This window comes from Staphylococcus sp. CoH_129_LAB_1 (genome assembly GCF_058191515.1).
In genome coordinates this window covers 1-44,258 of record NZ_JBXWKZ010000018.1, presented here as the reverse complement: position 1 = coordinate 44,258, position 44,258 = coordinate 1, and the positions used below count along the sequence as shown (strand labels likewise).

The 44,258-nt window shown below is 30.4% G+C and carries 37 protein-coding genes and 3 pseudogenes; 15 read left to right on the top strand and 25 right to left on the bottom strand.

Features of this window, described 5'->3' with window-relative positions:
* The 6 genes from ebh to AC2FB1_RS06885 form a co-directional block, all read right to left on the bottom strand.
* Nucleotides 1–8,405 (bottom strand): hyperosmolarity resistance protein Ebh (ebh, locus tag AC2FB1_RS06910; RefSeq protein WP_490674536.1); only part of this gene is annotated, 8,405 nt, incomplete at its 3' end.
* 401 nt (nt 8,406–8,806) lie between these two features.
* Nucleotides 8,807–9,208: a GNAT family N-acetyltransferase gene (locus AC2FB1_RS06905; RefSeq protein ID WP_490674535.1), complete on the bottom strand. Its 402-nt coding sequence runs from the start codon at nt 9,206–9,208 to the stop codon at nt 8,807–8,809.
* Nucleotides 9,209–9,296: 88 nt separating this feature from the next.
* Complete coding sequence (locus tag AC2FB1_RS06900; RefSeq protein WP_070716873.1) at nt 9,297–9,713, bottom strand: DUF2871 domain-containing protein; 417 nt, start codon at nt 9,711–9,713, stop codon at nt 9,297–9,299.
* A 128-nt stretch (nt 9,714–9,841) separates the two neighbouring features.
* Entirely contained in the window at nt 9,842–10,453 is a 612-nt protein-coding gene (locus AC2FB1_RS06895; protein ID WP_490674534.1) for a YcnI family protein, read from the bottom strand.
* 16 nt (nt 10,454–10,469) lie between these two features.
* The gene (locus tag AC2FB1_RS06890) at nt 10,470–11,717 is read right to left on the bottom strand and encodes a copper resistance CopC/CopD family protein (RefSeq protein ID WP_490674533.1); all 1,248 of its coding nucleotides are present in this window, start codon (nt 11,715–11,717) and stop codon (nt 10,470–10,472) included.
* Nucleotides 11,718–12,210: 493 nt separating this feature from the next.
* Nucleotides 12,211–13,488, bottom strand: coding sequence for a YhgE/Pip domain-containing protein (locus AC2FB1_RS06885; RefSeq protein ID WP_490674532.1), 1,278 nt, complete (start codon nt 13,486–13,488; stop codon nt 12,211–12,213).
* Between the two features lie 70 nt (nt 13,489–13,558).
* Here AC2FB1_RS06885 and AC2FB1_RS06880 point away from each other — a divergent pair.
* Nucleotides 13,559–14,192, top strand: a pseudogene (locus AC2FB1_RS06880) (TetR/AcrR family transcriptional regulator).
* Nucleotides 14,193–14,216: 24 nt separating this feature from the next.
* Complete coding sequence (locus tag AC2FB1_RS06875) at nt 14,217–15,158, top strand: magnesium transporter CorA family protein (protein ID WP_490674531.1); 942 nt, start codon at nt 14,217–14,219, stop codon at nt 15,156–15,158.
* On the opposite strand, the pseudogene AC2FB1_RS06870 reads toward AC2FB1_RS06875, so the two are convergent.
* Together AC2FB1_RS06870 and AC2FB1_RS06865 are read right to left on the bottom strand one after the other, a co-directional pair.
* Nucleotides 15,088–15,307, bottom strand: a pseudogene (locus AC2FB1_RS06870) (hypothetical protein); the annotation flags it as partial. The gene AC2FB1_RS06875 and the pseudogene AC2FB1_RS06870 sit on opposite strands and share 71 nt — an antisense overlap.
* Before the next feature lie 109 nt (nt 15,308–15,416).
* Nucleotides 15,417–16,859 (bottom strand): sucrose-specific PTS transporter subunit IIBC, encoded by a 1,443-nt coding sequence (locus tag AC2FB1_RS06865; protein ID WP_490674530.1) that lies wholly within the window; start codon nt 16,857–16,859, stop codon nt 15,417–15,419.
* 1,032 nt (nt 16,860–17,891) lie between these two features.
* On the opposite strand from AC2FB1_RS06865, the gene rsp reads away from it, so the two are divergent.
* The 3 genes from rsp to AC2FB1_RS06850 all read left to right on the top strand — a co-directional run bounded on the left by rsp (nt 17,892) and on the right by AC2FB1_RS06850 (nt 21,012).
* The gene (gene rsp, locus AC2FB1_RS06860; RefSeq protein WP_490674529.1) at nt 17,892–19,997 is read left to right on the top strand and encodes an AraC family transcriptional regulator Rsp; all 2,106 of its coding nucleotides are present in this window, start codon (nt 17,892–17,894) and stop codon (nt 19,995–19,997) included.
* A 63-nt stretch (nt 19,998–20,060) separates the two neighbouring features.
* On the top strand, nt 20,061–20,483 hold the full coding sequence (locus AC2FB1_RS06855; protein ID WP_490674528.1) for a pyridoxamine 5'-phosphate oxidase family protein: 423 nt from the start codon (nt 20,061–20,063) through the stop codon (nt 20,481–20,483).
* A gap of 175 nt (nt 20,484–20,658) precedes the next feature.
* Nucleotides 20,659–21,012, top strand: coding sequence for a DUF4889 domain-containing protein (locus tag AC2FB1_RS06850; protein ID WP_490674527.1), 354 nt, complete (start codon nt 20,659–20,661; stop codon nt 21,010–21,012).
* Between the two features lie 127 nt (nt 21,013–21,139).
* Here AC2FB1_RS06850 and AC2FB1_RS06845 read toward each other — a convergent pair whose 3' ends face one another.
* Together AC2FB1_RS06845 and AC2FB1_RS06840 are read right to left on the bottom strand one after the other, a co-directional pair.
* Nucleotides 21,140–22,417, bottom strand: a complete 1,278-nt coding sequence (locus AC2FB1_RS06845) for a cation:dicarboxylate symporter family transporter (RefSeq protein ID WP_490674526.1) — start codon at nt 22,415–22,417, stop codon at nt 21,140–21,142.
* 550 nt (nt 22,418–22,967) lie between these two features.
* Nucleotides 22,968–23,327, bottom strand: coding sequence for a DUF3139 domain-containing protein (locus AC2FB1_RS06840; RefSeq protein WP_490674525.1), 360 nt, complete (start codon nt 23,325–23,327; stop codon nt 22,968–22,970).
* A 282-nt stretch (nt 23,328–23,609) separates the two neighbouring features.
* Between AC2FB1_RS06840 and AC2FB1_RS06835 the strand changes: the two genes are divergently transcribed.
* Together AC2FB1_RS06835 and AC2FB1_RS06830 are read left to right on the top strand one after the other, a co-directional pair.
* Nucleotides 23,610–24,053 (top strand): MarR family winged helix-turn-helix transcriptional regulator, encoded by a 444-nt coding sequence (locus tag AC2FB1_RS06835; protein WP_490674524.1) that lies wholly within the window; start codon nt 23,610–23,612, stop codon nt 24,051–24,053.
* A 216-nt stretch (nt 24,054–24,269) separates the two neighbouring features.
* Nucleotides 24,270–24,686, top strand: coding sequence for an Hsp20 family protein (locus AC2FB1_RS06830; RefSeq protein WP_490674523.1), 417 nt, complete (start codon nt 24,270–24,272; stop codon nt 24,684–24,686).
* A gap of 211 nt (nt 24,687–24,897) precedes the next feature.
* Here AC2FB1_RS06830 and AC2FB1_RS06825 read toward each other — a convergent pair whose 3' ends face one another.
* The 7 genes from AC2FB1_RS06825 to AC2FB1_RS06795 form a co-directional block, all read right to left on the bottom strand.
* Nucleotides 24,898–25,611 (bottom strand): sirohydrochlorin chelatase, encoded by a 714-nt coding sequence (locus AC2FB1_RS06825; RefSeq protein WP_490674522.1) that lies wholly within the window; start codon nt 25,609–25,611, stop codon nt 24,898–24,900.
* Between the two features lie 120 nt (nt 25,612–25,731).
* A complete protein-coding gene (locus tag AC2FB1_RS06820) occupies nt 25,732–26,544 on the bottom strand; it encodes a formate/nitrite transporter family protein (protein ID WP_490674521.1) in 813 nt (270 codons plus the stop codon).
* Nucleotides 26,545–26,674: 130 nt separating this feature from the next.
* Complete coding sequence (locus AC2FB1_RS06815) at nt 26,675–26,857, bottom strand: hypothetical protein (RefSeq protein ID WP_490674520.1); 183 nt, start codon at nt 26,855–26,857, stop codon at nt 26,675–26,677.
* Nucleotides 26,858–26,929: 72 nt separating this feature from the next.
* On the bottom strand, nt 26,930–27,400 hold the full coding sequence (locus tag AC2FB1_RS06810; protein WP_490674519.1) for an SRPBCC family protein: 471 nt from the start codon (nt 27,398–27,400) through the stop codon (nt 26,930–26,932).
* Nucleotides 27,401–27,511: 111 nt separating this feature from the next.
* A complete protein-coding gene (locus AC2FB1_RS06805; protein ID WP_490674518.1) occupies nt 27,512–28,027 on the bottom strand; it encodes a YceI family protein in 516 nt (171 codons plus the stop codon).
* Nucleotides 28,028–28,310: 283 nt separating this feature from the next.
* Nucleotides 28,311–28,907, bottom strand: coding sequence for a thioredoxin domain-containing protein (locus AC2FB1_RS06800; protein ID WP_490674517.1), 597 nt, complete (start codon nt 28,905–28,907; stop codon nt 28,311–28,313).
* A gap of 25 nt (nt 28,908–28,932) precedes the next feature.
* Nucleotides 28,933–29,292: a DUF4467 domain-containing protein gene (locus AC2FB1_RS06795; protein ID WP_490674516.1), complete on the bottom strand. Its 360-nt coding sequence runs from the start codon at nt 29,290–29,292 to the stop codon at nt 28,933–28,935.
* 266 nt (nt 29,293–29,558) lie between these two features.
* Between AC2FB1_RS06795 and AC2FB1_RS06790 the strand changes: the two genes are divergently transcribed.
* Both AC2FB1_RS06790 and AC2FB1_RS06785 read left to right on the top strand, forming a co-directional pair.
* Nucleotides 29,559–30,806 carry an aminoacyltransferase gene (locus AC2FB1_RS06790; protein ID WP_490674515.1) on the top strand — a complete coding sequence of 416 codons (1,248 nt, stop codon included), beginning with the start codon at nt 29,559–29,561 and terminating at the stop codon, nt 30,804–30,806.
* 40 nt (nt 30,807–30,846) lie between these two features.
* A complete protein-coding gene (locus AC2FB1_RS06785; RefSeq protein WP_002448363.1) occupies nt 30,847–31,269 on the top strand; it encodes a MaoC/PaaZ C-terminal domain-containing protein in 423 nt (140 codons plus the stop codon).
* Nucleotides 31,270–31,371: 102 nt separating this feature from the next.
* Here the strand turns inward: AC2FB1_RS06785 and AC2FB1_RS06780 are convergent, their stop codons facing one another.
* The 4 genes from AC2FB1_RS06780 to AC2FB1_RS06765 form a co-directional block, all read right to left on the bottom strand.
* Nucleotides 31,372–32,103, bottom strand: a complete 732-nt coding sequence (locus AC2FB1_RS06780) for an amino acid ABC transporter ATP-binding protein (RefSeq protein WP_490674514.1) — start codon at nt 32,101–32,103, stop codon at nt 31,372–31,374.
* Entirely contained in the window at nt 32,100–32,819 is a 720-nt protein-coding gene (locus AC2FB1_RS06775) for an amino acid ABC transporter permease (RefSeq protein ID WP_368863564.1), read from the bottom strand. Before AC2FB1_RS06775 ends, AC2FB1_RS06780 begins: the two co-directional genes overlap by 4 nt.
* The gene (locus tag AC2FB1_RS06770; RefSeq protein WP_490674513.1) at nt 32,800–33,600 is read right to left on the bottom strand and encodes a transporter substrate-binding domain-containing protein; all 801 of its coding nucleotides are present in this window, start codon (nt 33,598–33,600) and stop codon (nt 32,800–32,802) included. Before AC2FB1_RS06770 ends, AC2FB1_RS06775 begins: the two co-directional genes overlap by 20 nt.
* A gap of 118 nt (nt 33,601–33,718) precedes the next feature.
* The gene (locus tag AC2FB1_RS06765; protein WP_490674512.1) at nt 33,719–35,158 is read right to left on the bottom strand and encodes an MDR family MFS transporter; all 1,440 of its coding nucleotides are present in this window, start codon (nt 35,156–35,158) and stop codon (nt 33,719–33,721) included.
* 91 nt (nt 35,159–35,249) lie between these two features.
* Between AC2FB1_RS06765 and AC2FB1_RS06760 the strand changes: the two genes are divergently transcribed.
* On the top strand, nt 35,250–35,348 hold the full coding sequence (locus tag AC2FB1_RS06760; protein WP_490674511.1) for a putative metal homeostasis protein: 99 nt from the start codon (nt 35,250–35,252) through the stop codon (nt 35,346–35,348).
* A 169-nt stretch (nt 35,349–35,517) separates the two neighbouring features.
* On the opposite strand, the gene AC2FB1_RS06755 is transcribed toward AC2FB1_RS06760, so the two are convergent.
* The gene (locus AC2FB1_RS06755; protein WP_490674510.1) at nt 35,518–36,204 is read right to left on the bottom strand and encodes a 2,3-diphosphoglycerate-dependent phosphoglycerate mutase; all 687 of its coding nucleotides are present in this window, start codon (nt 36,202–36,204) and stop codon (nt 35,518–35,520) included.
* A 348-nt stretch (nt 36,205–36,552) separates the two neighbouring features.
* Between AC2FB1_RS06755 and AC2FB1_RS06750 the strand changes: the two genes are divergently transcribed.
* Nucleotides 36,553–36,996, top strand: a complete 444-nt coding sequence (locus AC2FB1_RS06750) for an aggregation-promoting factor C-terminal-like domain-containing protein (protein WP_490674509.1) — start codon at nt 36,553–36,555, stop codon at nt 36,994–36,996.
* A 35-nt stretch (nt 36,997–37,031) separates the two neighbouring features.
* Here the strand turns inward: AC2FB1_RS06750 and AC2FB1_RS06745 are convergent, their stop codons facing one another.
* From AC2FB1_RS06745 to AC2FB1_RS06735, 3 genes are all read right to left on the bottom strand, one after another.
* Complete coding sequence (locus tag AC2FB1_RS06745; protein WP_490674508.1) at nt 37,032–37,907, bottom strand: cation diffusion facilitator family transporter; 876 nt, start codon at nt 37,905–37,907, stop codon at nt 37,032–37,034.
* Nucleotides 37,908–38,145: 238 nt separating this feature from the next.
* Nucleotides 38,146–38,526 carry a GtrA family protein gene (locus tag AC2FB1_RS06740; RefSeq protein ID WP_490674507.1) on the bottom strand — a complete coding sequence of 127 codons (381 nt, stop codon included), beginning with the start codon at nt 38,524–38,526 and terminating at the stop codon, nt 38,146–38,148.
* A 2-nt stretch (nt 38,527–38,528) separates the two neighbouring features.
* Complete coding sequence (locus AC2FB1_RS06735; RefSeq protein WP_490674506.1) at nt 38,529–40,025, bottom strand: hypothetical protein; 1,497 nt, start codon at nt 40,023–40,025, stop codon at nt 38,529–38,531.
* Nucleotides 40,026–40,175: 150 nt separating this feature from the next.
* Here AC2FB1_RS06735 and AC2FB1_RS06730 point away from each other — a divergent pair.
* From AC2FB1_RS06730 to AC2FB1_RS06715, 4 genes and pseudogenes are all read left to right on the top strand, one after another.
* A pseudogene (locus tag AC2FB1_RS06730) lies at nt 40,176–41,302 on the top strand (glycerate kinase).
* 15 nt (nt 41,303–41,317) lie between these two features.
* The gene (locus AC2FB1_RS06725; RefSeq protein WP_490674505.1) at nt 41,318–42,040 is read left to right on the top strand and encodes a hypothetical protein; all 723 of its coding nucleotides are present in this window, start codon (nt 41,318–41,320) and stop codon (nt 42,038–42,040) included.
* Nucleotides 42,041–42,181: 141 nt separating this feature from the next.
* Nucleotides 42,182–43,378, top strand: coding sequence for a putative multidrug effflux MFS transporter TcaB (gene tcaB / locus AC2FB1_RS06720; RefSeq protein ID WP_490674504.1), 1,197 nt, complete (start codon nt 42,182–42,184; stop codon nt 43,376–43,378).
* A gap of 180 nt (nt 43,379–43,558) precedes the next feature.
* Nucleotides 43,559–44,170 carry a C39 family peptidase gene (locus AC2FB1_RS06715; protein WP_490674503.1) on the top strand — a complete coding sequence of 204 codons (612 nt, stop codon included), beginning with the start codon at nt 43,559–43,561 and terminating at the stop codon, nt 44,168–44,170.
* The last annotated feature ends 88 nt before the right edge of the window (nt 44,171–44,258 follow it).

Genomic DNA, 44,258 nt, shown 5'->3' with positions numbered 1-44,258 from the left:
AATTCACTATTATTTTCTTTGTCGTGAAGTAAACTAATGGCATTGTCTAACTTTGGTTGTACTGCATCTATTTTTGCGATAGCCTCTGTCACTTGGGCTGGTGTCGCATTGTCATCATGAATCACTCTATCTGCTTCTGTTTTTGCGCCTTCAAGTTCATCATGAAGTTTAGCCATTTCATTATTGTATGCAGTCACGCTCGCTGGTGTCTTACCTTCGGTAACTCCTACATGATTTAATCCTGGACGTTTTTGTTCTAGCACTGACTTATCTGCTTTTAATGCATTTTTTGCTTCAGTTAAATGAGTTAATGCTTCTTCTACTTTCGCTTTCTCATCTCTAATTTCTTCAGCTGTCGCATCACCGTTGTCAATCACTCTTTGGGCTTCTGAACTAATTCGTTCTGCTTCTGCTTTCTTCGCTCTATAGTTATCAGCTGTTACTGGCGTCATTCCTGGTGTTGGATCTTGTTCTGCTATTGCTGTATCTAATCTTCGTTTTGCTTCAACTAATTCACTATTATCTGCTTTATTTTGTAGTAATGAAATTGCATGTTGAATTTTCACTGAGACATCATTAATACTATTTGTCGCATTTGCAACATCCGTATTTGTTGCTCTATCATTTAATAAAACTTCATTACCTTTTCTTCGAACTGCTTCAATTTCATCATGCAAATGCTGCATTTCATTATTATATGCAGTCACACTTAATGGTGTTTTACCATTAATGTCTCCTTGTGCGTCAAGTTTAGGTAAAGCATTTCTAATACTTGATTTATCTGCATGGGTTCTAATTGGTACATTTACAATCTCTATACTTCCATCTCTATAAGTAATACGTGTTGGTACTGTTTGCGTTGTATCACTCTGTAAATTTGTAGGTAAACTTACTCCTTCGTTTACATTAGCATGATCTTTATTATCTACACTAATTGCATTATTAAGTTCCTCATTACTAACTCTTTCACCAGGTTCTTTGACTATTTCATGAATTATAACATCATGATGTTCAGGTCCCACAACTCCAACAGTATTATGACTAAAATTATCATCATTTCCTGCAATAGATTCTGTATTAATCAGTACATGTGGTTTTAAAGAATTAGCTTTAAACGTCACTTTACCTGTTCTAGAATCAAATGTCACATAATCTGGCTGATTATTAATCGACCATCTATTTTGATTATTTTTAGTTACAATTAATTCTCTAGATTGTTCTGCACTATTATCAATTTTTTCGACGTAGCTAATTTTAACTTTATCTGTAGGATTTTTTGTTGTTGATGTATTAGCATTGTTTGGAATAACTTCGAACTCACCATTTTGTTTAAATTCAAATGTTGTGTTAGATGGTGTTGCTGGCTTAACTTTATAAGTTGCACTTGTAGCCGCTTCACTCATCAATTCTCCGTTACCAGTCGTTGATTCGGTATTAATCAACGTATCATTTGGAACTGACAATTTGTCATAAATAATTTTACTACCATCTGGAGAAACTGATAAACCAGGTGTGTTTACTGAATCACTTGCTTTTGCCCATTTTCCTACATTATTTTTGATAAATATACCAATAACTTGATTTCCTTTTTTAACTGTAATTCTATCTGGATTTACAATTACATTTCCGGCATTAGCTCCTAAGTCTTTACCCGTACCTGGTAAAATAACTACATCACCAACATCACTTTGTGTAACAGTTGCTGGATTTGGAACTGCATTTGTTGCTTTAAACACTGCTGTATCAGAAGTAAAGAACACATGATTTTGACTATCTAACACTTCAAATTTAGCTTCTTTTTTGAAGGCTTGATTTGGATGTGCTAAATTTGACCATTGTTCATCATGAGAACCTGTTGAATTTTGATTCCATACAATATGTAGTCCATCTGTAGGTAAACCATTCGCATTTTCTAAAGTAACGTAGTTATTTACATTACCATTTCCTTCAAAACTTGTTCCTACAACAGCACTATATTCTGACTTTTTAAATTTATATTTATATTCATACACTTTTACAGGCACATTATACACGGTATTTATACCATTATATCTCACTTCAGCAATTAAGTTTTGAACTCCAGCCGTACTATTATTTGGTGCATTATTAGTTTTCCAAGTCACTGTAGCACCATTCATATAATTATTTTCAAATGTTACATAATTTGCTGCATCATTACCATATGTTAATGGATGTCCTACAACATCACGTTGCGTTGCTTTAGGAGTAGCTGGTGCATAAATAGTAATTGGAATAGAAATTGTTCTTGTTTCACCATTACTTAATGTTGCTATAACATTCTTAGTAGTTGTACCAATTGTATTTTTCCATTGATTTACATCTTGTTCCCACTCTACTCGTTTAACATCAGAGTTAGATTTAATATAGTTTCTAGCATTACTTAAATTAATATTGTCGCCTTTAACAAATTTTAATCCGCCGTCTATCGCTTCAAGTTGTTTTGTTACAGGTGAAGAAGCACTTAAATCTGATTCTATTGATTCTGAACGTGTTAAATTCACAACAGAACCACTATTATTTTGTTCAGTAATTGTTAAATGATCAACCGTGATAATTGATTTAGCTTTAATATTACCAAGCGGTAATACTCCTGGAATTGTAATAGATACTGAACCATCACGATTTCTAGTCATAGTTGTATTACTAATTTCTCTACCATCTTCAGTATATAGTTTAACCTGTGCATTATTTGGAACATTATTTACTTTAATAGATTGTCCAGATAAATCAGCTTTATATTTTGTACTTAAAGCATCAATTGAAGGCGTAGTTGGTTTCACTTTAAACAATACATTAACTGGGTCTACTTGACCGTTAGGATATATCACATTAATTGTTTCTGTGAAAATACCTGGATTATTTGATAAAGGTCGTCCAGAACCAGGTGCCCAATCGAAGTTCGTACCCGAGGGTAAATAATTTGCAATACCTTCTACAAATGCTCCTACATTAGATGACGAGCCTTCATTTGAAGATAAGAAATTACCATTTATTGTTGTTTGATATACTCTTTTTGGCTTCGCTTTAACCACTCTATAGCTTGCTTCTTTTTCAATAGGTGTTGTTTCACCATCAAATAAGATGTTCGCTCTTAAAGTTTGTGGGACTCCTACTGTTGTAGAGTTAATATCTGGTCCATTACCAATCCAAGTCACAGTAGCATCCGTCAAAGGTTGATTATTATTTATAACGAAGAAATCATTATTATTTGTTCCTTTACCACTTGGGAATGGTTGACCTTGTACTGTAAATAATTCTATTCCTCTGACATTAGGAATGACATGTTTTACTGGTACAGTAATGGATGTTCTTGAATTATCTGCATAAGTGATAGTCACTTCAACATTTGCATTATTACCTGAACGATGAACATTACTAATCTCTCTACTGCTTATTTCATTACTGCCATCTGTAACGTAATTTCTATTTGTAATTGATTTCGAAATATCTAAACTGTTAAAAATAGCTTGTCTATCTGTTTCAGATAAACTTGCATTGTTACTAATATTTGCTATACGTATTGGATGTGACTCATCAGCGGTTGTCATGACACTATATTTATCTTTTAATGGTTTGAATAATACATTAAATACTGCCGTTGTTTCGTTATCACTACCATCTGTTACTTTAACTTTTACTTGTTTAGACGTTGGGGTAGATACATTAGGGGCAACACCACTTAATGTTGAATGGTTTAATACATTCATAGGTATTTGACTGTCATTAGGTACAGTAACATTTTTAATACCAAAGTTATCAGTTAATGTAAGTGTATTTCTGAAAGTTTCTCCTGAAAATACAACATGATCATTATAATTATCTAATACAATATTTGGCGTTACTTTATCACTTGGTACAAATACGATATTAATCACATTGTCTGTTGATGACATTGATTGTCCAAGGCGCTCAATATAGCTTTTTGCACCATAAGGCGTTAAATACAATTGTTGTTTATCTATCGCACCCATAATTCCATTATCAGTACCATTTTGTTTAAGTATTTTATCTAAATGGAAACCAGCAGCGCCATTCATGGCTGGAATATCACCACTTATCACTGTCGAATTGCTACTTGTATGTCTGTAGTCACTGCGTGCAACGGCAGAATTGCTATATCCAGTATTGCTGTCAACGATGTCTAATACTTGAATAGGTTGGCCATCATATGTAAATGGATGTTCTCCATCCGAATATATACTATTACCTTTAGAATATCCTACAGGTTTAAATCCACGATCTGAGCCTGATTCTGCTAACATTTTCTCTTGACCTTCTATATGGTTTCTCAATCCTGCATGTTTAGGTGTTGCTCTTAAAAGTGATAATACGTCATTGCCTGTTATTCTTCTTCCAGTCGTTGCATCATATCGATAAATTATTGTTTTACCATCTGGAGACCACTCAAATCCACCATCTGTGTCTCTTCCATTAATTTTTTGACTTGTCCAAGTCACAGTATAATCATTACGTAAATTTATCCATTTTAAGAAATCCATATGATCAAATGTTGAAATGAATTGTTTTGTTAATTCACCTTTAGTAATCGTTACTCTTACACGACTTGGATTATTACTTAAAGGTTCATCGTTTTCAATTCTGATATCACTATCATTTAGATTTAATTGCGGATTAGCAGCTTTAAAGGCATTTCTAACTTGTGTAATTTCATCATTACTTAAATTTTTAGTTGTTGAACGATAAACACGTTGATTTTCTGCTAATGTATTGACATCAACTACCTTAACTTTAATTGTCAAACGTTCTGAACTATGGTTGTATGCATTTAATGCATCGACGTTATAAGTATAGACACCAGCATTTAGACGACTCATTGCTTGAGCTGATGGTATTGAACTACCATTAATAGTTGTAAACGCATTATTAGGAATATCTTGTCCATTACTTAATGAGAAATATTTCCTTAAATCAGGTCCAATTGTATACTCTTGACCTTTAGCAATTGTGATAAATGCTTCTTTTGTATTTGAACTACCTGGTTCAGTATATATTGATTTACGTTGAGGTCTATATGTAATTACTTGAGCCGGATCAATTATACGAGTCGAACCATCTTTAAATGTCAAGACTACTCTACCATCATTACCAACCATGTACGGATTTAATTTACTTAAAAATGATGTCAAACTACTATTTTTAGCTTTAAGCGAGTTAATGATATCATTTCTTTCGCTTTGGGAAATACTATTAGGATTAACCACTGTTTTCAATTCTTGCTGGCTAAATAACTGAACTGGTTTATCATCTGATAACTTTCCAATATGAAGATGATATGGGCTTACATTGGTAGTATTGCCTGCTCTATCATGAGCAACGGGTTGAACAAGTACATCTCTATTCCACGTCACATCGTTCGAAATTGTTCCTGTAATCACTAAAGTACCTGCGTCTCCAGAAGCGTCTCTATTGAATACTGCTTGTAAACCACTATTTCCAGTGATAGATGCATCTTCCACACCTGAACCATATGCATTATCAGAAACAGGAATTGAAATATTAACGTTATCTCCACGATAGTATTTATCTTGAAGACCTCTTACGTTACTAAATGTTGGCGGTGTAGTATCTAATCCTACATTAATCGAATTACTAAAGTTGGATTGCACTGAATCTTCATAATATGTAATTGCTCTAATAACCCCATTATTAGGTAAAGGATTAGTATAATCACTTTCTTCAAATGTCACCGTGCCATCTAAGTTTGCCATCTTTTCCGCGAGTACAGTATAGCCTAAAGGTGACGTGCCAGGACCTGCCCCGTCTGTACCACCTGAAACTAAACGTACTTTTGCTCTCTCATCCTGTGGTACATGTGTTACTGTAATAGTTGGTTTCTTACCTCCTTTTTGTCCTAATTGCGCAGCAAGTGTTGAAATAACTGGTGGATTTGGTTTGGCAATGACTTCAAAGATTTTAGTTTCATTACCGATTCTCGCTGTCATCACATGGCGTCCTGGCGGCAATTGACCAACTAATACTTTATTTTTTTCAAGTTCTGTATTAGGTCTATCTACTGCATCTTCAATTTGTAGAGATGGTGGATATCCTGAGATTTCCCACACGTTTGCAGACTCGTTACTTTTAAATTGAATTCGAATATTTTGATGATAATCCTTATTATTACCATTAGTCACTGTATTAAGCATTTGACCTTCTTGTTGTAAAAAGACAGCATGATGTGCAGCTTGTGATTCAGGTGAATTCTCTTTATTATCGGGTGCATTATCTGAATAGAATCCAATGGATTGTTCTAACTTTGGTTTAACAAATAAATTTACTTTTTTAATTGTTTCACCATTATGATATGCATCACTTACATTAAACCCAACAAAAATTTCAATTGGTCTTCCTGTTCTCGCAGCCTCTACTAATTTTTCTTCAGAAAACATTTCATGAATTTCATAAGAGTTAAGCGGATTTACACCAAAATTACCTCTATAACGATCAGTAGGCACTCTAGGAAATAAACCCATTACATGATCACTAGGGTTACTTAGATAACTTGAAACATCTTCAGCATATTCGTGTGTAGCGAAATCGCCATCTAAGTAATGTTTTTTCATTATTCTACGCTCTGGCACATCATAAGCTGATTCAACATGATCAATATGCAGTACGCGATCGATAACATCTACAATTTTAGTTTTACGATCATTATACTGTTCTAGTGGCTCTAAATATAATTGGTTATAGTTGTTGATTTCATTAAATTCAATCCCTCTACCACCTGCTGCATAATATAATCTATCTTGTGAGCTACCAGACGTTTTAAATTGAATTGTATAACTATCTGTTCCTCTAGCTTGAAATGCATAGATATGATCAATACCTTGATTATGATCTACTTGTCCAGTTAAATAACGATAAATATCGTCTCCAGCTACTTTAATTTTATTTGGAACACCTTCTCTTTCAAAGAATGTAAGTGGTTGATTTTCATTACCACGTGCAAAATCCCCTAAATTATAAATATGATTTACTGAATCGTTATAGAACTCACTTCTATTCAAAGGATTTCCTTGTCTGAAATTATATGCACTAGAAGTAATACCACCAGCAGAATCCCACATTCTTGATAAGGCTTGATCTCTACCGTCTCCAGTACCAGATGATGATGTTTCATGACCATTTACATCTGTGGCAGTAAAACGTACTGGTCCCGTTGGCGTTTGACCTTTAGGTAAACCAAACCAAAATACCATGCCATTACGTTTAATATGATACTTATTAAAATTAATCGTCCATAAATATCCATCATTTTGTCTAATTGATGAAATTTCTGCAATACCTCTAACACTAGATGGACTCATATTTCGATAATGAGAACGTGTAGCGTAATATGGTGCACTTTTATTCGTTGCATGTAAAAACGTTCCTGACCAATAACCGGAACCATCATTTTCATTTTCTACATACCATTCTTTTTTAGCATTATTATACAAATCTGAATTCTTTTTTACTTTTGAGCCAGGTTTTGGTCTAGAGTTATGAACTACTGGCGGTGTATAAGTATTAGCAGTATTGCTAGGGGGTCTCGTCCCACCTTGTCCACGTACAGGACGTCTACTTGATCTTACGGAACGTGCTTCTCTATTTGCTCTTGTACTAATAGTTCTTACTTGTCGTTCTGGCAGTGATTCAATTAATGCATTAGCTTGCTCTAGTTCTTTATACAATTCATTAATTAATGTTTGATTTGAATTATTATTTTCACTAAAGAAATGATTCACTTTATTGAACGTCGCTTTAATTTGAGCCACTTTTGTAGTGTCAGCTTGTTCTCTATCAATTTTTCGATATTCCTCGTAAGAATGGTCATACGCTGCTTGAAGTTTATCACCATCAATTGTTGTTGAAGTCGAAGATACTAGGGTATCATCTGATGCTTCTCTATCTTCGTAACGAGTACGGTTGTCACGAGGACTATGCCCTTCATTCACCTCGGCTAGACTATTATCATCTAATTTATTTTTTTGAGGTTGAACTTCATTGTTTTCTTTTAAATCTGTTGTTGTGTGAGATGTATCTTTGTTTTCGTTTTGAGATGAAAATGATGTTAAACCATTTGTTAATGTATCTGCCGTCTGAACTTTATTTAAAGTTTCCTTGTTTGCTTTTTGACTCTCAGATGCAGGTGAAGCTTTAGGTTCTGTGTTAGATTGAACTTGCTTATTACTTGTCTCATTTGAAGTTTGTTCTTGGCCTCTAGCTTTTGCTTGAATCACTTGCCCATCTTTTTGTAATTGTTCACTGGCGTGTGCTTGAGGTGAACCTAAGAAAATTAATGTCGCAATAACAGTTGAAAAAGCACCGACTGTATATTTGCGGATACTAAACTTCTGTAATTTTTCTCGATAATTCACAGTGATTATTCACTCCTATTCTTGATGTTTATTCTTAGCTGTATAGGTGCAAATGATGAAACATTTTTATTTAAAAACTATATTACGACTCAATGTTTCACAATCATTTACTATATTGTACTGAACAATAGGTGTATTTGTTCATTTATATATTATCATCATTCATTTTATATGTGTATATTATTTTATGAATATTTTATTAAATAATTTATTTAATTTATATACTAGACGCACTTCAAATAATTGTTTCAGAATTTATTTAGCTTATTAAAAATTTACTTATCTTTTTTAATCTTGAAGCCATCACCTAGAGTTTTTTATTTAGAATATCTACGTAAAGTGTAATCTAGACATAAAATAACGAACTTAAAAGAAATTTAATTTAATCTCATCTCTTTTCTTTAATATTTTTTAAACATTCCACCAGATTTTGGTTCAGTAGATTGAAATCCAAACTTCTTATATAATTGATCAGCTGGATAATCTGCAATCAGACTGACATATGTCCCTTTTTCTGCATGATTTTCAATGAATGCCATCACTTGTTTTAGGATTTCTTTCCCAAAACCTTGTCCTTGATAATAGGGATGGACAGCAATATCTATAATCTGAAATGCAGTTCCCCCATCTCCAATCACTCTACCCATCCCAATCAATGTTGATTCTTCATAAATAGTAATATTAAAGCATGCATGAGGTAATCCTTTTTTTGCTGCTGCTTCTGATTTAGGACTCATACCTGCTTTTGCTCTTAATTCACAATAATCTTTAACATTTGGTGGATAATTTGAATAATGAATCATTAAGACGTCCTCCTCTTTTAGTCTCTTTATTCTTAATTATAAAAAAAGACACAATAGGTTTGAATCTATTGTGTCTCAAATTATTATTTTAATCTCTCGATTCTTTTAAAATTGCTTGTCTTAGTAAAAAGAAAAGTAATAATAATCCCGCAAGCATTCCTGTATGACCGATACCTGCAAATCCAGCAAATGCTTCTGGTGAAAAACTTTTTCCAGTGACTTGGTAAGTGCCTTTTGTTAGCATCATTCCTACAGTAATAATGACACCAATATTGTATACAATGAAGAACCAATTAAATAAATAATAACTACTTAACTTAAATACTTTTTCAAGCGGAAGTAAAATTAAAAACATAAACATACCTAATATTAATGTATGTGTGTGAACAAGCGCTAGTTGCGTATCGCCCGTAAAATCATGTGCTTTCGTTAACTCTCTGTAGTAAAATCCACTTACAAGTCCAATAATCATATAGAATAAAAAAGCGTATAATAATCTGCGCATAAAAATCCTCCCTTACTTCAATTATTATAATCGATTATCTCCATCTTTAAAGTGACAAAATTTTGTAATCAAATCAGGTTATAAAAAATGACCTCTAGCAAGCACTAGAAGTCACTTTATTATATGTCTTATTTATTTCTTGCATGTTTAAATAATGCAACTAAAGATAAAATAATGGCAATAAGTGAAATAATCCATAATGCGATAGAACCACCTGAAGATGATTGACTTTTTTCATCTTTTCTAGTGTTGTCTCCTTTAACAGTTACAGCATTTGCATTTTTTTCCACTTCCAATGTTGGAGCAGGATGTTCACTATTCGCTTTGCCTGACCATTTTACTTTATCTTTATTATCGTATGTCTGCACAGCTTTAAATGAATATGTACCTTCTTCTTTAGGACTTGCTACAAGAAGTGGAAATTCGATAAATTCATTAGGACCAATGCCTTTATCTTTCGCTTTCCATGTGATTTTTGTAATATTACCTTTTTTGTCTTTATCTAAACTATATTTATATCCTTCAACGGGTTGAATATTTGACACTTGTACTTCTTTTGGAATATCTAATTCGACTTTTTCAGTATGATCTTTTTGTTCAACAGGCACTCGAACATCCACTTTTTCATAAGATCCAGGTTCAACTACTTTTGGATTTATCGTCACATGTGCATCAGCATATTTAAATAAGCCTAATGAAAAGAAGAACACTAAACCTGAAGCAAATATTTTTTTAAACATATTTTACAATCTCCTTTTATGGAATATTAATTTGACTCATAATAACACCAACAAGTATTAAAATAATACCAATAGATACTTCGATAATTAAAGAGACTTTATTAATTCTATAACGTTTGTTTAAGGCGCGCGTTGTTTGCATAAAGCCTAAAGCCATCATAATTAATGTTCCTACGATTTTAATTATTAATAATATTGTCCATGTTTGCATATTAGACCATATAGATAAAATTTTAGTTTCATCAATTGACATTAATATACCAGTAATTATGATAACTGCAACAGCAGCTCCATTCACTTTAAATAAGATTTCGCGTAATAAATCAACTGCATCTCGTTTTTTAGTAAATACTGAAGAAAACAAATAAATTAATGCGCCTAACCATAAACTGATACCAGCTAAGTGTAATGTTCTAAGTATTATTGACCAAACAGGAACACTTTGAGACCAAGCATGTCCTGACATACTTAAAGCTAAAATCATAATAATTGAAATAGCCCAATACCATGTTCGTTCCATATTTCTTAATACAAACAATCCACTTAAAATAATCAAAGCAATAGCGCTTAGTATATACGGGAATTGAATTAAGACACTAGGATTAAATGTTAAAACTGAATCTAAAACATCAGATGATAGAGTCATCAGATAGAGTACAAGTGACATAATATAAGCCATCATCATAATTAATGATACAGCGACATGTCTAGGGAAAATATCAAACGTAGATAAATTATTTCGACGTGCTATACCGTTTAACCAATATAAACCAACTAAAATAATTGTTGCGCCTTCAGCGATATATCTAAACACACCAAACCAAAATGCAGGTGTTTCATATGTAGCAGGAGTAGTATCTACACCATTTGCTGTTTTTTTACCAACTGAAAATTCAAATTGATCACTAATTTCATGACCATCAGCAGATACAGTGTGCCATTTAATTTGTTGTGTACCTTCTTTTAATTGATCGCCTGAGAAAGATAAAGTATCTGAATGTCTTGATGTACTTGGTTTAATATCAGCAATTTTCTTTCCTTTATCATCATATATCGTTATCCCTGAATATTCGGCGTTTACGGGTTCGTTAAATGTTAATTTGATTGTATCTGGTTGTTTTGATACGATACCATTTTGTACTGGGGTTGTTTTCTCTAAAGTAGCGTGCGCAGATGCTATTTTTGTCATACTCGGCACGAATAAAAATAGGAACATCATCAATAACGCTATAGCTACTTTAGAACTTCGCTTTAAAATGACCATTGACGTCCTCCTATAAAAAATGCTCATTTAACAATAATAAAGTAATATAACTTATTTAACAATAATTATTATCATATGTCATCGTTTATATAAATTTAAAGCGATCTAAATAAGAGATCTCATCCCTAATATCAAATTATTTTATTCTTCTACTAACGCTTGTGTGTCCAAGGTTAACTCATTCCTTAAAACACATGCAATAAACATTACTAATAGTGAACAAATTGTTTTAGCGATTAATAATGACCATACAGCCCTTATTAAACCAAACAACGCATTTAATATAAATAGTATCAGAATAGTGTTTCATTTTATTTGCTAACACACTAATCCAATATTAATAATTATATTCCATTTTTGCATATCTCATTTAGTTAGATATCTAAATAATATAATACACCTTTTTTCAAATAAACAACTGCTTTTTACTCATATTTCTTTTTTAAATAAAACAATCTCAACATAGTTAATTAATCTATGTTGAGGTTGGCTATTATGAAGGTACTTCAGTACGTTTTGTACTATGTTTTCTAACGATTGCTGAAACTAAACTTGAAATGGCCCCAAATAAAATAAATCCTATCATCATCCAGATTGTTGAATTCATCTCGATACTGTGATTCATATAGATAATTTCACGTAAAGTATTTGTATAATGTGTAAATGGGTCAATGTTATAAATCCATCCTTGATATCCTTTAGGAAGCATTTCTTTTGGTAAAGTAACAAGTTGCATACTAAAGAACATTAAAATAACAAAGATTGGAATAGCTTTCATGCCTAACCAAACCATAATACCTAAAATTAAACCAATAAATCCTAAAATTGAAATGGTTAAGAATAGTGCGACACGATTTGTATGATTAAAATCAAATCCTAACATACTTTGCATGAAGTACACGTACGCAAAACTTGCAACAAATGCTGTAATCATAGCTAAAACCATTTGTCCAAATGAAGCAATCATTCTATGTTGAATTTTGGAATTATTACTTGTTCTGAAAGCAAAGAATAATAATACTGATGTTACAAGCGAACTCATCCAAACTGGCATAAACATTAGGAATGGAGCATTTCCTCCGCCTTGATGATCTTTTACTTTATTAATATCCTCGTGCGTTATTTTAACTGGCTTTGTGAGATCTTTAATATCTGATGGAGATACTTTAACATCTTGTTTTTCTAATGTATTAAGACTTTGAGATGTAATTTGTTTATTTAAATTATCACCCATTCCATCTAGAATGTTACTTGTGATAGTAGCTGCTTGCATACTTGCGCCTTTATTTATAATTGTCTTAAATGTGGCTTGTTTAACTTTTACATCTTGTGGTTCGGTTTTCTTTTGCATTTTTTCAATTGCAGCTGGAGGTATTTCTCCAGATTCTACTTTTTCTTTCATTTCTGCTTTTTTACTATCCATAACAACTTTTTGAGTTTTACTCATTGCATTTTTTGAAAAATCTTTATTAAAAATAGCTGCTCCGTAATATTTATTATCATTGAGCCCTTTTTTAATATCTGATTCTTTATCTACTTTAATCCATTTAACTTTATTCGAATTGCTATCTTTTAATTTATCTTCAATTTTTTGTCCTATATTTACGTCTTTCCCTTGTATATCTACACCTTTATCATTATTTACAATTGCAATAGGTAATACTTTAGGTTTTGGATTAAATGCAGGATAAAAAGCTAGTGAAAATATAACTAATAATAACATAGCAACAACTGGTGCTAACCATAATAGTTTACTTTTAAAAATGTTCATAATTAAATACATCCTTTTTATTGAACATTTCTTTAAAAAGTGTTAATTAATTAAAAAGGATAGATGTATGATGAAAGAAGATAGAAGAATTCGCAAAACTAAATCCTCGATTAAATCATCTTTTGTAGAATTATTAAACGAAAAAGAATTAGAAAAAATTACAATTCAAGATATTGCGGATCGTGCAGACATAAGCAGACATAAATAGAGGTACAATTTATTTACATTATGAAGATAAATATTTATTATTATCGGATATGGAAGATGAATTTATTTCACAAATGACATTTTTAACTCATTTAAATAATATTGTGGGAAAAGACCCTGAAGATACTGATAAAAATTTTATCAATATTATTTTAAAGAATATGTTACAACACATTTCTGATAATATTAAATTTTATCAAACAATCTTGCAATTAAATCAAAAATCGAAACTAGAAGAAAAAATTTATTCCTTAATAGGTAAAAATATGCAAAAATATATAAGTACTAATCATGAAATCGAGGGAATCCCAGAAAAATACTTTCATAGTTATGTAGCTGGCGCTACAATATCGATTATAAAATTTTGGGTGAATGATGACCATCGACTTTCTGTTGAAGATTTAACACATCACATTTTTAAAATTATATATAATGGTCCTCTTAGAATAATGGTTGAACATCAATATAAATCTTTAAAAACTAATAACGTGAAATAATGATTTAGAAAGGAACTATCAATTATGTTGACTGCATATAAACATTCAACTACTAATGAAATAATCGAAACAAATATAGATCATTCTGCATCCTGGATTAATGTTGTTGAACCCGATAGAGAAGAAGTAGAACAATTAATTGAGCAATTTAATCTTCCTGAAGATTTTATTCGTGACCCTCTTGATGCTGATGAAAGCGCTCGTATTGAGTATGATGAAGATACAGGTTATTCTCTAATTATCGTTGACTTGCCAATCGTAAGTTCTACAAATCGACATGTCTTATCGTTTGTAACTATGCCTTTAGGTATTGTCATTGGTAATGGTGTCATTTTCACAATTTGTGATACTGAAAATGAATTTCTTGAAAACTATTCTAGACAAGACGACATCAATTTAAAATTCCATAGTCGCTTTGCCCTAGATATTTTACTTACGATTTCAAATCACTATAATAGAAATTTACGTCTTTTAAATAAATCAAGAATACGTATAGAAAGAGATTTAAAAAATAGTATTACAAACAAACAACTCTATCGTTTAATGGAAGTAGAAAAAAGTTTGGTTTACTTTTTAGCTGCATTAAAAGGGAATGATACGATTATTAAAAAATTATTCCGGTTACCTGCCATCAAACGTTTTGAAGAAGATGAGGATTTATTAGAGGATTTAATCATTGAAAATAATCAAGCGATTGAAACAACTGAATTATACACAGGTATCTTAGAAAGTATCACAACATCGTATTCTTCATTACTTTCAAATGAAATGAACAATATTATGAAGACGTTAACGCTATTTACGGTATTACTTACACTACCAACTCTTGTTTTTAGTTTCTTTGGAATGAACGTCCCATTACCTATTGATGATAAGAGTTATATTTCTTGGCTTATTATCGTAGGAATTTCTTTAATATTAGTAACAATTGTAAGTATTTTCTTATGGCGCAAACAAAAATTATAATAATCAATGAGTCTGGTACATAAAGTTGCTAGATAAGTGAAAAAAGACAAGTTCTATTGAAATAATATAGAACTTGTCTTTTTTATAAATTTTTGATTATTTTCAACTCGTTGGGTTGCTCGTTTTCTTATATCGAGTGCCATTAGTAGAGTAAGTTGAGTCATGTTATATTCTTGATATATAAGGAACCAGTAAATGAATTTATAATACACTCATTTACTGGCTATTTTGCTAGGAATTATGTCCCAGCCTTATTGATTATTCGGCTGTAGCTTTATAAGCTTTTCTTCGTGATAATACTACAGTAACTATCACTGCAATGATAAATGAAATAAACATACCGATAAAATAATGTATCCAACCCGCATGAGCAGGGTTAATTGAAATAAATCCTGGTAAACCCGCCGTTCCTAGAGCAATAGCCTTTACTTTAAAGAATGCAATATAAGCAGAACCTATCGCCGATCCTGTAATTGCACCAATAAATGGATATCTTAACTTTAAGTTTACACCAAATAGAGCTGGTTCTGTAATACCTAGTAGAGCAGAAATGCCTGCCGCTGAAGCTACCCCTTTAAGTTTCTTATTATTTTTTATAATTAAGAAAGCAGCAAGTGCAGCCCCACCTTGAGCGACATTTGACATAGTAGCAATTGGGAAAATAAATGATCCACCTGTCTTTACTTGATCAGCAATTAAAGTGGTTTCCACTGCAATAAAGCTGTGATGCATACCTGTAATGACAATTGGAGCATAGAATAATCCAAAAATAAATCCACCTATTGCCCCTCCGAATTCATATAACCATGTTAAACCATCTGATAACCAGTAACCTAGTTGTCTAGTAATGGGCCCTACAAATAAGAAAGTTAAAAATGCAGTACTGAGTATGGCAAGTAAGGGTGTTAACAAATTATCTAAAACTGTTGGAATGATTTTACGTAATCCTTTTTCAATCGATGCTAAGATATATGTTGCTACAAGCATGGGTAAGACTTGCCCCTGATATCCAACTTGATTAATATGTAATCCAAATAAATCCCAATGTGGTATAGCTTTACCCGCTTCTACTGCCTTAGGGAAATCATAAGCATTCATTAATGAAGGATGTACTAAAATCATACCTAATGCTGCGCCTAAGAATGGATTACCACCAAACCGTTTTGCGGCACTAAATCCAATTAAGATAGGCAACAATGTAAATGGCGCATTAGCAAAAATATTAATCATGTCTGCTAATCCAGCAAATTGACTATGTACATCGATAAATGATTTATGAGTGTAAAATAAATCTGGTGCTGTAAGTAAGTTATTAATTCCCATTAACAATCCACCAGCAACAATAGCGGGTATAATAGGAACAAATATATCAGACAACATTTTAACAAAACGTTGTAAAGGATTCATATGCTTTGATGATTTATCTTTCACATCAGCAGTTGTTGATGGTTCTTTTCCTGTAATTTTTTCAAGTTCCGCAAACACCTTGTTAACTGTTCCTGAACCAATAATAATTTGATATTGACCCCCTGTAGAAAATGTTCCTTTAACAACATCCATTTCAGCCAACTTTTTTTCATCTACAATACTTTCATCCTTTAATACTAATCTTAATCTCGTAGCACAATGCGCCATAGCATCTAGATTTTCTTCGCCACCTATTGCTTCTAATATATTTTCAGCCGATTGCTTATTATTCATTCTACTAACCTCCTATATGTGGAACCGGTTCTAATATTCATATTATCATTGTAACCGGTTTCAACAAGGAAAGCAATCTCTTTTTAAAGTTTTATACTATACATTGATTCTAATTCATATATAACATTCATAAAAAGAGACTAGAATATTACTCATGTTAAAATTATCTTTCTCCCTCGAATACATATTAGATATAGACTTTCTCAACGAAAATCTCTTTGCTTGGCTCCACTAATATTGAAATAGTATGGTTCAACTCTCAACATATTAAAAATGCCTAAGACAACTTATTGTGTCCTAGGCTCTATAGTCATACTAATTCTGACATTCTTATTTATGAATATTTTCGTGATTTTTGATTAAGTAAAAATATATTTAGAGGTTATGATGTAAAACTGTTACACATTAATAGAAATTTTGGGAGTTATAATGATTCTAAATATAATAGTTAGCTACTGTTAATACCTTTTATATTTGTATGCATCTTCTATTCTAAGTTGTTTATTCTACGGAGTGGTGTTCATTTCTTCTATTTAAATCACTGTAATCGTTAGTTTCATAATAAACTATTGCTATCTCTGTTGCTAATACTCTAAGGTGTTGTTTCTTGTTATACATATAAAAAGTGATTTAAAAACATATGTTGCTTGCATAAAATATATGTGTATTTTTTATGATGCTATATATTCAAATGATGTTGTGTCGTGATGTATGCACAGAATTAGTCATGCTTTCATTTCAAGTGAAATTTTGCTATAACTTATTTCATTCCTTGAAATCTATATTTATTATGCAATTCTTTTCCTTCCATTGACCTATTAAAAATTTTCAATAGTATCATGCGACATTCTTAAAAAAACAATAATATTGTGCACATACAAAATTGTAAACGTTTTCCTTTAAAAATAAGTAAAATTTTTTTATTTTTAAATGTTAATTTCTCTTTCATTTTCATATATAATAACTTTTATTATTCAAACTGAACCAAATCCCCCCACACGCAAATACTATACAAGATGAGGAAATTTATTTATGAGTAGCACTCTTTTTATACATGAAAATATTACTTCTATGCCAACGAGAAACATTAATCATGTTCTTATATTATTTTCTTTAACTAATGAGTTAGAAATGACAATCAATGGAAAGCAATATCAATTATCAAACCACATTGCAATCATTAATCAAGGTGATTTATATCAAATTGATAAGGGTAGAAATCTGATTGAGCTAAAAATACCAATGGCTTACTTTTATCTTGAAGACACTTCTTTTTTTAATTGCCACTTTGATGCACATCTCTTGCAATCAAGTCATTTTATTAAATCAATCATTTTAAATAATATAGAACATATGTACAACACATCTCATTACAATGACAAAGTCATTCCTAAAATTATACAAACATTTTATAAAGAAGCTGTTATTAGACATCCTCATTTGTATATTCCAGAGATTCCTGTTGAACAACAAATCTTAACTAATGTACTTACATTCATCCATAATCACATTACTTCTAATATTTCTCTACAAGATATTGCAGCACATGCACTTATTTCTGAGTCTTATTGTTCAAATTTATTTGTACGTATATTGAATATTAATTTTAAAGATTATTATACGAGCTTAAAAATTAATCATGCTATTAAATTACTCGTTTGCACGAATGACTCTATTACAAGGATTTCTGAACAAGCTGGTTTTAGTAGCCATACCAATTTTACTAATCAATTTAAAAATTATCTTAATTTAAGTCCTAAACAATTTCGTTCTCAACTAAATCATTCTGATCCTATATCTGTGATACGATTGAAGAGTGATATTGAGTATAAACATTTTGAATTAATCTCTCAGTTTGAAACAACTGAACAATTTTCTACCGAAACCACTATCATTGATCTTAAACAATTAGAAACACATCAACATTCACAATCTTCAAAGGCATTTATTCATTTTAAAAATATTAATGAATTATTCCAGTTTGTTTTTAATGATCATTATGATATCAATTTATCTTATTTACCTAAACCAGCTATTTTAATTAATGATATGAGTGACATGAATCAACATTCAATTAACGGAAATTTACTCAATCGCTGCTTCGAAAAATTATTTGAGAAACATATCAGTTTAGCCATCGTTATCAAAAATAAATCTGAGTTCGCTACTTTTTATAATTTAATCATGACTTTTCTACAAAATAATCAAGATTATAAGTGGAATAAAAAAAGTGCACGATTTATGCTAGTATTTGATACCAAGTCAATGACTATTCAAGATATTCATCTATCCTATTTAAAACTTAGAAACAAGAATCGTTCGATTAAATATGGAATTTTAGTAGAAGGATTATTACATCAATACGAGAAATTACAAGATGTTTATGATACGATGAAGCGTCTTAATTTCGATTACTATTTCATTGACATTGAAAATATTGATACGCAAAGTATATTAATTGAATACCAACGCGGATTTACTCATGCAAATACCCACTTCGAAAACTATGTTCATTTTGTAGAGAATTCTAATATACCTTCTACTCAATTTGTCTATAGTAGTTTATCATTACGTTGCTTTAAGTATACAAATGATGGTAGACATCCACTTCAACTCGCAGATTTAGTTTGCCATTTAACGGCGCTATTAAAATATGGAGGCGGTATTTGTTATCACCTTTTTGAGGAAAATCCGATGTTTATTGCCTTATTTAATCGACACGGGAGTTTACTACCAATTATGCATCTTTACCAATTCATTTCGGCATTTATCGATGTTCCTATCTATATTTCAAATAATTATTTAATAAGTCAAAAAGATGGAGATTACCATTTTATCTTATTTAATAAAATTAACGATCGCTACTTGTCTGACAGTAAACAATATTATCAAATACTAAATGAATTAAATGAAAATAGTTTAATCATCGTAAATACATTAAATAAAGAACATGGTACGATTCATCAATTAATGTCTCAAGATAATTTGCCTGTATACATTGAAAAAAGTATTATACATAAATTAGATAGATGCAATCAACCTAAAGCAGAGTTATTTATACAGAAAAAAAAGAATTCTCCATTTAGCATGACATTGCATCATGATGAAGTTAAGTATATTTACATTAAATCTGTTTAATTAAAGTATTGAAGTTTAACTCTATTGATTACTGGATATAGACATGGTAAGGAGATGATTAGTTTGGATAAACAACAAGCGACTCAAGCAATTGAAAAAGTTTTAAACACTTCTAAAGTTGGCGTATTATCAACTTCATATAATAATAAACCTAACAGTAGATATATGGTTTTCTATAATGATGGATTACATTTATATACAAAAACAAGCAACAAAAGCTCTAAAGTAAAAGAAATTCAAAGTAATTCAGAAGCATATATTTTACTAGGATATAATGAAACAACAAATAATAGTTTTGTTGAAATAGAAGCAAATATTGAAATTGTGGAAGATCAGAAAGTCATTGATTGGTTATGGGAAACACAAGATAAAACATTCTTCGATTCAAAAGAAGATCCTAATTTATGTGTGTTAAAAGTAAATCCAAAAACTATCACTTTAATGAATGATGATGATATTGATACACCAGTAACTATTGAACTTTAGTGTTACGTTTTAATAATGGAGTAGGACAGACATTATGATAAATTCTGTCCTACTCTTTTTAATTATTCCTACGTCATTTGTGCAACTTAAAGTACAATTGATTTTCACAAAATTTTTATTGCAATTTAATTCTATTTTTTGTATAAATAAATTAACATATTTGAGGAGAATCTTAATGAAGAATAGAAAAGGTTTGGGATTAGGGATTGCTTTAATTGCAATTATGTTAATCGTTAGCATTATCTTAATTATTGTAATGCTAAATGGTCATCAAAAAGAAACATACTATGGTTATATGAAAGATAGTCACACTATCGATAAAATGGTAAATGAGCAAACAGAAAAAGTAGAAAAAAATGTTAAATTACCATCTGACACTGAAGTAAAAGTAACAAAAGGTGATTTTGTATTTTTAGTAAAAGAAAAAGGCTCAAATTCATTTTCTAGAGTGTCTAAAGTAAGTCACGATGATGTACCACATGGACTCATGATGAAAATTCATGAGATGCATGATATGAAAGGCATGTAGTATTTTAATAGTCAATAAGTATAGAGAGCGAGATCATATTCATTTCGAATATGCTATCTCGCTTTCTTTTTTCTAACTAAAAAAGCATCGCTTATGTAAGCGACGCTAAAAATGTCAGATTTATTTTTTAAATTGATTCTAGATATTTCTTTCCTTTTTCTTTATCGTAGACACGTTCCCATTTAGAGATAACTACTGTAGACAATGCATTACCGACAACGTTTACGCATGTACGAACCATATCTAATAAGCGATCTACACCGATAATTAACGCAAGACCTTGAGCTGGTAAACCCATTGCTCCTAATGTGGTCAATAACACTACGATAGAGACTCCAGGTACACCTGCCATACCTTTTGAAGCAACCATTAATGTTATCATTAAAATAATTTGCTCAGATAATGATAAGTGAATACCATACATTTGTGCAACAAATAATGCAGCTATCGATTGATATAACGCTGATCCGTCTAAATTAAATGAATAACCAATAGGTATAACAAAAGAAGTGACTTCTTTTGGTGCACCAAATTTTTCCATTTTGCTCATCATTACCGGTAATACTGCTTCCGAACTAGAAGTAGAAAACGCAAGTAATAATTCATCTTTAAGTATTTTAATAATTGAGAAAATACTAATGCCACAAATTCTCGCTACAATACCTAAAACGACAATAATGAAGAAAATCATTGCAAACACGACAACAAGTACAAGTTTTGCTAGTGGAATTAAAGCTGAAGCACCAAATGTCATTACTGTTGTACAAATAAATGCAAATACACCAATTGGTGCTAATTTTAAGATTTTATTAATCATCCAAAATACGGCTTCTAATGTACCATTTAAAAATCCTTTAACTGGTTCAGCTTTATCTCCAATTGCGGCTAATCCTAAACCAAAGAATATTGCAAAGAAGATAATGGGTAATAACTCACCTTTAGTTAAAGCTTCAAAAATATTAGTTGGTACAATATTTACAATTGTATCAATAAAATGATTACCGTATGTAGATTGTTCCGCGGCAGACGCAGTTGATTGATATTTAGTAATGTCGCCTTTTGGTAATTTAGCAGGATCTAGCCCCACACCTGGTTTAAAAATATTACCAATTATTAAACCTAAACCAATAGCGATAGTTGTAATAATTTCAAAATATAGAATTGATTTCCATCCATAACTTCCTATTTTCTTCGAATCCCCTAAATTCGAAATAGATAAAGCAAGTGAACAGAATACAATTGGAATGATGATCATTTTAATTAAATTTAAGAAAACGTCACCGAAAGGTTTAATATAATTAGCAACACCTGTTTGACCAAATAATAATAAACCAATAACTACACCTAACACTAATGCAATTAACACTTGCATCGGCAGGCTAACTTTTCTCTTGAACAGAGTCACGTTGAAACCCCCTTCATCTGACATCGCTTAATTATATCAAATTATTCAAAATTGGGGTATATATTTTTCAAACTATTAAATAATGTACATATTTCATTTAGTTAAATGAAATATGAAACTTTCGCATAAAAAAGACTAATCCATGCGGGTTAGCCTCTCTGTCGTTGAGATGTAGTAAAGATTCTTTTACTCTATTCTTTTTATACAGTCTTAATATAACTACTACATTTATAGTATCAAAGAATATAGATATTATTTTTTATACCTATTTTTAATTTTACTAATTAAAGATCCTATAATAACTAATATGATAAAAGTAAATATCCAACTTATAACATTTACTATCATAGTCTAAGCCCTCACTTTTTTAACTCTGCTTATAAAATATTTATCAAATTTAACAAAGACGTATTCAATTACTAATCACTATAAAATGAAAAAACGACTAGAAACTTCATTAAATTATCATTTCTAGTCTATCATTTATTATTTTTATAGCCGTGTCCACAACTTTAATTCATCTATTTATAACTATGTTTCTTCACATACATTAAGGTTTGAAGTTTTGATTAAAGTAGTTATGTTTTGCACCTTTAATACTTTTTTTAGTTTCCGTATCAAATCCCTCAACAAAAATGCCTTTACGTGTACCGATTGGTTGAATGATATATGTTAAATTAGGTTCGTCTTTAAACACTACTTGTTTATAATAGACGCCTCTTTTAGCACTATATAATGTCTTTTCTGATTTAAATTTATCTTTCAAATGTTTTTGTTCTATATAATTATCAACAAGCTGCACATTTTTATGCCCTTGATACGCTTTCGTTCCAAAGAAGAACGCAATAGCTAATACAAGAGAAATAGCTAATATAATAATAATTCTAATAATTTTTTGCTTCTTACTCATCAGAGCACTCCTTCATCATCTTACTCAATAAAATCGCTTCTTTTATCATTTAAATAATTATGACTGAAATAATAACTTTTTTAAAGTGATACATCTTTTTTGTAACAAAATCTACTAATAATTTAATTTATCATTTATAATAAATCAACATTCAAAACTTATATGTAGTCTTACTTAAATTTATTTTTAAATTTATTAAAAAACTTATATAATACGTTGGTAATGACCTTGACAATAGGTAGTGTTCATAATATCTTTAAATAAGTTGAGGAGGGGTAAAATATGTATGTAAAGGGCAGTTACCTAAGTAAACAATTATGTTTTTTACTTTATGTTACTTCAAAAGAAGTGATAAAAAAATATACTCACTATTTAAAAGATCAAGATTTAACATACACAAGTTTTATGGTTCTTATGGCTATTGAAAATGATGAAAAAATAAATATCAAATCCCTTGGTCAGCGTATCTTCTTAGATTCTGGAACTTTAACACCTCTCTTGAAAAAGTTAGAGAAAAAAGGCTACGTACAGCGTATGCGCGAAAAAGAAGATGAGCGTAATTTACAAATTTCATTAACTCAACATGGTAAAGAAATTAAACCTGTACTGGAAAAAATTTCTGAACAAGTTTTTAATGATTTTGAAATTTCTGATGATGATGCGGATAATCTTTCTAAAAGCTTAAGACATATTATTTCAACAAATTTCGGTCCTGAGACTGAATAGTTATGAAACATGACAAATGCTAAATAATTAATGTACCTTCTTTCTTTTTTAATTCACTTATACATAATATTCGACGCCTTTGTCATGTTTTTCCTCATTTTTACTTTTTATTTTTTCAAAATGCTTTTACTTTACGTAAAGTTTCTCTATTTATATAATGATATTGTAAAATTTCATTTTATTTTATGACTTATCACTCTGAAAAGGAGAGTATATATGAATAATAGAGAATTTTTTGATCAAGCCATTTTTAAAAATAATCCAAGAGATTTATTTCGTGATTTAGGTGAACAAGTTTTTAATCAATTTTCAAATAAAAGTTTTCCCACAAATATTTACAGTCAAAAAAATCAATATATATTAGAAGCCGAGTTGCCCGGTGTAAAGAAACAAGACATTCATCTTAAGTATGAACACGCTACTTTAACGATTAAAGTAATTAAACAAGTATCTGAACAAACTGGTAGTGTTCAATTAAATGAACGCTCAAGTGGAGAATTAGTAAGACGTTTTGAGTTCGAAGATATTAACAAAGATCAAATCAAAGCAAGCTATGAAGATGGTGTTTTAGTGGTGATTTTACCTAAGAATATCACTGAAGAAGACGAAGGTACTACAATTACAGTTGAATAACGATACAATATAATAGCAAGCCCTTGAGTCACATGATTGGCTCAAGGGTTTTGTTACTATAATTTGCATATTCTGTTTTACAAAGATAATCTACTGTAATAATAGCAAGTATTCCAAAAACAGTTAGTAAAATAAATTTTAAATATTCTAAAAAACTAATATAAATCTATTTTTGTACACATTTTTTTATAAACACTCTAAGAAATATTTACTATACTATTAATTCTTTTAATCGTTCTCGAATGATGGTTTTTAAAATAGGATCAAAATTAATTGAAGGTGTAATGTGGAGTTCATTTTGTATATCCATTTTGGAAATAAGACCTTTAACTTTATTAACTAAACGTCCATCATATAAAAACATCGGAACTACAATAAGATAACGATATTGTTTTGAAAGTTGGTCTAAATCGTTTTTAAACGTAATATCTCCATATAATGTACGACAATAAATAGGCTTATCTTGCTTTAACTTAGTACTAAATTCTTTTAATTCATCATGTGCTTTAGTATATGAAAAGCTACCATGTGCAATCAATACAACTGCTACATTTGAATCTTCTTTCATATCAACGTCATTAATACGTTGTTCAACTAAATCTACCATATAGGGATGCGTACCTAAAGGTGCACTAATTTCATATGATATATTAGGATATACTTGCTTAATATTTTTTAACATTTCTGGAATATCTACGATGTAATGCATGGCTGAAAATATAAGTAAAGGGACAACTTTAAATTGTGTTTCTCCTTTTTCTATTAAACGCTTAATTGTATTTTCAACGCTTTTTTCTTCACTTTCAATAAAGGCAAGCTCATAAGTGTAAGTTTCATCTTTTAATAAACTATCTATAAATTCACCGAGTGCTTTATTTTGATTTCCTTTTCTCATTCCATGAGCTACTAAAATATTGGCAACCACATTATTTCCCCCTTGCTACGTTAATGTTGATTAAAATGATAAGATTTTCTGAATATTAAGTCAACTACTTTTCATATAAAAAACTGAAACATCTTTATGATATTCCAGTCTTTTGCTTTTTTATTCAATAATATCATTGCGTCTTCCATTTAGATAAGCGTATACCAATCCTACAAAAATACCCCCACCAATATAGTTACCTATAAAAGCAAATACAATATTTTTCAGCACATCTATCCAAGATAATGCATCACTATTATAGAAAATCATTCCTGCATATAACCCAGCATTAAATACTACGTGTTCATACCCCATAAATACAAATACTACAACACCAACAGCAATGAAAAATGCACGTGTTAAACCTTCTTTAAAAAGCATTGATACATAAATACCTATATTAATAAAAAAGTTACAGAATACACCTTTGATAAGAATGCTTAACCAAGTTGATTCTACCGTTTTTAAATGTACTGTTTTACTTAAACTTGCAACCATTTCAGGTGTCATCACATGTGTCCCCTTCATTAATAAGAATAGAATGAATCCACCTATAATGTTTCCAATAAAGCAAAATAAGAATATATATAACATTTTTTTAACTGCAATTACTTTGTAATACCATCCAACAGTTAAATACATAAAATTACTAGTAAGTAATTCTGAATGAGTTAAAACAATGAGAACTAAGGCTAAACTAAAAGACATCGCTCCTAATAAATTAACAAGTCCTTCATTCGTTCCTGCAAACTGTGTTTTGATTGCTAACATAAATACTGTAACTATAGCTAGTAAAAATCCTGACATCATTGACTTTAATAAATATCGACCAGGGGTTTGAGTTGCCATAACTTCTTTCATTCGAACTTGTCCTACAGCTGCTTTAATATTGTCTTTTGTAGCATACGTATCTTCAATAGTTTTGTGCGTCACTTCCATATTCCCTCTCTTCAATATATTTATAATTTTATATTATATATAGTGAAGTGCGCTCTGAATAGAGGAAATTAAAAAAGAACAAGATATGAATGGTTATTTCCCATATCTTGTTCTTATCATAATATTAATGTGCTTTTTTTAATTTTGAAAAATAACGTAAGCCTGAAGCAAAAATACCATAGCCTAATGCAGTTCTTAAAACATACTTCATAACGCCATTATTTAAACACTTTGAATTAATTAATAATGTTGGAATTAAAGTACTGATTGAAAACAATCCAAGCACTTTTAAATATCTTTCTTTCATAACTATATCATCCTCTTTTCAACATTATTATAACTTAAAAATTCAATTTAAATTTGACGACCTCGTGACGATTTATTCATTTAGTAATTTTTCTAATTGATCTAATGTAGAATTCATACCTACTTCTACTCCCATATCTACTGCTTGTTGGGCTGCTTCTTTAGTTGGAAACATTGAAGTAGATGTAACAGTAGTCGTTTGCTTATTGTCCGATTTAAAATTGATAGAAATATGCATACCAGGTAGACGTGTATCTTTTTGTCCTTCAGGTGTAGCAAAGTAGTCAAGATATTCGAGATAGTTCGGACGATCCACTTTTTGATATTCAGTTAGCGTGTAGCTTGTCTGTTCTGGTGTTTCTATCGCAAAGAATGCCTCTCCACCTTCTTTTACATTAAAACGATAAACTTTTGTCTTTGCACCTTGAGGATGAAACCATTGTTCAAATAATGATGGATTTGTGTATGCATCAAACACATCATTTATAGATGCTTTAAATGTTCTACTAAAAATAATTTTATTTTCCTTTACTTCAATTGACATCGTTATCTCTCCTAATTTTTAAAATAGTAATTCCTATAGTTTAGCAACTATTATATTTTAAGACAGTAAAAAAACAGGCAAAGTTAGAACTTTGCCTGTTTTTTAACTTTATTATTCTTCAATAGGAAATTCTAAATCGAATTCCACATTTAATGTTTTGCCTAATAAGAAACCACCAGTTTCTAATGGTTGGTTAAATGTAACACCATATTTTTCACGATCAAGTTCACCAGTAATAACTAAACCAGCTGTATTTTTATTATTAAGTGGATTTAAACTTATCCCTTTATAGTCTAAATTAAATGTTTCTTCTTGTGTTTGGCCTTTCATTGTTAAATTACCAGTAACTGAATGGTCATCAACACTAATAATTTCAAATTTAATTTCAGGATATTGTTCAACGTTTAAGAAATCTTCACTTTTAAGATGATTATCACGATCTTCGACTTTAGTATCTATAGAATTCGCTTGAACAGTGAAAGTCCCTTTTAAAGAACTTAAATCATGAAAGTCACCTGTAATATCTGCTGTGAAATCATTAAAACGTCCTTTTACATTACTAATTACAAGGTGTTGTATTGAGAAATTCACGCCAGAATGCACTGGATCTAAATTAAAGTTAGCCATTGTTTTACCTCCAATAATGAAATAATAAAATACAATATAATAAATCGCTTTTAGAAATATATTTATTGTACTTAGTATAATAAATATACAAAGCATTTAATTCAAGTTAAACGACTTAGTTAAAATGATTCGACTAAGCTAGTTCTGACTTCTCTATCTTTATTCCCTTTTTTTATAAAAATAATGATTCTTTTATAGAACTTTTGTTTTATTAAATCCACCAATACATAAAAAAATCTAACTTAACATTTAATTCATTTTAAGTTAGATTCTTTATATTATGTTATAGATATTTTTTCCATTCTTTAATTTTATATGGGTCTTCTACTTTTTTACCATTAATAAAAATGGCAGGAACTGATTTTATATTATTGTCTTTTGTTAATTGCTTTTGTTTTTCAGCTTCCTTCCAAGCATCACTATTTTTTGTTTTATATTCTTTTTTTATTTTGTCTTTCTGCTTTTGAGAAATATCTAATTGATCGATTTCGTTATCAAGTAATGATTCAGTAATCCAATGCTTTTTTTCATCTTTTTGTCGATCATACATGCTTTTTTGGAAGGTCAAATACTCTTTTGGTGCGATTGCTTGAACAGCAATTCCTGCTCTTGAACCTTTTAGTGAATCTTTACCTAAAAAACTGGCATTAATGAACTGATATTCTACTTTGTTCGTATCAATGTAATCTTTTTTAATTGTTGGCATTACATTATCTTCGACTTTTTTGCAATAAGGACATTTGTAATCTCCGTATTCTACAATTAAAATTTTCCCATTTTTAGTATGAGCTGGCATTTTTTCTTTTTTATTTTGAGAGCAAGCGACGACAATCACTATCAAACAAATGATCGCTACTCCAAGGAAAATTATTTTCTTCATATATGCTCCTTCAATTTATTTCAGCTTAATTAAGATTTTCTTCTTTGTAATCTGAATCGTGTGTACTAATATATTGTTTTGTATCGAAATGTTCTACATATGATGCCTTTTGACCTTTGAATTGATATGTATAATAGTGCATTTCATCATTATTTTTTAATGGTTTATAACCCAGTACTACATATTTACCTTTTTCATATACATAAATATTGGCATCTTTTTTATCGAAATGTTTTACGACATCACCTTGTTCATTTTTAGCAAGTTGTTCTTGTTTTTTATCTTGTAGTTTTACAGCTTTATCTATTTCATTAGCATACTTATCATTACCGCAGCTTGCTAGCAATACGACACATACACTTAATATTAAAATCAATCTCTTCAAACATATTCACTCCTAATTTTCTAATCAAGCCTTATATAACTCTTACTATTATACTATGCATATACTGATTATCATACAGTGGTTTTCCAATATAAATCAGACTATTAAAAAATATTATATTTTCTGTTTTATAATTATATTTATTAAAAAATAATTATTATCTAATACTAAAGTATTAGTAAATTAAATAACTAAATGTGTGTAATAATGTAACTAATTTGATAAAATAGTCTAGAATTCTTAAAAACACAGAGGAGTAGATAAACATGAAATTTGTAAGTTTAGCACCTGAAGAATTTGAAAAATTCACATCAGAACATTTTTCTCACTATACACAATCTCGAATACATTTTGAAAATAGAAATGCAATGAAACATGATGTACATGTTGTAGGTGTTAAAGATGATAATGGAAAAGTTATTGCTGCAACATTAATGACAGAAGCACGTGCACTAAAATTTTATAAATATTTTTACACTCATCGTGGGCCAGTCATGGATTATAGCAATATCAAACTCGTTCACTTCTTTTTCAAATCACTAACAGAATATCTAAAAAAACAAAATTGCTTATTTGTATTAGTTGATCCATATATTTTAGAAAATTTACGTAATGCAGATGGAGAAATCTTAGAAAGTTATGATAACCGTGCTGTAATTAAGACCCTTGAAGACTTAGGATACAAACATCAGGGCTGGTCTGTAGGTTATAGTACAATGAGTCAAATTCGTTGGTTATCCGTCCTTGATCTTAAAGATAAAACAGAGGATCAATTACTAAAAGAAATGGACTATCAAACACGTCGTAATATAAAAAAGACGTATGAAATGGGCGTAAAAGTTAAAACATTACCTATGGAAGACACACACACTTTCTTTGAACTGTTCCAAATGGCTGAAGAAAAACATGGATTTAAATTTAGAGATGAGCCTTATTTCTATGAAATGCAAAAAACATATAAAGATCATGCCATGCTAAAATTAGCTTATATCGATTTAAAAGATTATTTGTCTACTCTACAACATAAACATGAGGATTTAACAAAACAACTTACTGAAATTGAAGAAGCTTTAAAAGAAAGTCCTAACTCTAAAAAGAACAAAAATAAACGCAATCAACTTCAACAACAATTTGATAGCAATGAACGTAAAATAAACCAAACAAAAGATAAAATTGCAGCAGAAGGTGAAGTATTAAATCTAGCAGCTGCGTTATATATCTATAATGAACATGAAGTATATTATCTATCTAGTGGTTCTAACCCAAAATATAATGAATATATGGGGGCCTATCGTTTACAATGGGAAATGATTAAATTTGCTAAAGAGCATAACATTGACCGTTACAACTTCTATGGTATTACTGGAGACTTTAGTGAAAATGCTGAAGATTATGGTGTCCAACAGTTTAAAAAAGGCTTTAATGCTGGTGTTTATGAATATATTGGTGATTTCATTAAGCCAATTAAACCTGTTCTTTATCATACTCAACAATGGATTAAAAATAGAAGATAATCATTGCATCATACGTATACTTTAAGGTAGGCATGTAACTATGAAATATAGTATGTTTTCTATAGGAGATACATTCATTAGTAAACATTACAAAATAACTGAGAAAGAAATATTAGAGTTTGCTCATCAATTTGACCCGCAATATATGCATCTAGATAAGAAAAAAGCAGGTCAAGGAATGTATAAAGGGATTATAGCATCAGGCATGCATACCCTTTCTCTTTCTTTTAAACTTTGGATTGAAGAAAATAAATATGAAGAAGACATCATAGCAGGGACTCATTTAAATAATGTAACCTTTATTAAACCTGTCTATCCAAATGATAACTTATATGTAAAAGTTAAAGTTTTAGATAAAAAATTGAAAAAACAATTTGGTAGTTTAACCGTTGAAATTATGACATTTAATCAATATGAGAATAAAGTACTTCAATTTGAGCTTACTGTTTTACTATCAGTTTAAAAATATAACCATTTCTAAAATCTATTTATATAAAGAAAGACATCATTATTCAATAAAAAGAATCGTCGTTCAAGATGAAACATCTCAAACGACGATTCTTTTTTAATTTTCATTAATTACATTTAAAAAACGTCTTAATTCATCAGTTTTAGGGTGATTAAATAATTCTTCAGGAGAACCTTCTTCACCAATTTCACCGTCATGAATAAATACAACTTTATTAGATACTTCTTTTGCAAAACGCATTGCATGAGTAACTATCACCATAGTCATGCCTTCATTTGCTAATTCTTTAATAACCTTCAACACATCATTTACAAGTTCAGGGTCAAGTGCAGATGTAGGTTCATCAAATAACATCACTTTAGGATTCATCGCTAAAGCTCTCGCAATCGCCACACGTTGTTGTTGACCTCCAGAGAGTGCATGAGGACGTTGATCTTTAACATGTGTCAAACCTACTTTTTCAAGTAAACCTAATGCTCTATTTCTAGCTTCTGATTTACTCATTTTCTTTACAGTTACTAAACCTTCCATCACATTTTCTAAAGCCGTTTTATGTGGAAAAAGATTATAACTTTGGAATACCATCCCTGATTGTTTACGTACTTCAATTTGAGATTTCTTATCTTTAGCAGTATACGTTTTATCATTCACAGTAACGTTGCCTTCAGTCGGAATCTCTAACGCATTAATCATACGCAATAATGTAGTCTTACCCGAACCGGAACGACCAATTAATGTGACGACTTCACCTTTTTTTACATTCAAATCAATACCTTTAATCACTTCTTTATCATTAAAAGATTTATGAATATTGGATAACTCAATCATGCCTTATACCCTCTTTCAATATATGATTCATAGAAGCCTTGGATGACTGAAATAATAAAACAAACAACCCAATACATCACAGCTACGAGAATATAAATTGTAAAGTACTCGTATGTTGTAGAAGCAACTTCCTGCGCTTTACGGAACATTTCAGCTACTAAGATAAATCCTAGTAATGATGTATCTTTAATTAATCCTAAGAATGTGTTACCTAAAGCTGGGACTGAAACACGAATTGCTTGAGATAAAATAATACGTTGAATAGTTTGACGATAATTCATTCCAATAGAGTATGCCGCTTCTGTCTGGCCTTTTGGAATAGAAATAATACCACCACGGATAATTTCAGATGCATATGCACCTACATTTAAAGACAATCCAATAATCGCTGAAACAACAGAAGACAATGTCCATTGTTCGTCCGCATTTCCAGTAATTAGGCGTCCAAGTTCTGGAATACCATAAAAGATAATAAAGAGTTGTACAATCATTGGTGTGCCACGAATAATAGATACATATACACGTGCAATTCCTCTTAATACTTTACTAGACGAAATACGCATTAACGCCGTAAACAAAGCGATAATCAAACCTAAAATAAACGTCACAATTGTAATTGGAATAGAATATTTCACTAAACCTTCCAACATGGGTCCAAATGCTTGAGTTGCTGCATCTAATGCGTGTTGTTGTTGGCTATTTAGGCTCAGAAACATTTTCACCGAACCATTTCTTACCAATTTTTGCTAGTTCACCATTCTCTTTAAGTTTTTTCAGACCGTCGTTGAAATCAGAAACAACTTTATCATCGACACTTTTAGAGAATGCAAATGCTGATTTATTTTGTTCTGCATCACCTTTGATTGCTTTAATTTTAGCATTAGGTTTTTGTTTTTTATAATCTAAATAAGATAAGCTATCATTAAAAGTACCATCCACACGTTTAGATAATAATAAATCGATAGACTGGTTGAAACCATCTACTTTAGTGATGTTAGCACCTTTGTCTTTAGCAAGTTTTCCATAGTTAGAAGTAAATGTTTGCGCTAATTTTTTACCTTTAACATCATCAAATGATTTAATATTCTGCTCATCATCACGAACAACTAAGACGCCACTTGAATAAGTGTAAGGGTTAGAGAATTTATATTTTTCTTTTCTTTCTTTATTAATACCCACTTGGTTTGCAATGACATCAAAACGTTTTGCATCTAAACCAGCAAACATTGAATCCCAAGATGTTTCATTAAATTTAAGTTTATATCCTTCTTCTTTCGCAACAGCTTTAATTACATCAATATCATAACCAGTTAACTGATCTTTTTTGTTGTGGAAAGTAAAAGGTGCATAAGTCCCTTCAGTTCCTACACGTAATGTTTTTTTATCACTATTACTACTACTTGATTTTGAATCACTATTTTTGTCAGATGAACCACTATTACCGCATGCGGCTAATACAAAAATAAGTGTCAAAGCTACAAATAAAAGTCTTTTCATTAATAACTCCTCCATATTCCTATTAAATTAGTCAGAATAAATTAATTCTAATCTCATCACTATGAATAGTCAATAACTATTTAAACTATTAAATAAAATAGACTGTTTAGATATGAGGTTAATGACTTTCTTCATTTAAATCTTTTTTTCGTTTAAGTAAAAAAGTTAATAATAAACTAACAACTGTGATCATCACTGCAAATAAAAAGCCAGAATGATAACCATGTATCATTGCGTCTGTTTGAATGTGTTTCATCATCTCTGTTTTATCCATTCCTTGATAATCACTTAGTGTCGGTTTAAAATGCTGACTTGCTACACTTAAAATTGTTACTAAACCAGCTGTACCAATAGAGCCCGCTACTTGTTGAATCGTATTTGTCATTGAAGATCCATGAGCATTTAATTCTGGAGTTAGTTGATTCATTGTATGCGTCATTACAGGCATTAACCCCAAAGCAATACCTATCATACGAATCACATAAATAGTTGCTAAAACAATCGTTGACGTATGCTCATCCATTACTACAAAATAGGACGTCGTAATCGTTACAATAAGCATACCTATCATTGAAAGTAATCGCGCTCCGAAAGTTTCATATAAACGCCCAGATATGATAGACATGATTGCCATTACAATTGCCCCGGGTAACAATATCAAACCAGAATCAACAGGCGTACGTTGCAACACATTTTGTACAAACATCGGTAATACCGTTTCAGATCCAATCATCGAAATCATTGTTACAGCCATAATAGCAATACCAACCGTAAATTGACTATTTTTAAATACTTTAAAACTGAGTAGAGGAGTTTCAAGTTTTTCTTGTCTCCAAATAAATAAAACTACAAAAATAACGCCCAAAATAATAGTGCTCAGTACGATTGAATCATTCCATCCTCTTTGAGAAATAGAACTTACTCCGTATAACAAGCCACCGAATCCGATAATAGATAAAATAATAGATAGCATGTCAATAGGCGCTTTTACTTTTACTCCAACATTTTTAATGAAAATTAAAGCAAGTATAAAGGTCACTGCTGAAATTGGAGCTACAACATAAAATAATGCTCTCCAATTAATGTATTCAACCAAATATCCAGATAATGTAGGTCCAATCGCTGGTGCTAAACCAATCACTAATCCAAACATCCCCATATATTTTCCACGTTCATGCGGTTCAAATATATCTAATATAGTCGTCATCATTAGTGGCATCATAATACCAGAACCTAATGCTTGGATAATTCTTGCAATTAATAAAGTAGTGAAATTTGGGCTAAATCCTCCTAGTAAAGTTCCTAGAAAGAATATAATAATGCCAGTTAAGAATACCTGTCTTGTTGTATAACGTTGAATAATAAATGCAGATAATGGAATAACTACTCCATTTGTAAGTAAAAAGGCTGTTGTGAGCCATTGTACTTGAGAATATTCGATATGAAAGTCTTTCATTATTCTCGGTAATGCTGTGGTCAACAATGTTTCATTTAATAATCCAAAAAAGCCACCTAATAGCATAGTGAAAATCATAATTAACTTTTTACTATGTGACATGTCACCATCTCCTTATTCTGTTTTTTAAATCGTAATTATTACTATCTACATAAATCATCTTTTCCTTTACTCTAAAAAAGGAGGAATATTTATGAAACAAGATTTACAAACTGCACGTCGTAACTTAAAAAGTCCTAATATTAAAACTCGTAAACGTGCATTAAAGATTATTAAGCAATATCGATGTTAGTTAAAACAGTTTAACTATTTTTAAATACAACTTATTTTAAAGATATTCACTATTTTTTATAAACAATCTTACTCCACTACATAAATAAAAGACTAAAGCACTTCTTTAATGCTTTAGCCTTTTATTCTATCTACTATATTACAATAAATAAAAATTCTTGCTCACGTTTTTATAAATAATAATGATTAGTCACTTTTAAATCATCATCTAATTCATAAATTAACGGTGCGCCAGTTTTAATTTCATAACCAATAATATCTTCATCTGATACATCTTCTAAATATTTAATTAATGCTCGAATAGAGTTACCATGTGCAGCTACAAGTACAGTATCCCCATCTAATAAATGTTGTGAAATATGATCAGTCCAAATTGGAATTACACGCTCTAATGTTGTTTTTAAACTTTCAGAGTAAGGCATCATACGATAATCTAAATGACGATAGCGACGATCGTTTAAATAAGATTGACGTTGTTCTTCAGTTTGTGCTGGCGGTAATACATCATAAGAACGTCTCCATTGATGAACTTGTTCTTCACCAAATTCCTTACGGGCATCATCTTTATTTAATCCTTGTAATTTTCCGTAGTGTCGTTCGTTCAGGCGCCAACTTTTATGAACGGGAATCCATTCTTGATCGGATTCAGCTAATAAATATTGAGTTGTTTCTAATGCTCTTGTTAATAAAGAAGTATAAGCAACATCAATTTCAATTTTGTTTTCTTTTAATTTTTTACCTGAAGTGATGGCTTCATTTCTTCCTTGTTCTGACAGTTGAACATCTTCCCAACCGGTAAATAAGTTTTTCGCATTCCATTCACTTTGTCCATGTCGACATAAAATTAATTTTGGCATAATATAACACTCCTTAGATTAATAGAAAGTTAATGAATATAACGATTTAATTATAAATACTTTCCTCATTATTTAATTTAATATCTATTTATCTTTACATCATTATTATAGAACTATTTCACTTTTTTTCATAATAAGACTACTTATCATTTAATTTGGAATATATGATAAAAAGTTGAGATATTTGTTACTTCGTGTTCATATTTGATAATTATTCTTGATATGACAGTAACCTATGTCATTAAATGAACTGTTATAGTGAACATACCGTAGTCAACATCTAGATTTATTGGGATGCAATGTTTTAATTCGAACATTAATATCCAAATCACAAAGGAGTTTTTTATCATGAAAAAATCAATCTTTGCATTAATGACAATGCTCTCATTAGGTGCCGCTGGAGTAGAAAGTGGTCAGGCACACGCAGAAAAGGTATCACCTTCCCCTTCTCAACAACATCAATACCAATATCCTCAAAGTCATACATCTAATTTAAATACATCAAGTTCAAACACGACAACTCTTAGTACTTCAAGTAGTACACAATCAGTATATCAACGTTTCTTAGCTGCTGGAGGCACAGAAAAAATGTGGGAGAAAATTGTACTTCCTGAATCTGGCGGTAACCCTAATGCATCAAATGGTCAATACCATGGATTAGGCCAAACTAACCAATCATGGGGGTATGGATCAGTGGAAACCCAAACTAAAGGCATGATTCAATATGCAAAAGCACGTTATGGATCAATTGAAGCAGCGATAAGTTTTAGAGAATCAAATGGTTGGTGGTAAATCGAATAAAAAAAGAGCAGGAGTTCGCTCTTTTTTTATTTCTCATCTAATGTATTGGGTTCTGGGTGAACATATACAGAGGATATTCCATTATTATGCAAATGTGTTTCTACTCTGTCGCAAATATCATGCGCTTCTTGTAATGATAAATTTGCATCAACTACAATCGTTACATCTAAAAAAATGCTACTGCCGTGATAACGTCCTTTTACATTCTTTACTTCTCTTACATCTGTAACTTCTTGAACAAGACTTCGATATTCTTCTAAATCTTGTTCCTTAAATCCATCACTCAATGCAAAAATAGAGTCTTTAAATATTCCAAAGCCAGTATATATAATTAAAAAACCTAATACAGTGGCAAGGATAACATCAATAATAGGTAGACCAAATTGTGTAAATAATAATCCAATAGCCGTACCCATACTGACCAAACCATCAGATAAATTATCTTTTGATGCCGAATCTAACGAACTGCTATTTGTTTTCTTAGCGAGCCTATGATTAATAGCATAAACGCCAATCATTATGACACCACTAATTATACTAATAATAATCGTAATAAAACTTGGAATATGCTGCTCATTTGTCAAAATTCGAGGTGCATTTTCAATCACTACTTGTATACCTACAAACATAATAATGAATGACACAAGAAGTGTTGAAATGTTTTCAGACTTCAAATGACCATACGGATGATTTTTATCTGCAGGTTTTATTGAAATCTTTAATCCAACAATAACAGCGATAGATACAACAATATCAGTCATATTGTTCAATGCATCTGCTCTTACAGCTGCTGAATCGTATACATACCCAGTTATATATTTAGCAATAGATAAAATAATGTAAACCACTAAACTTAAATAAGCGCCTCTTTGTGCCAATTTAAGATTGTCGCTTTGGCCCATTGTCTGTTAACCACCTTAAATACTTAGTATTAATAGTATGTACTATCAAAAATTGAATTACAATATTTTTTTATTTCTATCATTTTTATAAAATTAAGCTAATTATTTTTTTAGTCTAACCTAATTCAGTGATGTAAAAATCAAGTCACATTTCACTTCTTTTTATAATTATAAAAAGAGCTATGAAGTCATCTAGCATCATCAAGTTCTTCATAGCTCATCTTAGATTGTATTCATTTTAGTCTTTTAAAATCCACTTAGAAAGTATAAATGTTATTGGAATTGTCACAATCAGTCCTACAAATGGTGCAATTTCCGAAGGGAAATGAAACCATCTTACAAATATATATAAAAACAAAGATTGCATCCCCATATTTACTACTTGTGTTAATGGAAAACTTAAAAATTTCTTAAGGGTTGGCTTAACTCTATAAACGAAATAACAATTTAAATAATAAGAAATAATAAAACTTACTATAAATCCAATAATATGACTCACCATATAATGGACGTGTAATAATTTTAATAAAATGAGATACACTAAATAATAGTCAAGTGTATTAATCCCACCCACTATGATAAATTTGATAATTTCATAGTGCGTTTGTTTTAACTTCATAGTTAATCTCCTCTGTCTTCTATTACATTAATATCAAACGGCAATATTTTAAGTTTTTTATTATTCGAAATTTGATAGTACTCTTTGAAATTTTCTATTGCGATTTCTTCAGTTGGCGTCATTTCATAAAAATATGTCTCAAATGGCAAATGTTTTACAACAATTTCATTTTTATGATGATGGACTTGAGTTTGAATATTATTTAATCTGGTTTCATACTTAAAATGCACATCCGTAAAAATAGCAATAAATAAAAATAATAAAAATCCTACACAAATTTTAAGAATATTATCATAGCTTTGTTTTAAAATATGTAATTCAGTATCTAACACGATGAATATTACACACCACATTACATATACAATAAGAAATTGTTGAGACGTCACCTCTGAGATAAAAAAGATAGGTATCGCACTTAAAATGATAGAAATAAATGCAGCTATTAAAATAATACGATAGTAGTTATCTGTAACAATAATAAAACTAGAAATACTTATACTTACAAAAAAGCTAAAACATAACAAGAAATTAATAAGACCATAACTTGTAATCAATGTTGTTTGATTAAAATTAAACGGTTCAAAAATAAATATCTTATATATAGGTAACGCGAGAATACCAATCATTAATATGATTTGTCTAATTTTAGGATATGTTTGAAAGCGAGTATTTTTTATAAGTAAACTCATCATAATAATTGCAATCATAGACACTATGACAATATTATTAAAAAACATATAGCGTGGAAGATTATTTAAAATTGTAACTCTTAATTTATGAAAATAACCTAAGTCATCAATATGTGTTCTCATTGCTTGTATATCACTCAAATAATTAATATACGTCTGGTTAAGCAACATTATTAATGTACCACATAATGATAATAGGAACCCTATTAATAAATTAAAATTAATTTTACGTTTTAAAATAAAATAAGCAATCAATGTCGTAAGTAAAGATAAATTAGCAAAAAAAGTTAATGATTCGGCAAATAATTGACCACTAACACAACTTATCCAAAATAAAATAACCTCGTACATTTTTAGTTTATCTTTTATAAATAAAATTTTACTTATAAAATAAAAATTATAGAGTACACATATCATTCCAAAAACGTAACTAAAAAAGTAGCCAAAGCTTCCATAACTCTCTGAAAAAACTGAATTAGGTATAATAAGTAATAAAATAGTAACAAGCATTAGATAATGAATTGAAAACGTCTGACGTATCAATTTGAGTATTAATAAAATAATACTTACTGCTACTACTGAATACATAATCATACGTAATATCACTGATCGCACAGCTACAAGTTCGATTAAATTACTAATATAACGTCCATTCAAATTATCAAAATGATTATAAAAAACACTTATGCCTTGATGACTTCCAAAAAACCAATCGATTCCATGTAAGGGAATGATTAAACCTAAGTAACCGTAAAATAATAATAAACCTATAACCCAGATGTAAAATTCGTGTTGTTTAAAGTTAGACATTTACACTACTCCTCCACTACAATAATGTTAAATTATAGTGTTTAATCAATTCTATTTAATTAAATTCCATTATATACTTTTTTTATATTTTAAACATTAAATCATTTTAACTTAGTTTTTTATTTATAATTTTAATCGGAAGTGATCTCGTTGAATATAAACAAAATTGTAATTGCGCCGGATTCATTTAAAGAGAGTATGTCTGCTAAACAAGCTGGATTAGCTATAGAACTTGGATTTAAAAATATTTTCGGTAATGCGCTTAAAACAGATGTTATTCCTATGGCAGATGGTGGCGAAGGTACTACTGAGGCTTTAGTAGAAGCATTAGATGCAACAGCTTATACCGTTAAAGTACATGATCCATTATTTAGAGAAATTACTGCATCTTATGCTCGCTCTAAAGATAATCGTGTGGCTATTATTGAAATGGCGGCTGCTTCAGGACTAGATTTAATTCGTACAGATGAGCGCAACCCTTTAATTACCACAACATTTGGCGTTGGCGAATTAATTAAAGACGCTCTAAACCATAATGTGACTAAAATTATATTAGGTATAGGGGGGAGCGCAACAAATGATGGTGGCAGTGGTATGCTGACCGCTCTTGGCGTTAAATTTCTAAATTCTAACAATGAAGAAATTGAACTTGGTGGTGGTGCTCTTGCTCATCTGAACCATATAGATGCATCAAATTTAGATCATAGATTAAACGATGTTACCTTTGAAGTTGCATGTGATGTTACAAATCCATTATTAGGTCACAACGGTGCAACATATATTTATGGGCCTCAAAAAGGAGCAACTGAAAAGATGATACCAAAGTTGGATTCCGCACTCACAAATTATCATGATATGATAGAGAAAGCATGTAATATTAGCGTTAAAGATATACCTGGTGCTGGAGCTGCTGGTGGATTAGGAGCTGGTATTATTGCTTTTTTCAATGCTTCATTATCTAACGGTATCGATATTGTCTTAAAAGAATCAGAGATGCTGACTTAATTATTACAGGAGAAGGAAAAATAGATGCACAAACGATTTATGGTAAAACGCCTATCGGAGTAGCAAAAGCATCTAAACAATTCGACTTACCTGTTATTGCGATATGTGGTAGTTTAGGGGAAAATTATCAAGTTGTATATCAACATGGAATAGATAGTGTATTTAGTATTATAGAAACACCATCAGAACTTCCATATTTATTAGCGAATGGAGAACGGTTCTTAACACAAACAGCCGAAAATATAGCTCGATTAATTAAGTTAAACGATTAAAAAGAGGTGAAATCTATGAAACGTACAGAAAAATACAAAGATTCATATCAATATGATAAACAATATCAACAACGCAATCAAAGAAGTCGCGAATATCAACAACATCAACAGAGACGGCAAAATGAAGAAAATTACGGAAGAAATGAGCCTCGTCAAGAGTATCATCGTCAAAATCAGCGCGATTATGACGAAAATGCTAACCGATACTATAATGATCGTGATTTTAGACGCGAACAATTACTTGAAGAAGAGAATGAAAAAAATAAAAAATCAAAACGATGGTTAATCGCTATTATTGCAATTCTTCTTTTAATCATTGGAATTTTTGCGACTAAATCTTTCATTGATCATAAAAATGAATCTGCAAATAAAGAACACACTTACAATGCAACAAATGATGTATCTAAAAATTATCAACAAGAAGTTCAAAATCAAAGCGATAATATAAAAAAACAAGTTGAAGATGCGAAAAATGATATTAAAGATAAAATTGACACTGAATCACGTCTTAGACAAATTCAATCTCAAATTGATAAATTAAAAAACAATGAAGTTACTAAAGAAGATGCTAAATTAACTCAATTTTATCAAGATCAAGTGAATAAACTAAAAGAAGCAAATAATGCACAACAAAACAACGCTAATGAAAACAAGGTGAATGCCTTATTAGATGATGTCAACAATAAAGTAGATGACATCAAGAAAAAATTGAACAGTATTCTTGGTAATGATAATTAATGTTCTTACTTTATTCTGATGAATTTTAGCTTTAAAAAGAATGATTAAATCAATCTTTTTAGAGCTTTTTTTATATAAAATTACAAATTTTCTCAAAAACCTATATAATGTACATTGCAAATCTTTTCAAGGAGTACAACTATGCATAACTCAACACATACTAAATTGCCGATTCTATTACTCATCGTTTTAGGTACAATGACGGCATTTGGTCCAATAATTATAGATATGTATTTACCTGCTTTACCAGCAGTTCAACAACAATTTAATACATCAACGTCAACCATACAGCTTACTCTATCGTTTGCAATGATAGGTTTAGCGCTTGGACAATTTATATTCGGACCTCTGTCAGATATATACGGACGAAAAAAAATTGCTCTAATGATTCTTAGTATATTCCTTTTATCTTCATTTAGTGCAATATTTATTACAACATTTCCTATCTTTTTATTTATTCGTTTAGTACAAGGATTAACTGCCGGAGGTATTATTGTTATTGCTAAAGCTTTCGCAGGAGATTATTACCAAGGAAATACTCTAGCTAAATTTCTTGCCTCTCTAATGGTTGTAAATGGTATAGTAACTATTTTAATGCCGTTACTTGGAGGTTTATCGCTCTCAATTGGTTCATGGAGATTTATTTTTATTATTCTGACAATGATTAGCATGGCAATGTTATGTGGTGTTATGTTCAACATGCCTACCACACACCATTCTGAACACGCTACTACCAACTTTAAACATATCTTTTCTGACTTTGGACATTTACTTAAACGACCAAGGTTTATTATTCCAATGCTTTTGCAAGGACTAACTTATGTCATGTTATTTAGTTTTTCATCTGCTTCTCCATTTATCACTCAAAAAATATATCATATGACACCTCAACAATTTAGTGTGATGATTGCAATCAATGGTATTGGACTCATCGTTGTGAGTCAAATCGTTACTTTGCTTGTTGAACGTATACATCGTTTTAAAATTTTAATTTATTTAACTATCATTCAACTTGTTGGCGTACTACTAATTGTATTCACTCTCATCATGCATGGACCATTATGGCTTCTATTAGCCGCTTTCTTTTTAAATGTCTGTCCCGTGACTTCAATTGGACCTTTAGGATTTTCAATGGCTATGGAGGAACGTACTGGCGGAAGTGGAAATGCTTCTAGTTTACTAGGTTTATTCCAATTTATTCTTGGTGGCTTAGTTTCTCCTTTAGTTGGCCTTAAAGGACAATATAATGTAATGCCTTATATCACAGTGATTGTTATCACAACAATTCTCATCGTTTTACTTCAATTTTTATATTTTAAAAAATATCAACATATCTAATAATATATTATTTAGTAGGACAACGAGTTCAAACTGAATTCTGTCCTACTTCTAATCATTATAAATGTAATTATCTTTCACCTTTAGATAAGTAATTCATATTCATATACGAAATAGCCATCTAGGTATATAATAAGTTTACTTTAAAACGAGGCTATTTAGACATAAAGGAGAACGTTAATGAACCAAAAAAAATTATCTGTTACGCCTAAAAGTCAACTATTTCCAATCCCCATGGTTATGGGTTGTGAGGGTGTTTCTGCAGCTATGTTATTACAATATAATCATCATGACATTAAAGCTACTGAAATTATGAAACATTGGCCTACTCATCCAAATAACCCCTATAAAGGCTACGTCGGCCATCACTTACTTGTTAAATTTGGTCATCATCAAACCATTTTCCCGACTGCTTATGCTCCCTATTTACAAACTATTGATTCTCGAATCATAGATGGTACTGGAACTGATTTAACAGAATTAGAAACCGTGATTGATCAAGGACAACCCGTCATTATATATCATACGAATTTAGGTCAAAAGCCCTCACGTAGAACATTTAAATTTGATAACCATACGCGTCAACTGGTTTCTAACATCCATGTGACTTTACTTATTGGGTACGATGATACACATTATTATTACATTGACCCTTTATGGAGTCACTTTTTCAGAAAAATAATTGTTCCAGCAGTAATACCAAATCGATTCCAAGTGATAAAAATTAAAAAAGAAAGAATGGAACGTAGCTTTAATGCACCTGGCAAAAAATGTATCTATATAAAACCATAAATTAAAAAAGAAAGAGTCTGGGACATAAAGTTTCTGAATAAGTGAAAAAAGACAATTTCTATTGAAATAATATAGAAATTGTCTTTTT

Excerpts from the sequence above, each read along its gene's own strand:
- AC2FB1_RS06905 (WP_490674535.1), bottom strand. The coding sequence starts at position 9,208 with ATGATTCATTATTCAAATTATCCACCAAATGTTAAAGATTATTGTGAA.
- AC2FB1_RS06900 (WP_070716873.1), bottom strand. The coding sequence starts at position 9,713 with ATGCGCAGATTATTATACGCTTTTTTATTCTATATGATTATTGGACTT.
- AC2FB1_RS06895 (WP_490674534.1), bottom strand. The coding sequence starts at position 10,453 with ATGTTTAAAAAAATATTTGCTTCAGGTTTAGTGTTCTTCTTTTCATTA.
- AC2FB1_RS06890 (WP_490674533.1), bottom strand. The coding sequence starts at position 11,717 with ATGGTCATTTTAAAGCGAAGTTCTAAAGTAGCTATAGCGTTATTGATG.
- AC2FB1_RS06885 (WP_490674532.1), bottom strand. The coding sequence starts at position 13,488 with ATGAACATTTTTAAAAGTAAACTATTATGGTTAGCACCAGTTGTTGCT.
- AC2FB1_RS06875 (WP_490674531.1), top strand. The coding sequence starts at position 14,217 with ATGTTGACTGCATATAAACATTCAACTACTAATGAAATAATCGAAACA.
- AC2FB1_RS06865 (WP_490674530.1), bottom strand. The coding sequence starts at position 16,859 with ATGAATAATAAGCAATCGGCTGAAAATATATTAGAAGCAATAGGTGGC.
- rsp (WP_490674529.1), top strand. The coding sequence starts at position 17,892 with ATGAGTAGCACTCTTTTTATACATGAAAATATTACTTCTATGCCAACG.
- AC2FB1_RS06850 (WP_490674527.1), top strand. The coding sequence starts at position 20,659 with ATGAAGAATAGAAAAGGTTTGGGATTAGGGATTGCTTTAATTGCAATT.
- AC2FB1_RS06840 (WP_490674525.1), bottom strand. The coding sequence starts at position 23,327 with ATGAGTAAGAAGCAAAAAATTATTAGAATTATTATTATATTAGCTATT.
- AC2FB1_RS06835 (WP_490674524.1), top strand. The coding sequence starts at position 23,610 with ATGTATGTAAAGGGCAGTTACCTAAGTAAACAATTATGTTTTTTACTT.
- AC2FB1_RS06830 (WP_490674523.1), top strand. The coding sequence starts at position 24,270 with ATGAATAATAGAGAATTTTTTGATCAAGCCATTTTTAAAAATAATCCA.
- AC2FB1_RS06815 (WP_490674520.1), bottom strand. The coding sequence starts at position 26,857 with ATGAAAGAAAGATATTTAAAAGTGCTTGGATTGTTTTCAATCAGTACT.
- AC2FB1_RS06810 (WP_490674519.1), bottom strand. The coding sequence starts at position 27,400 with ATGTCAATTGAAGTAAAGGAAAATAAAATTATTTTTAGTAGAACATTT.
- AC2FB1_RS06805 (WP_490674518.1), bottom strand. The coding sequence starts at position 28,027 with ATGGCTAACTTTAATTTAGATCCAGTGCATTCTGGCGTGAATTTCTCA.
- AC2FB1_RS06800 (WP_490674517.1), bottom strand. The coding sequence starts at position 28,907 with ATGAAGAAAATAATTTTCCTTGGAGTAGCGATCATTTGTTTGATAGTG.
- AC2FB1_RS06790 (WP_490674515.1), top strand. The coding sequence starts at position 29,559 with ATGAAATTTGTAAGTTTAGCACCTGAAGAATTTGAAAAATTCACATCA.
- AC2FB1_RS06785 (WP_002448363.1), top strand. The coding sequence starts at position 30,847 with ATGAAATATAGTATGTTTTCTATAGGAGATACATTCATTAGTAAACAT.
- AC2FB1_RS06780 (WP_490674514.1), bottom strand. The coding sequence starts at position 32,103 with ATGATTGAGTTATCCAATATTCATAAATCTTTTAATGATAAAGAAGTG.
- AC2FB1_RS06775 (WP_368863564.1), bottom strand. The coding sequence starts at position 32,819 with ATGTTTCTGAGCCTAAATAGCCAACAACAACACGCATTAGATGCAGCA.
- AC2FB1_RS06770 (WP_490674513.1), bottom strand. The coding sequence starts at position 33,600 with ATGAAAAGACTTTTATTTGTAGCTTTGACACTTATTTTTGTATTAGCC.
- AC2FB1_RS06765 (WP_490674512.1), bottom strand. The coding sequence starts at position 35,158 with ATGTCACATAGTAAAAAGTTAATTATGATTTTCACTATGCTATTAGGT.
- AC2FB1_RS06760 (WP_490674511.1), top strand. The coding sequence starts at position 35,250 with ATGAAACAAGATTTACAAACTGCACGTCGTAACTTAAAAAGTCCTAAT.
- AC2FB1_RS06755 (WP_490674510.1), bottom strand. The coding sequence starts at position 36,204 with ATGCCAAAATTAATTTTATGTCGACATGGACAAAGTGAATGGAATGCG.
- AC2FB1_RS06750 (WP_490674509.1), top strand. The coding sequence starts at position 36,553 with ATGAAAAAATCAATCTTTGCATTAATGACAATGCTCTCATTAGGTGCC.
- AC2FB1_RS06745 (WP_490674508.1), bottom strand. The coding sequence starts at position 37,907 with ATGGGCCAAAGCGACAATCTTAAATTGGCACAAAGAGGCGCTTATTTA.
- AC2FB1_RS06740 (WP_490674507.1), bottom strand. The coding sequence starts at position 38,526 with ATGAAGTTAAAACAAACGCACTATGAAATTATCAAATTTATCATAGTG.
- AC2FB1_RS06735 (WP_490674506.1), bottom strand. The coding sequence starts at position 40,025 with ATGTCTAACTTTAAACAACACGAATTTTACATCTGGGTTATAGGTTTA.
- AC2FB1_RS06725 (WP_490674505.1), top strand. The coding sequence starts at position 41,318 with ATGAAACGTACAGAAAAATACAAAGATTCATATCAATATGATAAACAA.
- tcaB (WP_490674504.1), top strand. The coding sequence starts at position 42,182 with ATGCATAACTCAACACATACTAAATTGCCGATTCTATTACTCATCGTT.
- AC2FB1_RS06715 (WP_490674503.1), top strand. The coding sequence starts at position 43,559 with ATGAACCAAAAAAAATTATCTGTTACGCCTAAAAGTCAACTATTTCCA.